A 56255-nucleotide genomic window follows, 5' to 3' on the forward strand; every position below is an offset into this window, starting at 1 on the left:
CTCGTCGCGGGCGATCGCCTGCGGCGGGCAGAAGACGGAGCGTCCGTCGCGGATCTGCGGCACGCCGATCAGGTCCTCCGGGGCCAGCTGCGTGCCCAGCAGACTCACACACTCCAGCCCGAGCGATTCGGCGAACTCCCGTACCAGGGAAGACTTTCCGATGCCGGGGGCGCCCCAGAGGAAGACCGGCCGCACGGTGGCGAGTCCGAGCAGCAGCTCCGGGATACGGGCGGGAGTGACGGTGACGGCTGCCTGCACAGGCGAGCTCCTTGGGGGCGTTCGAGAGAGGCGCGCAGAGGCGCGGCGTCGATGCGCACAGTGTGGGCGCGGAGGTCCGCTCACCGCCTCCCATTTTCGAGGCGCGCGATCCCGTCACCGGCCACCCGGACCCGGGTCGCCCTTTCGACGCGCGCGACCTCGCCAACGGCCACCCGGAGCCCGGCCGCCCGATCAGTCCGCCGCCCGATCACTCCGCCACCCACCCGCTTGGTCACCGGGCCACCGGGCCACCGGGCCACCGGGCCACCGGGCCACCGGGCCACCGGGGAGTGTCCCGCTCAGGCGGCCTGCTCGTCCGGGCGGGCCGGCAGCGGTACTTGGGGGCCGTCGCACTCGCGCAGCCAGCGCCGCAGCACGTCGTGCACCCGCTCGGCGCCGACGAGTTCGGTGTCCGCGCCGACGAAGTCGGTGTCCGCGCCCGCGAGTTCGGCGTCCGGGCCGACCGGCGTGGACAGGGCGACCGGGGAGAGCAGGAAGGGTCTCCCCTGGGCACCACCGAGTCCGCCGTGCGAGCCGATCTGCTCCTCGAAGGCGAGGACTTCGCCCTCGGCGGGGTCGTACGAGGAGTTGACCATGATGTCCGCGGCGTGCGGGAACGCGTGGGTGCGCCGCACGGCGTCGGCGGCGCCGGGGCCGAAGTCGGCCAGCGGGCCCGGGTGTTCGTCGTCGAGGTGGTCCACCGGCACCTCGACGCCGTGCGCGCCGAGCACGAGACCGCCGTACTTCTCGCTGCGGACCAGGAGGAAGCCGACGCCGGGATGGTTGGCGAGCGTGGCGAGCAGCGCGGGGTGGCGGCGGTCGATCTCCTCCCGGCTCATCCGGTGCGGAACGTCGGGGAAGGAGACGAGACCGAGGTTGCCGGAGGCCAGGACGAGGGGCTCGGGGCGGCGCCCCGCCGGTTCGCGGCGCTCCTCGCGCTCCTCGACCGGCCTGCGCAGCGCGGCGCGCACGGTGGTCCGCGCCTCGGCACCGCTGTGCGTCCGCCGGGCCCTGCGGGGCACGGGCAGGCCGCAGCCGGCCCGGACCAGATGGCCGAGGCTGAGGCCGTAGCGGGTCTGGAAGGTCTCGCCCGGGCTCTGGCCGTGGTCGGAGAGCACGACGATCCGGTACGGCCGCGGGGCGTGCTCGGCGACCTTCTCGATGAGCGCGAGCGACCGGTCGAGCCGCTCCAGGATCTTCTCGGCGTCCCGGCTCCGCGGCCCGGAGTGGTGCGCCACCTCGTCGTACGCCACCAGGTCCGCGTAGACCGCGTTGCGCCCGGCGAGCATGTCGCCGATCACCGCGGCGACCACGACGTCCCGCTCGACGACGGTGGCGAAGGCGCGGATGAACGGGTACAGGCCGCCGCGGTTGACCCGGGGCCGTCGACGCTCGACGCGGGCCCGGGTGGACTGGCCCGTCTCCCTGAAGACTTCGGCGACGAACGACATCGCCGTACGGACGGCGTTGGCCGGGTCGGAGAAGTACGCGAAGTAGCCCGCCCGCGATCGGTTGTCCCGTCCCCTGCGCGCGGCCACGGACAGCACGAGGGCGAGCTCGTCGGCGCCGCCGCTGAAGAGGTTGCCGCGGCTCGCACCGTCGACGGTGAGCAGCCCGCCGTCACCGGTACGCGCGACGGCCCGCCGCTGCAGCTCCGCGGCGCTGTTCGGCCGGTTGCAGACCATGACCTCCTGGGTGTCCTTCTCGTACCACCGGAAGGCCGGGACGTCGTGGTTGGTGCCGTGCAGGATGCCGAGCTGGCTGGCGCCGGTCTGGCTGGACCAGTCGGTGCGCCACGGGGTGAGCCGGTGGGTGGGGCGGGGCCCGCTCAGCCATCGGTCGGCGGTCGGCATCAGCCCTTTGCCGATCGCCTCGCGCAGCACGTCGTGCCCCACCCCGTCGAGCTGGAGGAAGACGGCACCGTGCGTCGAGGGACCGGGCCGCCCGGTCAGGCGTCGACGGCGGCGGTCGGCGAGCCGGTAGAGCCGGCGGCGGTACGCGTCGTCGTCCCGTACGGCGAGGGCGCCGCCGGTGGCCGAGGCGACGGCGGACATCACGGCGGCCACGACCACGGCGGTCTCGGGGGCCGCCTCACCGTGTCCGGAGGGGCTGAGCCGCAGGGCGATCAGCAGCAGCGAGCCGTTCAGGAAGAAGACGAGCAGACCGAGCACCAGGGCGGGGACGAGCAGCAGGGCCCGCACGAGCAGCGGCCACACCAGCGCCGACAGGAGGCCGAAGACGCCCGCGCCGACCGCCGCGGTGACGGCGATCCGGGTCGCGCTGTCCCCGCCGGCCGACTGCAGCCGGAAATCGGGCAGCACACCGGCGAGGACGAGCATCGTGACCGTGGACACGGCCCACACCGTGATACTCCGCCCCGCCGCGCCGGCGACGCGCCGCCACCGTCCTCCGTCCACGCCCAGACCACCTCACGTCCCGGCCCGCCCGGTCCCCGCGGCCCGCTCCCACCCTGTCACAACGGCCGGAGATCCCCAGAAGTCCCCAAAAGCCGCAAGGAGTCCCCCAGGGTTTCCCTCACAGCTCCCCGCGGAACGTTCTCAGGGCTCTGTCTCCGGGGAGAGCTCAGCGGCCGTCGTATCCGGCCGTCGGCATCGACAGGCGGCGGTGGACCCGGGCCTTCATCTGCGCGTCGTACGACGGTTCGGCGGTGCCCACGGTCTCGACGCGCACGCCGCGGCGCACGCACTCCGCGGTGAACTCCTCGACCGAGGCCAGCGCGCGCTCCAGCACCCGGCGGCTGGGCGCGACGAACAGATCCACGAGACCGGCCTCGACGTCCGCCCACAGGCTGCGGTGGTCGGGGCGCAGACCGCGTACGAGGAGTTCCCGGGTGACGACGTAGCCCTGTTCGGCGGCCCAGCGGGCGCACATCGCGTGCTGGCTGCGGGAGTCGACGAGGAAGGGGTCCGCGTCGAGTTCCTCCAGCGGCGTCAGGCTCGCGATGGCCGTGACGCGAAGCGACGGGGGGCGCGACGCGGGGCCGATCCACTCGTGCGAGCGGTCGAGGGCGTGCGTGCCGGAGGCAGCGCGAGCGTCTCTCATGGCGTCCCCCTCACCTCCGGGTTTCGCCGCAGACCCTACTCCTGCCCGTAGGCTCGGGGGGAGTCGTGCGAAGGAGGCAAAGAGGTGCCGGTGGAGATCACCTGGTGGGGGCACGCCACCTGCACGCTGGAGGACTCCGGTACACGCGTGCTCACCGATCCCCTCTTCGCGCGCCGGCTCGCGCACCTGCGGCGCAGGCGCGGGGCGGCGCCCCCTCCCCCGGCGGCGGTCGCCGACGTGGCACTCGTCTCCCATCTGCACGCCGACCATCTGCATCTGCCGTCACTGGCGCGACTGGCCCCGGGCACCCGGCTGCTCGTGCCGCGCGGCGCCCCGCGCTCGGTGCCAGGACTGCGCAGGCTGGACCATCTGCGGCTCACCGAGGTCGCGCCCGGTGATCGCACCCGGGTCGGTGACCTGGTCGTCCGCACGGTCACGGCGCGGCACGACGGACGGCGGCTGCCGATCGGACCGCACCGCTCCCCCGCCGTGGGGTACGTGGTCGAGGGCGAGGCGCGGACGTACTTCGCCGGGGACACGGGGCTGTTCGCGTCGATGGCCGAAGAGGTCGGTGCGGTCGACGTGGCGCTGCTGCCGGTGGGCGGCTGGGGTCCGTATCTCGGGGAGGGACATCTCGACGCGGGGCGTGCCGCCGAGGCGCTCGCCGCGTTGCGACCGCGCAGCGCTGTGCCGGTGCACTACGGCACGTTCTGGCCCATCGGGATGGATGCCGTGCGCCCCCATGAATTCCATGCGCCGGGTGAGGAGTTCGTGCGCCTGGCCGCCCAACGTGCGCCCCACGTGGCCGTACACCTGCTGGGGCACGGCGAGAGCGTGCGTCCGGAGGCCGCTCGGTGATCCCCTGGCCCGCCGTGGGGGCGGTGGTCCCCGATCTCCTCCGGTCGGCCAAGGGCACGGCGCCGGTGATGTTCCTGTCCGCCGCGGCCCCGACCGTGCCGCCGGATTCCACTCAGCAGGCGATCGGATATCCGTCCCTGTTCCTGCTGGTGCTGATCGGGGCGCTGGTACCGGTGGTGCCGACGGGTGCGCTGGTCAGTTCGGCGGCGGTGGTGGCCTTCCATCGGACGTCGACGTCGCCCTTCGCGCTGTTGGCGGTTTTCCTGGTGTCCTCGGTCGCCGCGTTCCTCGGCGACATATCGCTCTACTGGCTCGGCCGGCGCGGCATGGGCTCGAAGAACGGATCGCGCTGGCTGGAGGCGATCCGGGAGCGCGCCCCCGAGGACCGGCTCGCCCGGGCGCAGCGGAAGCTCGCCGAGCACGGCATCGCGGTCCTCGTCCTGTCCCGCCTCGTTCCGGCGGGCCGCATTCCGGTGATGCTGGCCTGTCTGATGGCGAGGATGCCGATGCGCGTCTTCGCCCGTGGAGACATCCCGGCCTGTCTCGCGTGGGCGGCCACCTACCAGATCATCGGCATCCTCGGCGGCTCGCTCTTCCCCGAGCCGTGGGAGGGCGTGGTGGCGGCGGTGGCCCTGACCCTGGCGATCAGCGCGGCGCCGAGTGTGTGGCGCAGGTTCCGGGGGACACCGCCCTCGTAGGACGCGGTCGCTCCTCCACGAGGGGGACGCGGTCGCTTCCCGTCCGGGCGCCGCGGACGCGCCTCCCTCGGCGGTGGCGCGGTCGCTCCGGTACCCGGGAGCCTCGGACCGCCGGATCCCAGAGGTCCTCCCGGGCCAGGCCCGCCCGTTCCCAGGCGGCCCGCACGCGCCGCGGGGGCTCCAGTACCGGTTCCGCCGAGAGCCCGAACGTGCCCCAGTGGCCGCGTCATCGAGGGGACTCCCGTCGCTGAGCGTCGTCGTGGAGATCGCCGAAGGCCGACCCCAACCGGGTCAACGCACCGTGCACATGCGGCAGTTCCAGGGGCGACGGGGAGGCGAGGGATTCCTCCCGCTCCTCGTCGGTGGAGCCGAGCAGCGCCCCGGTGCCCAGGCGCACCCGCAGCGCGGCGAGGTCGTCGCCGAAGCGGTGTCCGCCCGGCGCGGGCATGCCGAGCCGGGCGGAGAGGTAGTCCTCCAGATCCTGCGCGTCGCCGACGCCGTGCGCGCCGAGGGCGGAGCGGAGCGGGCCGAGGTCGACGTACAGGTGCCGGCCGGCCTGCGGGGGGCGCACGACGGCACCCGCGGCGCCCACCGCGCGCTGCGCGGCGTCGGCCACCCGCGCGTGCAGGCGTACGGCGGCGGTGAGCCGTTCGGTGACCGCGGTGGGCTCGCCGAGCGCGTACGCGGCCGCCGCGGCGACCGGTTCGGCGACGCGCGCGCCGAGCACGGTGAGCACGTCGAGGACGCGGGAACGCAGCAGAGCGCCCGCGTCGTTGTCGGGAAAGCGGGCGACGGCGGCGGGCCAGCCCTGCGGCAGGAAGGCGCCCGCGAGGTCGGTGAGCACGGTGACGTCGTCGGGGAGCATCTCGGCGGGGCTGAGCAGCACGGTGTCGTGCGGCCGGTGCAGGGTGTCGCGCCAGGTCTCGTCGCTGACGATGTGCAGCCCCTCGCCCGCCGCGACCTCCACGATCTCGTGCACCACCTCGGGCGGGGCGACGGTGGCGGTCGGGTCGTCGGCCACGGACAGCAGGAGCAGGCGTGGGTCGCCGCCCTCCGCTCGCACTCTGCGGACGGTCTCCAGGAGGGCGTACGGGTCGGGGACTCCGCCGCACTCCGCGGGCGTCGCGACATGGAACACGGTTCTGCCGAGCAGGCGTGCCTGCGGCGCCCACCAAGCGGCGCACGGGCGGGGCGCGAGGACGTCGCCGCCGAGCGCTCCGGTCAGGGCCAGCAGCAGCGCGGGGGCTCCGGGGGCGGCCACCACGCGGTCCGGTGCGGCGGGCAGTCCGCGCCGGGTCCAGTAGCCGCGGGCGGCGTCGAGGAGCGCGGGGCCGCCGCCGAAGAGGTCGGTGTCCGAACGGTCCGCGGCGGCGGCCAGCACCGAGCGGAGTTCCGGCAGCACGGGCAGGCCCTGGTCGGGCAGCGGCGGCCCGTACCGGACCGGTCCATGGCCTTCCGGGGCCGTCCGCCGCATACCTGCCTCCGCACCGTGGGTGCCGCCGTTCGCTGTTCCGGAGCCTGCCCGTCCGTACGGTTCCGGGTGCCTTCGTCCCCTCGTACAGCTCACTTCGCGCGGATCGCCGGCCGGCGCCGTGGGCCGCTCAGCACGCAGAGGCATGCCGTCCCATGGATGCGCTCGTCCGTGCGCTCGTCCGTGCTCTCGTACGTGCTCCCGGGAACGCTCCTGCCGCTGCTCCTGTGAGTTGACCGGCGAGTGCGCCCGTCACATCGTCACCTGCCATGCCGTGGACCGTCACCGTGCCGCCCTCCCGGCTACGTCCGCCGGTGACGCAGCCGGTGCAGCCGGTACCCGGCCGCGCCCAAGGCCCCGGCGATCAGGACGCTGCCGACGATCAGAGCCGGCACGGAGTCGGTGAACACGCCGCCCTCACCGGCATGTACGCCCCCCTGGACGGTGGGCGGACGCTCACCGTCGCCGGTGCCCGTACCCACGCCGGAATCGGAGCCGGTCCCGTTGTCGGGACCGTGCGTCGCCGTGGCACCCCGGCTCACGGAGTACGCGGCTGTCCACTGTTTCCCGTGCCCGCCGGGCGGCGCGGGACAGACGCCGTCCACGTTCCACGGCCCGCCGGCGCCGCCGGCGTCCGGGCCGGCCTTGTCCGGGCCCACGATGCCGGGAGCCGCGGTGTCGGGAGCCACGGTGTCCGGGCCGACCGTGTCGGGGCCGACGGTGTCCGGGCCCACGTCATCCGGTCCCACGCTGTCCGGTCCCACGCTGTCCGGACCCACGGTGTCCGGACCGACCGTCTCCGGACCCACGGCGTCGGGGGTCGACGGGTCGGGGACCGCGGGGTCGCCGGCGACGGGAGCGGGTGCCGGCGCGTCGGGGGCGACGGTGTCCGAGCCCCCGACGGCCGGGCCCAGCACGTCCGCGCTTCCGGCGCCGGGATTCTTCGCGTCGGAGGCGCCCGACGCGCCGGGGCCCGACGCGCCGGGGCCCGACGCGCCGGGGCCCGACGCGCCGGGGCTCACCTCGTCGGAGCCGCGCCCCGCGCCGGACCCCGCCGTGGCGGAGTCCGCGGCCGGGTCGGGCGCCGCGTCCGACCCGCCGGACGAGACGTGGGCCGTACCGCTGTAGGAGGCGGCGCCGACGGCGCTCGGGTCGGTGCCCTCGACGCGGTGAAGCTGGACCTTGCCCTCCTGGAAGCCCTGGGAGCTGGCGTCGATGGCATCGGGCGGGGTCCCCCCGATCGCGTCGCAGGTGACCGTGATGGTGACGGTGCCGCCGGGTTCGACGGAGCCCGGGCTGACCTCCGCGGCCGGATCCGCGGACGCGCCCGACGCGGCGGCGCCCAGGGCGGCGCCGGCCAGGGCGGTGGCGTACAGGACACGGGCGGTACGGCGCATGAGCGGGGCTCCTTCGGCGGGGCTGCGGTCCGAGGGCCACGGCCGTCGTGTCCCTCGGGCCCATCAGAGCCCGCCGTCCCGCCGGGCGCGAACGGCCGGGCACCATTCGCGGGAAAACAGGGGCCCGAGCGGGTGACGCCGCGCGCCGCTGCGGCCGTCGCCCGGTGTACGGCGTCCGCCGACGCCGCCACGCGCAACCCGCCCCCACCAGCGGGCCGTACGACACCCGCCTCCGCGGCCCGTACGACAGCCGCCTCCGCAGGCCGTACGGCAGTCGCCCCCCCACGGCCCGTACGACAGCCGCCCATGCAGCCGTACGCCCCCGTGCCGCGGCCCGTACGACAGTCGCCGCCCGTCAGTCGTCAGCCGGCCTGGGACACCCGTTCCCTCTCCAGGCCCAGTCCGTGTCCCCGCTTGTCCACGACCGCCGCGGCGACCTCGGACAGCTTGCGGTTGGAGCCCTGGGAGATCCGGCGCAGGACGGCGAACGCCCGGTCCGCGTCGCAGCCCAGGACGTGCATGAGCATGCCGCATGCCTGGTCGACGACGGGCCGGGAGCGCAGCGCGGTCCCGAGCTGGTCGAGTTCGGTGAGCGCCGCGCGGTACGAGCGGTCGCGGACCAGGCAGGTCGCGGCGTGGTCGCCGAGGGCGCGGGCGGCTCCGTGCCCGGCGCCGTCGAGGGCGCCGGGCCGGAAGCTGTAGAGGCTGAGGGTGACGGTCAGCCCGGAACGGCGAAAGGGGATGGTCACGCTGGAGCGCACACCCGCGTCGAGGGCCATGGCCCGATAGGCGGGCCAGCGCTCCTCGGCCAGCAGGTCCGCCGCGTCGACGGGTTCGCCGCGTTCCAGAGCGGCCGGGATCGGCCCGTCGCCGGAGCGGAGCTGTACCGAGACGAGTCCGGCGAGGTCGGGGTGGGTCACCGCGGCGGGCCGTTCCGTGCCGCCCCCGGACACCATGCTGCTGGCACCGCAGCAGTCCGTGACGCAGCGCGTGGCCTGCTCGGCCAGTTCCGAGAGCCTTCTCCCGGGAAGGGCCGACTCGGGTGATTCCGGTCCCAGAACGCCCAGTTGATCGGTTTCCGGCATGGCTCACTCCTCCTCACTCCACGCCTTCCCGCTCAACTGCCGCGAAAACGAGCACTCTCGCCCAGGCCGGAACGGAGTGCCCCACCTGCGCGGACAAGTCCCGCGGGTTCCACCCCCGCCCCCCACGCCGTGGCCCGGTCGCGTTACGTTCATCGCATGGCGCAGACGGACGAATTCGGTGAAGAACTCGCGGATTTCGTGCGCCGCGTCTCGGAGTTGAAGGCGGCGCGGTCCGTGCCCGCCCAGGAGCTGCCGACGGTGCTCGACGCGGCGATCTTCGAACTCGACCATGTGGCCGAGCAGTTGTGGCCGGAGTTCCAGCGGCTGTCCGCGGCCGGTCCCTCCGGGATCGGCTCCGTGGACCGCCAGGAGCAGCAGCTCCTGAAGGCGTTGTTCCAGCGGGTGCCGGTGCCGGTCGTGCTGGTGGACCGCGAGAGCGTGGTGCGCCGGATGAATTTCGCGGCGAGCTCGTTCACCGGTGTCCGGGCCGGTTACGCCACCGGCCGGCCGCTGACCGGGTTCCTCGCGCACGCCGACCGGGCCGCGTTCCGGTCCCAGGCAGCGGCGGTGGCCCGCGGCGAGGGCGACCGCGGGCTCACCGTGCATCTCCAGCAGGAGCCCTCTGTGCCCGTGCGGGCGACGCTCGCCGCGTTGCGGCCCAGCGGGGAGCCGCGGACCGCCGTACTCGTGGCGCTCCAGCCGGTGGACGAGGGGAATCCGTCGGCTTCCCCGGGCGCACCGGGGCGAGGTGCGCCGGGGCGGACGGTGCCGAATCTGTCCGCGACCACACGGCACGCGGCGCTGATGGACCTGGTGGACGCCATGTCCACGGCGCTGCTCGGCCGTCCGGACGGCGACCGTTCGGCGGTGCTGGACCGCGCGGCCGGGGTGTTGCACGGGCGGTTCGCGGACTGGGTGGTGGCCGACGCCGGGGACGGACGGCTGTCCCGTACGACGGTCCTCGGCCCGTCCGGGTACGACGAGGAGGCGGCGGCCGTGGCCGCGCAGGATCCCGCCGCGTGCCCCCTTGTCGCGGAGGCGGTACGCGGCGGCTCCACGGCTCTGCAGGTGCGTCCCGAGGACCCGGACGCCTTCGGCCTCGACGCCTCGGGCGCCCCGGTCCTCGTCCGGGCCGACGTGACGTCCCTGCTGTGCGTGCCGTTGCCCGGCGCGTCCGGTCCCGTACGGGGAGTGCTGACGCTCTTCCGGACCGGCGGCCGGGTCCCCTTCTCGATGGCCGAGGCGCAGGCCATGGACCTGATGTCCCGTCACATCGCCCTGAGGCTGGGCTGGTCGGACTGAACCGACCCGCCTCTCGGCCTGGAGTCGGCTAGGCCGCGTCGCGCATGATCTGGTCGCGCAGCTGGGTACAGCAGCGGCTGATGAGGCGGGAGACGTGCATCTGGGAGATGCCCAGTTCGTCGGCGATCCGGCTCTGGGTCATGTCGCTGAAGAACCGCATGTACAGGATGGCGCGTTCCCGTTCGGGCAGGGCCTGAAGGCGGGGCTTGACGGCCTCGCGGTCGATGACGGTGTCGAGGGCCGGGTCGGGCGAACCGAGGGCGTCGCTGAGGGAGTAGCCGTCCTCGCTGCCCGGCAGTTCGGCGTCCAGGGAGAGCGCGGTGAAGCTCTCCAGGGCCTCGAGGCCCGCCAGGACGTCCTCCTCGCTCATGTGGGCGTGCTCGGCGATCTCGGCGACCGTGGGCCGACGGCCCGAGATGGTCTGCGACAGGTCCTGGCTGGCGAACCTGACCCGGTTGCGCAGGTCCTGGACCCGGCGCGGCACGTGCAGCGTCCACATGTGGTCCCGGAAGTGGCGTTTGATCTCGCCGGTGATGGTCGGCACGGCGTAGCTCTCGAAGGCGTTGCCGAGTTCGGGGTCGTAGCGGTCCACCGCCTTGACGAGGCCGAGCGCCGCGACCTGGCGCAGATCCTCGAAGCTCTCGCCGCGGCTGCGGAAGCGTCCCGCGAGCCGTTCGGCCATCGGCAGCCAGGACTCGACGATCTCGGCACGGAGAGTGTCGCGCCGCTGACCCGCGGGGAGCGTGGCGAGCCTGCGGAATGCCTCCGCGGTGTCGGGGGCGTCGTCGTGCGGATGGTGCGTCGCGCTCGCTTGAGTTCGCATGGTGCGTCGCAACTCCCTTGATGGTGCCGTGTGATGGACAGTCATCGTGGGAACGCACCCGTACGCCGGACGGATACACCCATGGCGCGGATTGCCGCTCCCACGGACGTGCCTCCTGTCCGAAGCACTGCAACAGCGTCTGCCCCGCGCCATGCGGGACAAACACCTTCCTATTCTCCCCCGAGCCGGACCGTCCGTCTCCTCGGGGCCCGGGGTGACCGCGACATCACAGCCCGGCGGTCACCGATCACGACCACGCGCTCACAGCGGGTGCGCCCGGGTGATCAGGGACGGCGGCCGACCAGGCAGAGCAGTTTCGTCTGGACGTCGGCGCCGGGCGGAGGCTCCTCCGGGGCCGCGAAGAGTCCACTGCTCTCCAGTTCCGCCGCGTGCGGGGCGACCTCCCCGACCGCGAAGGAGAGCAGTTCCTCGGGGAGTCGTTCGTCGGCGCCGATGGCGCGGGACAGGTCCCAGGTGTGGACCGTCAGGTCGGTGACCAGTTGCGCGCAGTAGTCGCCCGCCCGCATGTCCCCGAACGAGAGATGAACCGTGCGGTCGAGCGCGCCGGGCGCGGCGAACACGGCGCGTGAGACGTCGGCCACGGTGTCCCAGGCGGCGACCGGGTCGGGGCCGAGCAGGTCGCCCTCCAGGCTGTCGCCGACGGAGTCGACGGTGGCTCCGTCCCGGACGAGTGCGGGCACCCACGCCTGCTCGGAGACCAGGTGGCCGACGAGGTCGCGCACGCTCCAGTCGGTGCACGGTGTGCGGGCGTCCCACTGCTCTTCACGGATGGCGTGGACACGGCGGCCGAAGAGCTCCATGGCCTCCGCCTGCCGGGTCAGGATCGGGTCGGGGTCGGTCATGCCGGCGGCACCCCCGCGGGTCCGCGCTCCCGGGCGCCGTCACGGGTACGGCCCGCCGAGACGGGTCGGCGCGGGTGGCGGCGCAGATATTCGCCCTCGAGCTGGGCCATGCGCAGGTTGTGCGTGTGCAGCGCGTCGTTCGAACCGTGCAGCAGCGTGTCGTGGCGGGTGCGGTGGATGGCCTCCAGCTCTTTCATCAGCTGCTGGTCGTCCAGCCGGCCCGGGTCGACTCCGGTCATGGTGCTACCCCGCTCGTCGTGGCCGTCGGTGCGGTCCGGGCACCCGCGCCGGGCAGACACTGCCCCGAGCGGCGTCCGGGAGGGAGCCGTGGATCGAGACCCACTCCCCCCACTCTACGAACATCCGGGGTGCCGGGCCTCTCCGAAGCCTGGCCCGGCCTTCGACGCCCGACCGGGCCCGGGATCCGCGGGTCCCTGGGGCTACCGGGCGCGCTCCACCCGGCGCTCGTCCCACACCGGCTCCTGCGTCTCCCGTACCCGGCCGTCCGAGCCGAAGACCAGGTAGCGGTCGAAGGAACGGGCGAACCAGCGGTCGTGGGTGACCGACAGGACCGTCCCCTCGTACGCCTCCAAGCCCTCCTGGAGAGCCTCCGCGGACTCCAGGTCGAGGTTGTCGGTCGGCTCGTCGAGCAGCAGGGCCGTCGAGCCCTCCAGTTCCAGGAGCAGGATCTGGAAACGGGCCTGCTGGCCGCCCGACAGCTTCTCGAAGCGCTGCTCGGCCTGGGCGGTCAGCTCGTAGCGGCGCAGCCGGGACATCGCGGCTCCGCGGTCCTGGGAGTGCTCGGTCCACAGGATGTCGAGGAGCGTGCGGCCCTCCAGTTCCGGGTGGGCGTGCGTCTGCGCGAAGTGGCCGGCCACCACGCGGGCGCCGAGCTTCCACTCGCCGGTGTGCGCGACGTCGCCGCCCGCGAGCAGCCGCAGGAAGTGTGACTTTCCCGAGCCGTTGGAGCCGAGGACGGCGACGCGCTCGCCGTAGTAGATCTCCAGGTCGAAGGGTTTCATCAGGCCGGTGAGCTCAAGTCCCTTGCAGGTCACGGCCCGCACTCCGGTCCGCCCGCCGTGCAGCCGCATCCTGATGTCCTGCTCGCGCGGCGGCTCCGGAGGCGGTCCGGCCTCCTCGAACTTGCGCAGCCGGGTCTGCGCCGCCGCGTAGCGGGACGCCATCTCATGGCTGACGGCGGCCGCCTGACGGAGGTTCAGCACCAGCTTCTTGAGCTGCGCGTGCTTCTCGTCCCAGCGCCTGCGCAGTTCCTCGAAGCGCGCGAACCGCTCCTTCCTGGCCTCGTGGTACGTCGCGAAACCGGCGCCGTGCACCCAGGCGTCCGCGCCGGCCGGGCTGGGCTCGACGCTGATGATCTTCTGGGCGGCGCGGGAGAGGAGTTCACGGTCGTGGGAGACGAACAGCACGGTCTTGCGGGTCTCCTTGAGCCGCTCCTCCAGCCAGCGCTTGCCGGGCACGTCGAGGTAGTTGTCCGGCTCGTCGAGGAGCAGCACCTCGTCGGTGCCGCGCAGCAGCGCCTCCAGGACCAGGCGCTTCTGCTCGCCCCCGGACAGCGTGCGGACCAGCCGCCACTGCGCCTTCTCGTAGGGGACGCCGAGGGCGGCCGTCGTGCACATGTCCCAGAGGGTCTCGGACTCGTATCCGCGGACCTCGGCCCAGTCGGACAGCGCCTGCGCGTAGCGGAGCTGTGCCGCCTCGTCGTCGACGGTCATCATCGCGTGCTCGGCGGCGTCCACGGCCTTGGCCGCCTCGCGGATCCGGGGCGGGGCCACCGAGACGAGCAGTTCCCGCACGGTCGTCTCGTCGCGTACGGAGCCCACGAACTGGCGCATCACGCCGAGCCCGCCGCCCACGTTGACGGTCCCCCCGTGGGGTTTGAGCTCCCCGGAGATCAGCCGCAACAGTGTCGTCTTGCCGGCGCCGTTGGGCCCGACCAGGGCGACGACGGCCCCTTCCCCCACCCGAAACGACACATCGCCGAGCAGCGCCCTCCCGTCGGGAAGGTAGTACTCAAGGTGTGCGGCTTCGAGATGTCCCATGGGCAGGCATTCTCCGGGGAGCGGGGGTGCGGGGCAAACGCGTATGCGGTTCCCGCCCCGGCGCCGGGGCGGGAACCGCCCGATCCGGGGTAGACGGACCCGCATGACACCGACCCCAGATGTCGACCTGACCGCCCTGGTACCGGGCCGCCACGTCCTTCGGGACCGCCTGCTCGCCGTGGACTGCCGGCTCTTCGAGGCGGTCGCGGCGCGGCACTGGCCGGGCGGCGACCCCGTGCTGCCGCGGCTGAGCCGCGGGGCGAACCACGGTGTCCTGTGGTTCGCGACGGCCGCCGCCGTGGCGGCGAGCCGCACTCCGCGGGCCCGCCGGGCCGCCGCACGGGGTGTCGCCTCGCTCGCCCTCGCCTCCGCCACCATCAACACGATCGGCAAGCGCTCGGTGCGCCGCACCCGCCCCGCCCTGGACCCGGTCCCTGCCGTCCGGCAGCTCAAGCGGCAGCCGATCACCACCTCGTTCCCGTCGGGGCACGCGGCCTCCGCCGCCGCCTTCGCGACCGGGGTGGCGCTGGAGTCCCGCGGCTGGGGCGCGGTCGTCGCGCCCCTCGCCGCGGCGGTCGCGCTGTCCCGTGTCTACACCGGCGTCCACTTCCCGAGCGATGTCCTGGCCGGCGCGGCGCTGGGCGTGGGCGCCGCGTACGCCGTGCGCGGCCTGGTGCCCACCCGGGACCAGGTGACCCCGCCCGGCCGTCCGCGCACCGACGCGCCCGCACTGGCCGAGGGCGAGGGCCTGGTCATGGTGGCCAACACGGGCTCGCGCAGCTCGGAGCGGGTCGGCGCGCTGGCCGGAGCGCTGCCGCTCGCGGAGATCGTGGAGTGCGAACCCTCCGACATACAGGAGGAGTTGGAGAAGGCGGCGACCCGCGCCCGGGTGCTGGGCGTGTGCGGTGGCGACGGAACGGTGAACACCGCGGCCGAGGTCGCCCTGCGCCACGGCATCCCGCTCGCCGTGCTGCCGGGCGGCACGCTCAACCACTTCGCCCACGACCTCGGCGTGGAGGGCGAACGCGACCTGGTCCGCGCGCTCCAGGAGGGCGAGGCGGTCCAGGTGGACGTGGGCCGGTTCGCGTCCGGCGGCACGGAGGGCATCTTCCTCAACACCTGCAGCCTGGGCATCTATCCGGAGCTGGTGCGTGAGCGGGAGAACTGGTCCGGCGTGATCGGGAGCTGGCCCGCGGGCGTCCTGGGCGCCCTGCGCGTGCTGCGCGCCGACCATCACCCGCTGCGGGCCGAACTGGGCGGCCGTACCCACCCGTTGTGGCTGCTGTTCGCCGGCAACGGCACCTATCACCGGATGGGCCTGGCGCCCGCCCGGCGTTTCGACCTCGCGGACGGCCGCCTCGACGTGCGCATCGTGCACGGCGGCAGCCATCCCGCGGTGCGTCTGCTGGCCGCCGCCTTCGCCGGCCCGCTCACCCGCTCCCCCGCCCACGCGGCCGTACGGGTGGGCCGTCTGCGCATCGACGGCGTCGCGCCCGGCACGCTGCTCGCCTACGACGGTGAAGTCACCGAGGTGAGCGGCGAGGTGACCCTGCGCAAGAGCCCCGGGGCGCTGACCGTCTACCGCCCGCTTCCCGCGCACTGACGCCGCCCACCCGCGTACGCGCTCGCGCCGACCACGGCCCCCTCGGGCACCGGCGGCCCGACTCCCCCGACCCTCCGCTTCGTACAACACCCCACAGCTGACGTCCACATGGCGAGATACTGGTCTCATTATTCGACATGAGCGCGTACGGTGATGACATCGCCTCGGGGAGTGCGTACACGCCCCGACGAGGCCTCGTACGACGAGAAGGGGAACGGTCATGCCCAAGGCGCGGGAGACCGCCGTCTACACCCACGGCCACCACGAGTCGGTGATGCGCTCGCACACCTGGCGCACCGCCGAGAACTCGGCGGCCTACCTGCTCGACTCGCTGAAGCCGCACATGAAGATCCTCGACATCGGCTGCGGGCCGGGCACCATCACCGCCGACCTGGCCGAACGGGTGCCGGACGGCCAGGTCACCGGCGTCGACCAGGCGCCCGGCGTCCTGGACGAGGCACGCCGGGTGGCGGCCGGACGCGGCCTGCGCAACGTCGAGTTCACGGTCGCCGACATCCACGCGCTGGAGTACCCGGACGACACGTTCTGCGTGGTCCACGCCCACCAGGTGCTCCAGCACGTGGGCGATCCGGTGCAGGCGCTGCGGGAGATGTACCGGGTCACCAGACCGGGCGGGTTCATCGCCGTCCGCGATTCGGACTACTCGGCCATGACCTGGTACCCGGCGGTACCGGGCATGGACGACTGGCAGGACCTCTACCTGCGGGTCGCCCGCGCCAACGGGGGCGAGCCCGACGCGGGCCGGCGTCTCAAATCGTGGGCACTGGCCGCCGGGATCCGGGACATCACCGCCACGTCGAGCACATGGACCTTCGCCACTGAGGACGAGCGGGCATGGTGGAGCGGTCTGTGGGCGGACCGCACGCTGGCCTCGGCGTACGCGGAGCGCGCGACGGACGGGGGTCACGCGACCACGGAACAACTGCGGGCGGTGTCGGACGCCTGGCGGGAGTGGGGGCGTCAGGAGGACGGCTGGTTCTCCGTACTGCACGGAGAAATTCTCTGCCGAAAGGAAGTCTGATCCAGCGATATCGGGAAACACGGAACGCAGGAGGTCAACAACTATGGTTCCTATCCTGCTGGTCCTGTTGCTCGCACTGGTTCTCTTCGGTGCGGGATTCGCACTGAAGATTCTGTGGTGGATAGCGCTGGTGGTCATCGTCCTGTGGCTGCTCGGATTCCTGATGCGCGGCACGAGTGCCTCCGGAGGCAGGGGCCGCTGGTACAGGTGGTAGGCCCTCCCCTTCCGGAGGAGAGGCCATGGGCGGCCCGAGGTCCAGGACGGTTCTGGACCTCGGGCCGCCCTTCCTGCCGCTCACAGGGTGAGGGGTACGGTCACGTCCCGGGTGAGCGATACGTACGGTCACGTACCGGGTGGGCGGTACGGTCACGTCGTTTTCCTCGTACTCCTCGTACAGCCCGAAGAGCCGGTGAAGCCCGTAAAGCCCATGAAGCCGGTCAGTCCCGTGGAGCCCGTGAAGGAGTACGCCGCCCACGGCCCTGTCAGCTCCACCCGTACCCCCGGCTCCTCACGAGCACTTCCGTTCACCCGCTCCACGAATTCCTCCGACTCCGCGCGCGGCACAAGATAGGCGGCGTCGAGAACCTCCGCGTCCGCGCCTTCGGAAGGCGCCGGATCACGCGGGGTGCGCAGCCGCGTTTCCTCGGAACACCGGGAAAGAATTCCGTGCAATCGGTGCGTGAATTCATCCGCGCGTTCCAAGGTTTCCCCGGAACTCGCGGAGGTCCGGGGAACATGCACCTTCACATCCCATTCCACCCGCCCGTCGAGCCGGTCGAGGGTCCGCAGGAAATCCGCCTCGCGTTCCTCCATCATCACGCGGACGCCGCTGTCGTCCCGGAGCACGGTGGCGAGCCGGAGCGGCAGCGGGCTGGTCACGGCGGTGAGCGCGTCGATGACACCCTGATGGGCGCGAGCCGTCGCCTCCAGCCAGTGGACGTCCTCCAGGCGGCGTCGGAGCGGCTCCGCGGCGAATTCCCGCTCGGGAACCGGTCCGACCACCGCGATCAGGTCGCCGTGCCGCAGCAGCTTGGGCGGAACGCCCGCGACTCCGGTCAGCTCGGCCGACAGCGCCGCCTCGAAGGGGCGGCAGATCGCGTAGACATAGCGCAGAGCGCTCATGGGTCTCCTCCCGCGCTTCCACTCGCCCCGGCTCCGTGAGCGGGCCGCACCGAGCGCGAAGGCCGGGCTCGCCCGGGCTCGGCTTCCTGAGCGGGCCGGCCGAGCGCGAGGACCGGGCTCGGCCCGACCGCCGGGCGGAAGGTCCGGCCCGCGCCGACGGTGTACCGACCATGGTGCCCTCCGGTCTCCGGTCAGCGCACCACGGCCGTCTCCACCAGCAGCCGGGCCGCCGCCGCGATCGACTCGGCGTCGATGCCCGCGGCGTGCAGCTGCTCGGCCGGGCTCGCGGAGCCCGGCATCCCACGGACGGCGAGGCGCACCAGGCGCGGCACGGGACGGCCGTCGGTGAAGGCGTCGAGCACCGCGTCCCCGATACCGCCCTCCTCCCGGTGGTCCTCGACGGTGACCAGGCAGCCGGTCTCCTCGGCGGCCTCGCGCAGGGTCGCGCGGTCCACGGGCTTCACCGAATAGAGGTCGATCACGCGGACCTGGATGCCCGAGCGGTCGAGTGCCTCCGCGGCGACCAGGGCCTCGTGAACGGTGACGCCCGCGGCGACGAGCGTCAGCCGGTCCTGGGCCGAGGCCCGCAGCACCTTGCACCCGCCGACCGGGAACTCCTCGGTGGCGCTGTAGATGACGGGGCTGTCACCGCGTGAGGTGCGCAGATAGCGGATGCCCTCCAGGTCCGCCATCGTCGCGACGAGCTTCGCGGTCTGGTTGGCGTCGCACGGGTACAACACGGTCGAGCCGTACACGGCCCGGAACATCGCCAGGTCCTCCAGGCCCATCTGGGAGGGCCCGTCCCGGCCGATGGCGACGCCCGCGTGCGAGCCGACGAGGTTGACGCCGGAGCCGCTGACAGCGGCCATCCGGACGAAGTCGTGGGCGCGGGTGAGGAAGGCCGCGAAGGTCGACGCGTAGGGCACCCAGCCCCGCGCGGCCATACCGACGGCGGTCGCGACCAGCTGCTGTTCGGCGATGTAGCACTCGAAGAAGCGGTCGGGGTGTTCCTTGGCGAAGAACTCCGTGCGCGTCGAGTCGCCGACCTCGCCGTCCAGGGCGACGATGTCGCCGCGAGCGGTGCCGAGCGCGGCGAGCGCCTGCCCGAAGGCGTCCCGGGTGGCGATCTCGTCGCCGGTGTCGTAGCGCGGCAGGTCGAGATGTCCGGACCGTACCGCGTGCAGCGTCCTCGCGGCGGGGGGCTGCCGGACCTCCACGCGCCGGTCGTGCACACCGCCGAGCTCGCTGATCGCCTGATCGGCGTCCGGCAGCGGCTTGCCGTGCAGGCCCTCGCGGTCCTGGACCGACGCCACGCCCTTGCCCTTGAGGGTGCGGGCGAGGATCACCGTGGGCCGGCCGCCGGTGGACTCGGCCTCGGCGAAGGCGCGGTCGATGGCGTCCACGTCGTGGCCGTCGGTCTCGACGGCGTGCCAGTCGAACGCCCGGAAGCGGCGCGCGTAGGCGTCCAGGTCGTGCCCGTGCCGGGTCGGGCCGCGCTGGCCCAGGCGGTTGACGTCGACGATCACGGTGAGGTTGTCGAGGTGTTCGTACCCGGCGTGCTCGGCGGCCTCCCACACGGAGCCCTCGGCGAGTTCGCTGTCACCGCACAGCACCCAGGTCCGGTACCCGGTGTGGTCGAGCCGCTTGCCGGCGAGCGCGATGCCGACCCCTACGGGCAGTCCCTGGCCGAGCGATCCGGTGGCGGTCTCGACCCAGGGCAGCCGCCGGGGCGTCGGGTGCCCTTCGAGCCGGCTGCCCGCCCTGCGGAAGCTGAGCAGTTCGGTCTCGCTCACCGCGCCGGCCGCCTTGTACGCGGAGTACAGCAGAGGTGAGGCGTGGCCCTTGGAGAGGATGAACCGGTCGTTGCCGGGGTGCTGAGGGCGTTCGAAGTCGTAGCGCAGGTGGTTGGCCAGCAGCACCGCCATCAGATCGGCGGCGGACATCGACGACGTCGGATGCCCGGAGCCCGCGGCATCGGCCGCCCGCACACTGTCGACGCGCAATTGCTGGGCCAGATCGATGAGTTGACGGGTATTCATGATTCTCCTTCCGAGCGGCTCACGGCTTCTGATCGGCTCGGGCGCGACTCGTCCGCACCTGGCGCGTCCGCCGCGTCCGGTGCGTCCAGTGCGTTCGCCGCGTCCGGTACATCCGGTGCGTCCGGTGCGTCACGCGCCGCGGGCACCGTGGGCGCCGCAGCCGCTTCGGACGTCGCGGACACCTCCGGAGCTTCAACGGCCTCGGGGGCTTCGGGGGTTTCCGGGGCTTCGGGGGCTTCCCGCGCTTCGCCTGCCGCGGGTGCTCCCGCCACCCGCGCCAACTCGGGCGAGGCGGTGTCGAGGGGCACCGACCACGAGCGGACCAGGCCCAACTGGACGGCCTGGCGCGGCAGTACGGCGTCAAGGAGCCAGTCGGCCGCGACACGGACCCGGTTGGCGGGCATGGCGGCGAGGTGGTAGCCGCGGGTGACGGCCGCGGCCGGGAGTCCCGACAGGGGGATTCCCAGCGGATTGGCCGCGGCCTTGGCTCCCCCGAGGTCGACGGTGAAACCCAGGTCACGGTGGCGGTAGGCGCGGCGCTCGCCGATTCCGAGCGAGGCGGCGACGTTGCGGCCGGCGATCCTCCCCTGGCGCCAGGCGTGCTGGGCCGTCATCGGCGTGTATTGTCCGGGTCGCTCCAGGTCGGGCACCGCCGCCGCGTCTCCGCAGGCGAACACCTCGGAACGGCTGGGTACTTGGAGATGGGGATCGACGAGGAGCCGCCCCCTCTCCAGCGGCTGCCCGAGTCCCTCGACCAGCGGATCGGGCCGTACTCCGACACACCACACCAGCGTCCGGGTGTCGACGAACTCCCCGTCGCTGAGCCGGACTCCATCGGGGGTGGCCTCCTCGACCGACGTCCTGGTGCGCACGTCGACGCCGCGCTGCCGCAGCACACGACCGGCGGTTCGCGAGAGCCTCTCGTCCAGTTCGGGCAGGACGCGCGGGGCGACGTCGAGCAGCAGCCAGCGCGGTCGCGTCCCCTCGCGTGATGGCCGCCCGCGCACCAGCGCGTCGGTGAACAGCTTTCCCTGGGCGGCGACTTCGGCCCCGGTGTATCCGGCGCCGACGACCACGAAGGTACGGCGCGCGGCACGGCTCTTCGGGTCGTCCGACGCGGCGCCGAGCTCGATCTGCCGGGTCACGTGATCCCGTAGATACAGCGCTTCGGGCAGCCCTCGGAAGCCGTGCGCGTGCTCGGCGACACCGGGTACGGGAAGCAGCTTGTTCACACTGCCGACGGCGAGGACGAGACGGTCGTACGTCAGTGTGCCGCTGTCGCCCTCCGGGCCGCTGTAGCGCACGGTGCGCGCGTCGAGGTCGATCCCGTCAGGCTGTGCCTCTCCGAGCACGAGGCGTACGTGGGGCAGCGTGCCGGAGAGCGAGACGGTGACACGGCGTGGCTCCAGGACACCGGCGGCGACCTGGGGCAGCAGCGGCAGATACAGGAAGTAGTCGGTCGGGTTCAGCAGAGTGACGTCGGCCTCGTGCCGGACCAGCCGCGACAGGACGCGGGCCGTCCGGTACCCGGCGAAGCCGGCACCGACGATCAGAATGCGGGGTCGACTCACGGTGCTCCTCTGACGGAATCGCTCGTCGTACGGGGCTTTCCGCGTCCCCCTGAGCGAGGCGCCCAAACATGGGCACCTCAGACTTTTCGCGGGCCTTCGGCCAGAGGCTCAGGATGTTCCAGGCATGCCGGCACCAGCAGTAGGGGGGTCGGGGTTCGGGGTTCGGCCGAAAGGATCTCGCGGTGGGCCGCCCCCAACTAGGCTCGTCCTCATGGAGATTCTGGGAGCCGCGCTGCGCGTCTGCGTCGACGACCTGGAGACCGCGGTCCCGTTCTACGAACGGCTCGCGGGCGGCCGGGCGCTCCGCTTCGAGCGCGGCGGTGTGTCGGTCGCCGCGATCGGCTGCTTTCTGCTGATGAGCGGACCCGAGTCCGAACTCGACATCCTGCGCAAGGTCACGGCGACCATCGCCGTCAAGGACGTCGAGGAGACGGGCCGGGTCCTCACCGACCTCGGTGCCCGTGTGGTCGCGGGCCCGGTGGAGACACCCGGGGGCCGCAACCTCATCGCCGTGCATCCGGACGGGTCGGTGTACGAGTACGCGGACCGCCGGGGCTGAGCCACGGTCGCACCGGACCTGAGACGCACCGGACCGGGGACATGACGGGCCGGGGACCCACGGACCCGAGACGCGCCGCGCCTTGGGTGTCCCACACCACCGTGCGGGACACCCAAGGCCGTCAGCGGGGCAGGCTCAGGGCGTGGACGGCGGCCGCATGCGGAAGTCGTAGCGCGCCGGCAGCGGCTCGTCGCCGAGCCTGGACCACAGCCGGTCGATGGTCTCCGCTCCCTCCCGCAGATCCGCTACCTCGAAACCCGCGTCGAAGATCGCCCGCGCGTCCTCCCGGCGGCCCTCGGCGAGCAGCAGTTCGGCCTCGACGAGGCGGAACCGGCCACGGTCCCGGGTTCCGGGGTGCAGCCGTTCCCATACGGCCCGCGCGTCCGCCGGACGGCGGGCCGTCAGCAGCGCCTCGATGGCCTCGTGGCCGAGCGCGGCGGTCGCCGCGGTCCACCGCTCCCCGTCGTCGCGCCGCTCCCGGCACAGGTCGTCGAAGGCCTCGGAGTAACGGTCGGCGGCCCGCTCGTGGTTGCCGGACTCCTGGTCGGCGACGGCGAGACAGCGCAGCAACGGCCAGAGGGACGGGGCGAGTTCGAGCGCGCGCTCCCAGCTCCGCACGGCCTGGGCGACATCACCGGCATGCCACTGGGCGACGCCGAGGTGGTACTCGGCGATCGGTACGGCGGGCGCCGTCTCCAGCATGTCGCGCCAGTGCGACGCCACCAGTGTCTCGCCGGGCGGTCCGACCCGCCGGGGCTCCGGGAACGCGCCGGAGCGCAGCAGCTCCCGCCACGGCGCCTGGTCGGCGCCGAGCGTGCTCTCGTCGAAGGGCGTACCGGGCAACTTGTGTGCGGCGCGCAGTACTTCGAGCGCGCCCCAGCCGGATCCGACGGCGAGGACCTCGCCGGGCTCGGTGTCGGCGTGCGGCAGCCAGGCGGCGTACGCGGCGTCGACCGTGTCCCGGGAGAGGGCGCTCTCCAGCCGGTCCTCGACGTCCGCTCGCGCGGCCTCCCAGTCCGCCCCGAGTGCCGTCTCCGAGTCCACGGACAACGGCCCGTACGCCTCCAGCCAGGAGACATCGCTCTCGGCCTCCAGCCGTACGTGTTCGAGCTGGGTGCGGGCGAGTCCGGCCTGGATCTCGCAGTACCCGCCGGTCCCCGGCTCGGTGAGCCACTCCTGCCAGCGCCGCCCGCCGGGACCCGAACCCCAGACGAAGAGCTTGCGCCCGCGCAGGACGACGGTGGACGTCTGGACCAGCCCGGCGCCCGCGTCGTCGACCGCGGCGATCCAGCGGCGCCGCCCGTCGGGCACCTCGTAGAAGTAGTCGGCGGGGAAGGTGCTGTTGAGCGGGTACGTACGGTCGATCTCGTCGTACGTCGGCACGGGCACCCGGCGGAGACGGCGCTCGTAGCCGAAGTGATAGGCCTCCTCGGCCGGGGCGAGCACCCGGCGCTCCTCGGGGACCGCGATGTTGGACCACCAGTACAGCGGGGCGGGCTTCTCGTGCGGATTGCGGACGCGGACGCCGACGTACAGGAAGTCGGAGCCGTCCGGCAGCCACAGGTCGACCTGGAAGGGGAGGTCGCGCAGCCGTTCCCACTCCCACAGGCGCAGCATCTCGCCACCGTCCGGGGCGGGAACACGGGCGGCGTGGACGGGTGAGCAGGACAGGGTGGTGTGCCCGGTGGCCCCGATGTTCCACTCGATGCCGCCGGAGAACCAGGCGCCGTTGAGGGCGAAGCAGGCCGGCTGGAGCACCGGGTTGCTGTAGAGGAGTTCCGTCGCGGAGGGTTTGTGGAAGAGCGAGACGATACGGCCGCCGAAGCCGGGCAGCACGGTGGCGCGCAGCCGGTCGTTCTCGATCACGATCGTGTCGAGTTCGCGGAGCGGCCGTTCTCGCTCGTACCCGTCCCGTATGCGCTCCGGCAGCACGCTGCGCAGCGGCTCGTAGCCGATCTGCCGGGCCATGTCGCGCGGCAGGCCGACGCGGTCTCGGTCGTCGATGGTGTGCATCTCGTCGAGGGTCCGCAGGGGCGGCAGCGGGTTGCTCGGGCCCAACTCGGCCGCCGGGAGGGTCAGTACGTCACGTCGGATCGTCGTCACGATGACCATGGAACATGGTGATCGGCCTGCTGACCAGGGTATCCGCTCGTCAGAATCGGGTCAGGATTCCGCAAAGGCGCCGACGACCGGGTCCGCGAGGAGCGCTCCCGCCCCAGAGGCGCTCACCGGCACCCGTCCACGGGCGGCCGTCAGCGGGGTTCGACCATCTCCGATGTGATCGCCCACCGCTCGTGGTCCCGCCAGGCGCCGTCGATGTGGATGAAGGCCGGCGAGAAGCCTTCGAGCCGGAAGCCGCAGCTCCGGGCGAGGGCGATGGACGCCGCGTTGCCGGGCTGCACGTTGATCTCCAGCCGGTGCAGGCCCATCTCGCCGAAGGCGTGGCGCACGACGAGGCCGAGTCCCTCGGTCATCAGCCCGCGCCCCGCGGCGTGCGCGAAGGCGCCGTAGCCGAGGGCACCGCACAGGAAGCCGCCCTCGACGATGTTGTTGATGTTGATGAAACCGGCGATCCCCCCGCCGTCCCGCTCGCAGACGAGGAACCCGGCCTTGGTCGGGTCCTCGATGAGCCGCCCCGCGTAGACGGCGTAGGCGTCGACGCTGGTGGGCGGAAAGAGCCACGGCTGATGGAGGCTCTTGCTCTCCCTCGCGCGCGCGGTGAACTCCGCAGCGTCGTCGAGGGTGAAATGCCGTATGCCCACGCGGGGGCCCTCGGCTGGACGACCGACGTTCTCAGGCATCCCGTCACCTTACGCGAGCAGCTGTTTCAGCGTCTGCGTCTCGCGGCGTACGCACCGCACACCAGGCCGATCAGCCCGGTGGCGAGCAGCGCCACCCACAGCGGCATTATCACCTCGGGGATGATCAGCCGGATCCTGGTACTGCGGGTGTTCTCGAAGATGAAGATCAGGGCAAGGACGGCCAGTACGAGGACGGCGACCCTGGCCGGTGTCCACGGCCCTGTGCGGGTGCCCTTGCCGCCACTCGTACCGGCGTTCTTGGAGGTCTTCGGGCTCATGCCCCCAGCATGATCCAGAAGGCGCCGGTACGCGCGGCGGGAGCATCCTCCGGGTGACCCGCGACCCCGCGACCCGGCGACCTTGCGACCCGGCGACCGGCGTGACCGGGGCCGCTCGTCCCCGGCGTCCGAAAGCGCCGGGGTGCCGGTGTCCCCCGAGCCGCGCCCCGACTGCGCCCGCCGCGGACCATGAACGGAGCGGACCATGAACGGAGCGGACCTTGTCCGGGACGCGACCGCGAGCGAGGCACGACCGCGGAGGGACCGTGCCGCGGACGAGGCACGACCGCGGACGAGGCACGACCGCCAACGGGCCACGCCACTGAGCGGGGCGCGCCTGTTCCGTCAGAGCAGCGCCGGCTCGTCCAGGGTCAGCGTCCCCGCGTCGGCGTCGAGTTCGGCGCGGAGGCCGAACGGCATCGTCAGCGTCCCCTCGGCGTGACCGAACCCGAAGTGCTCGACGACCGGGACACCGAGCGCGCCCAGCCGGTCGGCGAACACCGCGCGCAGTCCGTCGTACGGTCCGCAGTCGACCCAGGAGCCGAGCGCGACCCCGGCCACCCCGTCGAGCCAGCCGGTGCGCAGCAGTTGTGTCAGGATCCGGTCCAGCCGGTACGCCTCTTCACCGATGTCCTCGATCAGGAGCAGGCCGCCCCGGGCGGAGACACGGGCGTGCGGTGTGCCGACCTCCGCGGCCAGCAGGCTGGCACAGCCGCCGAGCGTGACACCGCGGGCCTTCCCGGGCACGAGCGGGACGGCTTCGCCTGAGGCGATGGTCCGCACCGACTCGGGTTCGAAGAGGGTCGCCCGCAGATGCTCCTGCGACCGGGCGTTCTTCAGGAAGCCGACGGAGCTGACCATCGGCCCGTGCAGGGTGGCGAGCCCCACCCGCGTGGCGAACGCCTCGTGCAGCGCGGTGATGTCGCTGAAGCCGAGGAAGACCTTCGGGCCCGCCGCCCGGATGGCGTCCCAGTCGAGCAGGTCGATCATGCGCTGCGCGCCGTAACCACCGCGGGCGCACAGCACCGCGGCCACGTCCGGGTCGCACCAGGCCGCCTGGAAGTCGGCGGCCCGGTCCGCGTCCGTCCCCGCCAGGTAGCGGAACTCGGCGTGCCGGTCCAGGACATGGGGGGCCACGACCGGATCGAGGCCCCAGCCGCGCAGGATGTCGAGGCCGGCCTCCAGCCGCTCCTCGGGGACGGGTCCGCTGGGCGCGACGACCGCGACCCCAGCCCCGGCGGCGAGCCGCGCGGGTCGGGTCAGGGCGGCGATCGGTGCGGTCGTTCGGGTCACTCGTACTGCTCCAGTTCCTGATGGTTCATCCGGTCGCGGTCGTCTCGCGCCGGGGCTCGCGAAGGGCCGCGTGACAGGGCCCGGGCTGCCACGGCGGCCCGAACCGGCTCGGCCCGGAGCCGCTCGGCCCGGACCCACTCGGCCCGGACCGCTCCCCGGCGGCCGGAGGGCTCACTTGGACAGCTCCAGAATGGGAATGCCGGGCGGGTTCAGTGCGAAGACCTGGGCGTACAGGGAGAGTTCGGACTCCAGGGCGCACACCATCGTCTCGGCGCGCCGGAAGCCGTGGCCCTCCCCCTCGAAGGCGATGTAGGCGTGCGGGACACGGCGGCCCCGCTCCTCGATCCTGGCCAGGAAGCGCTCGCACTGCACGGGCGGGCAGACGGCGTCCTCGAGCCCCTGGAGCAGCAGGAAGGGCGCGGTGATCCGGTCGGCGTGCGTGGACGGCGACCGCTCGGCATAACGGCCCGGCACCTCGGCGATCGGACCGACCAGCGATTCCAGGTACTGCGACTCGAAGTCGTGGGTCTCGCCCGAGGCCCATTCGGTGAGGTCGATGACGGGATAGAGGATCGTGCCGCAGGCGTAGACGTCGGTGGTGGCCAGCGAGGCGGCGGTGGTCCAGCCGCCCGCGCTGCCGCCGCGGATCGCGAGCCGGCGCGGGTCGGCGGTGCCCTCTTCGGCGAGCGCGAGCGCGACCGCCGCGCAGTCCTCGACATCGACGACACCCCACTGTTCGCGCAGCAGGTTGCGGTACTCCCGTCCGTGGCCGGTCGATCCGCCGTAGTTGACCTCGGCCACGCCGATCCCGCGGGAGGTGAAGTAGGCGATCTCCAGGTCGAGTACGAGGGACGACCGGCTGGTGGGGCCGCCGTGGACCCAGACCACGTACGGAGGGAGTTCGTCGCCGAGGCCGGCATGGTGGGGGTGGTGCGGCGGATAGATGTGCGCGTGGACCTCGCGTCCGGCCGGGCCGGTGAAGGTGCGGATCCGGGGTTCCGGGTAGTACGCGGGGTCGACCGGGTCGTCGTGCGCCGCGCCGATCACCCGGGCCCGCCCGGTGGCGGCGTCCAGTTCGACGACCTCGTGGGCGCTGCGGGGGCTGGCTCCGACGCCCACGATCCGGCTGCCGTGCACGGCGAGCGTCGGCGCGAACTCGGTCCAGGGGCCGGCCGTGTCGACGAGCTCGCCGGTCTCCGGGTCCAGTACCCCGAGCACGGCGGCGCCCCGTCCGTGGACGACGGCGACGAGGCCGGTGTCCAGCGGCGCGAACCAGCGCTGTCCGACCTTCCAGAGGGGACCGCCGAACTCCTCCTCGCGCGGGCAGAGGGCGATCGACTCGCCGTCCGCGCCGAGCCGGTGGAGGTTCCACCAGCCGCTGCGGTCGCTGACGTGCAGCAGGGTGCCGTCGGCCGCCCAGTCGACCTGTGCGACGGACTCCTCCGGGCCTCCCGCGACGGACCGCGGGGCGGACAGCGCGCCGTCCTCGGTGACATCGGCGAGAATCACCTCGGTGCCGTCCCACGGCATCCGCGGGTGGTCCCAGGTGAGCCAGGCGGCCTGTCGGCCGTCGGGCGAGAGCCGGGGCCCGGTGACGAACCGGTGCCGCCCGTCGGACAGCTCCCGCACCGCGTCCCGGTCCTGCGCCGCCGAGCCGTCCAGCGGCACCGCGACGACGGCCCGGCGCAGGTCGGTGGGTCCGTCCCCGGTGAACTCCTCCATGACGCACCACACTTCGCCGCGCTCCACCCGCAGCTGCGGGTCCACCCAGCGAAGTCCGCCGCCCACCGGCGAGAGGGGGGTCAACGGGCGCGGCTCGGCGCCGGGTTCGCAGCGGTAGAGGCGCTGGTCGGCGAAGTTGACGAAGACGACCAGCGGGCCCTCGGGTCGCATGGCCCCCGCCCAGGGGTTGCCGCCGTACTCCATGACGCGACTGCGCACGTTCCAGGGGGCCGGGAGCACCGGTTCCTCGGTGCCGTCCACCGTCCGCCGGACGAGAGTGCGCCGCCCGCCCTCGGTCGGCCGGGGCTCGGTCCACCAGGCCTCGTCGCCGACGAAACCGACGAACTCGGGATGGCCGTCGTGCGCCGCCGCGAGCGTCGCGTCGATCGGCGAGGGCCATGAACCGTATGGCGTGGTCTGCATCTCGTCCCCCTAGGCCGTACGCAGAAAGCGGTCGAGAACGCGGACGCCGAAGTGGAGCGCCTCGACCGGGACGCGCTCGTCGACTCCGTGGAACAGTGCCTGGTAGTCGAAGCCCTCCGGGAGCTTCAGCGGCGCGAAGCCGTAGCCGGTGATGCCGAGGCGGGAGAACTGCTTGGCGTCCGTGCCGCCCGACATGCAGTAGGGCACGACATGGCCCTCGGGTGCGAACTCCTCGACGGCCGCGCGCATCCGCGCGAACGTCGGCGAGTCCAGCGGCGCCTGGAGGGCCACCTCGTGGTGGTGGAACTCCCACTCCACGTCGGGTCCGGTGAGCCGGTCCATCGTCGTGCGGAATTCGTCCTCGCCGCCGGGCAGGAATCTGCCATCCACGTAGGCGACGGCCTCTCCCGGAATCACATTGATCTTGTAGCCGGCGCTCAGCATGGTCGGGTTGGCGCTGTTGCGGACGGTCGGCTCGACGAGCGCCGCGGCCGGGCCGAGCTTGCGCAGCAGGGCGTCCACGTCGTCCAGGCCACCGTCCACGCCGTACAGGGCGGCGAGTTCGGTCAGGGCGGCCCGCACGGTCGGGGTGATCCGCAGCGGCCACTCGTGGGCGCCGATGCGGGTGATCGCGGCGGCGAGACGGGTCACCGCGTTGCTCCGGTTCACCTTGGAGCCGTGGCCCGCCCGTCCCCGCGCGGTGAGCTTGAGCCAGCCGGTGCCGCGCTCGCCCGCCGCGATGGGGTAGAGCTGCCGGCCGCTGCCGTCGTGGAAGGTGAACGCCCCCGACTCGCTGATCCCCTCGGTGCAGCCCTCGAAGAGTCCGGGGTGCTCGTCGGCGAGGAAGCCCGAGCCGTCCTCCGCGCTCGCCTCCTCGTCGGCGGTGAAGGCGATCACCAGGTCGCGCCGGGGCCGTACGCCCTCGCGCGCCCAGGCCCGGACGACCGCGAGGATCATCGCGTCCATGTTCTTCATGTCGACCGCGCCGCGTCCCCAGACGACCCCGTCACGGATCTCCCCGGAGAACGGGTGGACGCTCCAGTCCTCGGCCTGGGCGGGCACCACGTCCAGGTGACCGTGGACGAGCAGCGCGTCGGCGGACGGGTCGGTGCCCTCCAGCCGGGCGACGACGTTCGTGCGCCCCTTGGTGCGCTCCAGGAGTGCGGGTTCGAGGCCCGCTTCGGTCAGCCGCGCGGCGGCGTACTCCGCGGCCGGGCGCTCCTGGCAGTCGCCGCCGCCCCGGTTGGTCGTGTCGATCCGGATGAGGTCGGAGGTGAATTCGACGACCTCCTCGCGTGCGCGTGCGTCAGCCATACTGCTCCTCCACCGCGGCCGAGACGATCGTGGTGACCGCCTTGAAGGTGCGAATCCCCTCGTACATCGTGTCGCTGGTGTACGCGATCTTCCGCTCGCCGACACGGCCGACGCCCGGTACGACGGTGGCGGCCATCGCCAGGTGCTCGGCGTCGAACTCCAGGGCGATGGTGAACGGGCCGCCGACGACCGGATCGTGCCGCACCGCCAGCGCCGCCGCCTCCTTGGCCGCGGCCCGGATGTCCGCGGCGGTCCTGGCCGGTGTGCGGCACACGGCCGCGTACCGCGAGACATGATCCTTGACGGCGACCTTCAGCGCCTCGGGCGCGTACCCCAGGGCGTCCTCGCAGGCCACGTCGTCGCCGGTGACCAGCACGACCGGTACGCCGAACTCGGCGACGACATGGGCGTTGAGCAGCCCTTCGCTGGCCCTGGTGTCGTTGACCCACACGCCCGTGATGGAGTTCGCCAGATAGGTGTGCGCGAGGACGCCCTCCATGCCCGCCCCCGCGTGGTAGCCGACGAACGCGATGCCGTCAACGTCGTCGTGCTGCACGCCCTCGACCATGGACAGCGACTTGTGCCGCCCGGTGAGCATCTCCGCTCTCTCGTCGAGCCTCTCCAGCAGCAGGTTCCGCATGGTCCAGTGGGCTTCGTTGATCAGCACCTCGTCGGCGCCGCCGTCGAGGAAGCCGAGCACCGCGGCGTTCACGTCCGAGGTGAACAGCGCGCGGCACCGCTCCCACTGGGGAGTCCCCGGCAGCACGTCGGCCGGCCAGGTCACACCTGTGGCGCCTTCCATGTCGGCGCTGATGAGGATCTTCATGCCCGAAACCGTACGCGCTTCGGCCTGGGCCCGGCAGAGCCTGTGGACAACTCTCACCGGTCCAGACCACTGTTGTCAGCCGGAGCGTCCGGCCACCAGCCACCGCGACGGAAGTTCGATGGGGGTGCCCTCGGGCGTGCGCTCGGTCGTGGCGAGCGGGAGTTCGCCGCTCGCGAGGACCTGGAGCCCCGCCTGCCGCAGGTACTCGGGGACGGCCGCGTCCGCGACCTCGCCGGGGGCTATGCCGTGCCGGAACACCGGGGCCAGTTTCGCCGGAGGGCCGTCCGGGCTCTGGGCCAGCCCGCGCAGGAGCGGACCGGCGGCCTCGGCGAGCTCGACCACGAAGACCAGGCCCCGCTCCCCCACCAGCGTGGCCAGGCCGTCCGCCAGCGGCTGCCGATCGTCGGGCTCGGCCTGGTGGAGCACGCCGCGCATATAGACGTTGGCGTCGCCGAGCTCCGCGTGCAGCGCCTCGGCCTCGGTTTTGTCGGCCGCGTCGAGCAGCCGGTACCGGGCCCGGCCCGCCGGGTCCGCGGTACGGGCGTGGTCGAGCGCGGCGGGCGCGAGGTCGGTGCCGACGACCAGCGGGAACCGTTCCGCGAGGTATCGGGTCTGGGTGCCGTTGCCGCAGCCGAGGTCCACCAGGGGCAGGTCGGGTGCCGTCAAGTGCGGTTCGAAGAGGGCGAGGTGGACCGCGGCCGTGAGCGCGGGGTCGGCGTCCCAGAAGACCCCGCCCTGTTCGCCGGGGGCCTCGCGCCAGAAGCCCTCCCAGGCCCCTCTGTACCGACTGTTCACGCTCATGCCCGCTCCCGGGGTCGCGACTGCGCCCGCCGGGGCCCGGCGGGCCTGATCGGTCTATCGCGCCCAGCGTGCGGCGACAAGCGGGCGGCGCATTCCTTCACCGCTCATTCGAACCACGTACGCCTTCGCGCGCCGGGCCCGCCTCCTGGCACGCGGGCGCGCGGGCATGCCGGACGTGTGTCCGGGTCAGGGGCGCGTGTCCGCGTCACGGGAGCGAGCCGTCCGCGGGGAATTCACAGCGGCGGGAAGGGGGCGGTTCAGCTACGGGGGAGGGTCAGTTCGAACCACACGGTCTTGCCCGCGCCCGTACGGCTGGCCCCCCACTCACGGGACAGGGCGCTGACGAGCCGCAGGCCGCGCCCGAACTCGTCGCCGGGGCCCGCGCTGACCAGCATCGGGAGCGTGTGGTCGTCGTCGTCCACCTCGCACAGCAGGGTGTCGCCGCGGACGAGCCGCAGTTCGATCCGGCGGCTGTGCGCATGCCGTACGGCGTTGGTGACGAGCTCTCCGACCATCAGCTCGGCGTTGTCGGCGAGAGCCGACAGCCCCCACACGTGCAGCTGTTCGCGGACCACGGCGCGCGCCCGGCCGACCTCGACCGGGTCGAGCGTCAGGCGCCATGCGGCGACGTCCTCGGACTCGATTCCGTTGAGCCGGGCCATCAGCAGAGCGACATCGTCCTTGCGCCCGCCGCGGGTGTTGAGCGCGCGGATGATGGTGTCGCAGGCATGGACCATGGAAGCGGCCGGGTGGGCGGCGGACTCGCAGAGGGTGGCGAGGCCGACACCGATGTCCTCGCCGCGCACCTCGACCAGCCCGTCGGTGCACATCACGAGCCGGTCGCCGGGCTCCACGCGCACGCGGACCGCTTCGAAGGGCACTCCGCCGACCCCGATGGGCGCTCCGGTCGGCAGATCGAGCAGCTCGCTGCGGCCGTCCCCGGCGCGGACCAGGACCGGCGGGATGTGGCCCGCGTTGGCGAGGTGCAGCATTCCGGCGATCGGGTCGTAGACGGCGTACAGGCAGGTCGCGAGATAGTTGTCGCCGAGGCGCTGGGCGAGGTCGTCGAGGTTGCGCAGAAGCTGCGCGGGCGGCAGGTCGAGCGCGGCCATGGTCTGTACGGCGGTGCGCAACTGGCCCATCATCGCGGCGGAGTTGAGGCCATGGCCCATGACGTCTCCGACGACCAGGGCGGTGCGCGAACCGGGGAGCTTCACCGAATCGAACCAGTCGCCGCCGACCCGTCCGAGGAGCGTCCCGGGCAGATAGCGGGTGGCGATGTCGCAGCCGGCCATGCGGGGCGCGATGGTCGGCAGCATGCTGTCCTGGAGGGTCTCGGCGACGCTCTCCTGGTACGTGTACATACGCGCGTTGTCCAGCACCAGGCCGGCGCGGGCGGCCAGTTCGGCGCCCGTGACCCGGTCCATGTCGTTGAACTCGACGCGCTCCGGGTGACGCAGCAGGATCATGAACCCGAGCACCACGTTGCGGGCCTTGAGCGGCACGACCAGCATGGACCGGTTGGTGATGAGCGGCCTGATGTCGCGCTTCTCGAACTGCGCGGCGATCATGTGCCCCATCCGCTCGCTGATGCGCGGCACGAGAACGGGCTCACCGGTGGTCATGCACTGGAAGAACGGTGTGTGCGCAGGGAAGGGCATGGCCTCGCCGACGGGCACGACATCGTCCCAGCGACCCGGCTCGTCCGTGTGCTCCAGGGCGACCCGATGCCACAGGGTGGTCGTGTCGGGGGCGCCTTCGGGAAAGCCCTCACCGGCGACGACCTGCTCGCGCAGATAGGTGCCTGCCACATCCGTGAAGCGCGGCACGACGGCCCGGCTGACCTCCAGGATGGTCTGCGACAGGTCGAGGGAGGTTCCGATGCGACCGCTGACCTCGTTCAGGAACTCCAGGCGCTCGCGCACGGCGACGTACTCGAGGTCCTCGCCCTCGTCCTCGGGGAGGTCCTGCGGTACGGGCCCGCCGGGGGCCGCCACCCGTGCGGCCCGCTCGCGACGCGCCTTGCGTTCCGCTCGCCTCGGCACTCCCCAGTCGGGGGTGACCGGCACCCGGTCGTTCTGACTGAACTCCATGACGGGATAGCCCAGTTCAAGGACCTGCGAAACGATGCGGGCACTCTCGCCGACGCTCATGCTGGGCAGGATCTCGGGGAGCCGACGGGCCAGCTCCTCGGAGCCGGGGAAGTCGGTGTGCAGCGCGAAGCCGGGCGCGATCCGCTCGAAGGAGGCGTCGTCGTCCTCGTGCCGCATCGCGGCCGCGTCGGCGGCCAGCACGAGCAGCCGCTCCCGGCCGGGACCCACGAGAGGGTAGGCCCACCAGAGGACGTCGGTCCGGCCGGGACCCGTCGTGGTGAGCCGGGCGCGTCCGGCGGCCGGGTAGGAGAGCCGCCCGCCCAGGGAGGACTCCAGGCCGGGGCCGAGTCCGTCGTAGGTCGCGTAGGCGCCGAAGGGGGCCGCGTCCGCGTCGTCGGGGAGCGCCCCGGAGACGGGAAGCAGGTCGACGGCGTGACGGCCCAGCGCTTCTTCCTTGGGGGCGCCGAACAGGCGCCGCGCGCCGCTGCTCCAGTGGGAGACGAGTCCGTCGCGGTCCACGACCACCACGGCCAGCGGGACGCGACCGGCGGCGGCGTGCTCCACCGCGCCGTTCCCAGCTCCGTGGCTGGGAGCCGCGCCCACTTCGGTGCCACGGTCCATGGCCCAGGCCCTCTCTCCCCACGGCTCCGCAAGATCTGTGCCGCCTCCACTACCGTACGGCGGCGCTCCGTCGCGATGTGTGGCAATAGGGGAATTGACCTCCGCGGGGGCGGCTCCGGCGCGCGGCGCGCCCCTCGGGACGTCGGCCCGTCCGGTCCGCCGGGCCAGCGTGCCCGGATCGCGCGTGACCTTGCGTCAGTCCTCGTGCCCCAGTTGCAGGTCCCGTTCCGTCCGGCCGCCGCCGGCGACCTGCAGCACGGTGGCCACCGGCGGATAGCCCGCCGCGATGACGGTGTACTCGCCGGACGACAGATCGACGAACCGGAACGTTCCGTCGGGGCCCGTGGTGAGGGTGTCCACCACGTTGCCCGCGGCGTCGAGCAGCGTCACGCGCGCGTCCTCGACGGGCCGTCCGCCGCCCGCACGGACGGTGCCGCGCAGCACGGCGCCGCCGGCGAGTTCGACGTCCTGGCGGGTCTCCCGGGCCGCCTGGACGGTCACCGGGAGCGCGGCCGGACGGAACGCGGGGGCGCCGGCGGCGAGGGTGTACTCGCCGGCCACCAGTTCCGTGATGACGTAACCGCCCTCCCGTCCGCTGCGGGTGGTGGCCACCACCTCGCCGTGCACGTTGGTGAGGGTGACGGTGGCATCCCGCACCGGGGTGCCGTCCGCGGTCAGCACGCTGCCGGCGAGGCGCCCCGCGCCGCCCAGCACGACGTCGAGTTCCACGGGCCGTTCGCCGACAGTCACCGAGACGGCCTGCGGCTGGTGGCCACCGGCCGCGGCGATCAGCACGTACGAGCCGGCGCCGGGCGTGGACAGCGCGTACCGGCCGTCGTCTCCACTGGCGCCCCGTCCGATCTGCTGCCCCCCGATGTCGATGAGGGTGAGCGCGGCGCGCGCCACGGCGGTGCCGTCGGGGTGCTGCACCGTGCCGCAGACGGGAATCCCGGCGGCGTGGCCCGAACGGGCCCGCGGAATCCGTTCGTTCATCTGCCCGGTCTCCGGGCCGGCGGTGGACGCGTTGTGGGACACCAGCGGTTTCTCCTTGAGGAAGAAGGCGATGAACAGGCCGAGGACGAGTACCGGCACGAGGTAGAGGAAGATCCGCGGCATGGCGTCCGCGTAGGCGCCGATGTACTGGTCCCGCAGAGCGGCGGGCATCGCGTGGACGAGCTGTGGGGTGATGGACTCGGAGTCCGGGGTCGTCGCGCCCGCGCGCGTGGGGAGGCGGTCGGCGAGCGCGTCGGCCAGCCGGCCGGCGAAGAGCGTGCCGAAGACGGCGGCTCCGACGCTCCCGCCGATCTGCCGGAAGTAGGTGTTGGCGCTGGTCGCGGTGCCGAGGTCGGCCGGACGCACGGAGTTCTGCACCGCGACCACCAGGACCGGCATCACCATGCCGATGCCGACGCCCAGGACCGCCATCCAGAGGCTGTAGTGGAGCCGGGAAGTGCCGGCGTCGAGGCGGGACAGCAGCCACATGCCGACGGCCGAGAGGGCACAGCCGAGAACCGGGAAGACCTTGTAGCGGCCGGTGCGGCTGATGAGCTGCCCGGAGACGACGGAGGCGACGACGATGCCGCCCATCATGGGGAGCATCAGGAGCCCGGACTCGGTGGCCCCTGCCCCGTCGACCATCTGAAGGAAGGTGGGGAGGTATCCGGCGGCTCCGAAGAGCGCGGCTCCGACGACCAGGCCGACGAGCGCGGTGACGTTGAAGACGGGGTCCCTGAAGAGCCTCAGCGGGATGAGGGGTTCGACCGCGAAGCGCTCGACGACGAGGAAGAGCACTGCCGTGGCGACCGCGCCCGCCGTGAGTCCGAGGACCACGCTCGAGCCCCAGGCGTACTCGGTGCCGCCCCAACTGGTCAGCAGGACCAGGCAGGCCGACGCGGCGGCGAGAAGCAGCACTCCGAGGACGTCGACCCGTCCTCGGACGGCGGGCTTGGGCAGTTTCAGTACGACGGTGACGACGGCCAGCGTGACCAGTCCGAAGGGCACGTTGACGTAGAAGCACCACCGCCAGGACAGATGGTCGGTGAAGTAGCCGCCCAGCAGCGGGCCCGCGACCGAGGCGAGCCCGAACGCGGCGCCGATCAGCCCCATGAACCGGCCGCGTCGGCGTGGCGGCACGATGTCCGCGATGATCGCCTGCACGCCGATCATGAGACCGCCGGCGCCGATGCCCTGGACCGCGCGGAAGGCGATCAACTGGTCCATGGTCCGCGCCCGTCCGGCGAGCGCCGAGCCGATGACGAAGACGAGGATGGCGAACTGGAAGACGCCCTTGCGGCCGTAGAGGTCGCCGAGCTTTCCGTAGACCGGGAGTCCGACGGTGGAGGTGAGCAGATAGGCGGTGATCGCCCAGGACATCCGGTCGAGGCCGTGCAGCTCTCCGACGATCTTCGGGAGCGCGGTGGCCACGATCATCTGCTCGAGTGCGGCGAGGAGCAGGGCCGGGATCAGCCCGCAGAAGATCAGCCGTACCTGGCGCGGAGTCGGCCGGACGGGCTCGGCGGCCACCGGAGCGGGCTTCGGCGCGGGTGCGACGACCGGTTGGTCCTGCACCAGAGTGATCCCGCCCACGTACCGCTCCCCTCGTCGCGCACCGCGCAATTCCCGCTAATCGCGACAACTGCCAGCAAGCGTGACGAGTTACGGCGTACTGCCATACGAAGGGGAGATCCACCCTAAACGGTGAGGGCACAACACGCCCTCGGGCGCGGCCTTTTGGCGGACGCGCCCGCCAAGTCGTCGTCCGGGGGCCGCACCTGGGCCCCCGGGAGTCACCAGTCTCCGGATCTCCGGAGGTTACTTCTCCGTCTGCGTCGCGAGGTTGGCGAGCAGGGCGTCGTAGATGCGGCCGAGGCCCTTGGGCGCGAAGGTCCGCTCGAAGAAGCCGCCGATGCCGCCCGCGCCGTTCCAGACGCTGGTGACCACGACGCGCGACTTCCCCTCACCGGCCGGGGTGACACGCCAGGTGGTGACCATGGAGGAGTTGCGGTCCTTCTCGACGAGCTCGCCGTCGGTGGGCTCGCTCACCTCGAGCAGGCAGTCACGGACGCGCTTGCTGGTGGCCTGGAGCTTCCAGTGGACGAGGGTGCCCTCGCCGTCGCCGCCCTCGCGGACCTCGTACTCGCTGAAGTGCTCGGGCAGCAGCTTCGGGCGCGTGCCGCTGTAGTCGGCCAGGGCGTCGAACACCGCCTCCGCGTCCGCCGCGATGACCCGCTCCGTCGTCGCCTCGACCTGCGCCATGGCACTTCCTCCAGCACTTGGTTCCTCGGGGGTGTGCGGTCAGCCAACCACCCGGCGCCCCGACGGCCCAAATCGGGGTGCCCGTGGAGTGCGGGCGGCACCGGCGGGGTGTCGCGGGAAACAGTTCGCACGATCAAGGGAACATGTGTTCTATTCTCTGTCCAGTGCTATCGAGGAGGCGCCATGCGCTGGGAGAACCTGATCGCGGACCCCGCCGGGGGCCCCGCCCGGGACGCCGCCCTGTTCGGCGCGGACGCGGTGACGACGCGAACGTTCGACACTCCGGAATTCCGCGGGATCACGTTCCACGAGGTCCGGGCGCGGTCGATCGTGAACCGGGTGCCGGGGGCGTCCCGCATGCCCTTCGAGTGGACGGTCAACCCGTATCGGGGCTGCACGCACGCGTGCGTCTACTTCACTGCATGACCCTATTGAGCCCGGGAGGGCCGATGCTCAGCACTCCGAACGCGGACAAGGCCTGGAAAGGCATGACGAGGTCATTCCCGACCCCGGAGGCGCCAGACCAGTATCCAGCCCCGAGCAAGGCAGAGAGGACGGCTTACGCCGTGCTGCTGCATGGACCGGCTGCGCGCTCAGGCGGCGCCGACGCGAGTCAGTGGCTGCTGCTGCGCGACCGTACAGCGAAGCGCCTGTAACCGACGCACCAGCAGCAGCCACACTTCAGGAACGCGTCAGTCGCCCAGGACGCCGTCGAGGCAGTCCTGCAACGGGCCGTACAGGCCGCGCGGAACCAGCCTGCGGACAATCGCCCTGCGAGACCCAGACGACCCCTCGGGCTGCTCCGCCCGCGGGGTCAGCCCATCCCCTGGAGCGGCTCGATCCGTACCGATCGCGGATCGAACGGCGCCCTGCCCGGACGGCCGGGCAGGAGCGTTACCGTGGCCAGCGTCTCGACCACCGCGCGCTGCCGGTCCAGCGCCAGTTCCTTCCAGACATTGGCGGGATCTTCGGCGGTCACGATGTCCACCAGGATGCGCGTCCGCTGCGGGTGCGCCATCTGCGCCTCGACGTCAGCCAGCCGGGCCTTGATCCTGCGGGTAGCGGCCTTGAATTCGGCGGCGTCAGCATCGTCGTCATCCGCGAACGCGTCGGTCAGGGACCTGATTCGGGACCGCAAGGCAACGGCTTTCACCCACAGCTCCTCCGCCCTCGGTGCGGTCTCGTCGACGAGGAGATCGACGGCGTCGGGGCGCGACAGGCGCCGGATCACGTACTCCTCGACGGTGAGGTCGATCGGTTCCGTACCGCGCGCCAGGTGCTTCGTCTTCCGGCACCGGTACAGCGGCGCCGTGAGCCCCCGCGTGCCTTTCGGGCCGCTCCGCGACCCGGACGTCACGGTCGTCCCGTCGTCGCAGACACCGCACCGGGCGATCCCCGACAGCAGCCACCGCCGGCCCGGTCCCGGGCTCGTCGACCGGCTCTTGTCCTCAAGGAGGTGCTTCGCCTCCCGCCATGTGGCCTCTTCCACGACGACCGGCCACTTACCCAGGTGCAGCTCGCCGCGGTACTGACGCAGCCCTGCGTAGCGCTCGTTCAGGAGTACGCCGCGGATGGCGTTGTATGACCAGGGTTTGCCGTTGCGGTTGAGGATGCCCCGCTCGTTGAGGTCGGCGGCCATGCCGGAGAGGGTCGCTCCGGCCAGCAGCGCGTGAAAGCAGTCCTTGACCTCGGCGGCCTCGTCTGCGACGAGCTCCGCGCCGTCTGCGGTGTAACCGAAGCAGCGCGGCCCGGTCGGCGGCAGACCGCGCTCGACGCGCTGGCGCATCTCCCGCTGCTCCCGCTCCGACATCTGCTTGACCTCGAACGTGTCGACCTCGCCGAGGAGGCCGGCGAGGAGGCGGCCAGCGGCTGTCGTGAGGTCCAACTCGGGGCCCTTGAAGCACAGCACGGACACCTCGTGCTTGCGGAGGATCTCGATTCCCTCGGCCCGTTCGCGCCGGTTCCGCCAGAGCCGGCCGAGCATGTAGACGATGATGACGTCGACTTCGCCGCGCTGTACGGCAGCCATGAGGAGCTCGTACTGGGGGCGGTGCTTGCCTTTGGTGGCCGACTTGTCGTTGTCCCGGAAGCGGCGCCCCTCGAGGGGGATTCCGCGCCGTTCAGCCAACTCGGCAGTGTCCTCTCCCTGGCGGATGACACCGTCTTCGTCGCCCTCATCCGCCTTGCTGATGCGCTCGTATGACGCACCCCTACCAAAAGGTGCCATAAATTGAAGTATATGTACGGGACGGGGCATTCAGGGCGCGCCCGCCCCAGCCCCAGAACTCCGTGCCCGGCTCCACCTGGACGTCCAGGGCTTCCGCGGTGTGCGCGTGGTGGGCGCGCATGCTCCGTTCGGTGCGCGGGTCAGGGGGAGACGAGTACATGGGTGATCTCCCGCAACTGGGCGGCGGTCAGGGACGGTTGAGCGACGGCGCGGGCCGCCTCCTTCCAATGTGGCGCACCGGAGGCGGCGAGAAGGACGTTTGTCACTCCTGGGCATGACGCGACGGCGAGGATGCACGCCTGTGCGGGGGTGGGCACGACGGGGCCGGGCTGGCGGCTGCTATACGCGCTCGATGCCTACACTCTGGCATAAGCTTCACAGCACTCCATCGCGCCGTCGGAGCGACACCAGGCCCACTGACCGACGATCTCCTCGACGCCGCTGTTGCTGCTTGTACGACGGAGGCAAACGACCTGGATTGGAAGGGCAAGCTGCCTTCGGCGAAGGGCTGACGCAAACAGACTTCCCCAAGGACGTCGCAGCGATGGCGAACAGCGGCGGAGGCCTGATCGTCTACGGCGTGGAAGAGTCGCAGAAGGCAGCGACTGGGCGCGTCGACGCCGGCGGGTTCGATGAGACCTACGAACGAACGCTGCGCAGCGCCGCAATCACCGCCATCTCCCCGCCTGTGTTCGGCCTGAACGTGCACCGCCTCGAAGCTGACGGCAAGCGGGCCATCGCCGTGGAAGTCCCCGCAAGCATCGACGGACCGCACCTGATCTACAGGAACGACTACTTCGGCGCGCCCATCCGGAATGACTCCGACACCGCGTGGATGAAGGAACGGCAGATCGAAGCCATGTACCACACCCGGTTCGAGGAGCGCCGACACGCGAGTGAGGCACTGGACGCCCGGTTCAGTGAAGTGTCCGCTGGACGGGACTCCGACACGCGCGCCTGGCTGATAGCGGTCGCCCACCCCCGCATCCCGCGCTTCCGTGACCGGACGACACGCGACAGGGCACGCTATGTGCTGTCCAAAACGGTGCCCCTGGCTCTGACCTACGCCTCGCGGAATGGCGACATGCACCCCCTGGAGAACGTCGACCTGAGCAACCCCCGCCCAGGCTTGCGCCGCTGGGTTGCCGTCAGCATGGCCATAGGCGATCACTCGTCCTGGAAAGAAGCCTGGATGAGCATCTACCATGACGGCTCGGTCACCCTCGCCGCTGCGGTCGGTGGGCACCGCAAGAGCCGCGACACCTACTTCGAGGGCTGGGAAGTCGAGTCCTCCGCCATCGAGTGCACCATCGCGGATGTCATGGCACTCCTCCGCACCACTGCGGAAGCAACCGACACGGAGGTGCGGTGTACACCTGTCGTGCTCTAAATCCCTCTGCGATGATTCCGCGCATCTCCTGGTCTGGCTCCCGTGTCGCGGGCGTTGAACAGGCGCTGCGCGTACTCCGGGGGGAGGTGGACGGTGAGGTGGCGGAAGCGTCCGTCATCGGTGCTGCCTACGGCTGCGGTGTAGCCGAAGCGGGCGCGGGTCTCCACGGTGATCCCGCCCGTCGCCGCGGCATCGCGCTGCCGGCGCCTACGCACCAGCGGCTGCCAACGCTGCTTCACCACCTCGTCGATCCGCGCGGCAATGTCGGGGCGGGCGTGCTTGCGGGCACCGCGCCGGTAGCGGTTCACTGGCCGACCATGCTGGCCATCACCTGCCTCCGCAGGCCGACAGCGCGTGGACCGACACCGTGAAGATCCTTCACGACCGCTACGACACCCCATAGTGGAGATCATGTTGCGCAACGCGCTTGATGCCCGGCTCGTCGCCCGCCAGCAGCGCCGTGGCTGCACCACCGAATGGTACGACGACAGGCAGGTCCCCCTCAGCAGCAAAGCCCGAAGCGACACTACCCAGGCCCAAGAACGTGCTAGTCGGCGTAGCCCGACCACCCCGCCGCGCGGGAAGGTCATCGCGGAGCTGTCCTTCGGCTTCTGCGCTTTCTACTGGCCCGCCAGTACAAGACCAACCTGTGGCCTGATCTCGCAGGCGCCTTTCCCCACGCCCCGAACCGAGCCCTGCCCACGGTGGAAGACCCGGTCAAGCGGCTGCACAAGTTCCGCAACCGCATCGCCCACCACGAGGGTATCTGGCACCTGCCGCTCGAAGCACGCCGGGACGACATCCCGACCGTGCTCGGCTTCATAGCGCCGACCGCCGCAACCTGGGTCGCCGACGCCTCCTGCATCGACCACGTCCTCGCCCACAGACCCTGACCCTGACCCTGACCCGATTGTCCTTTGGCAGGTGGTCTTGATCGATTGCCGGGGCCCGGGACGCTCAGCGGGTGCGGGGCGGAGTCATGCGGGCGTGGAGCAGGGTGGCGCGGGTGAGTTCTGGCGCCATTCTTCTGCTCTTCGTTGAACAGGGCAGTCAGGCCTCTGGGGGCGTCTCAGTGCTTTGAAATTCGGGCTAATAATTCACGTACGTTTTGCCGCTTTTGGATACTTTGTAGTATTCGGGGGAGGTGAGGTCGAGTTTGAATACCATGCCGTACCGTTTTCGGATGGCGGCGACCGTCTCTGATGCCGGTGACCGCACGCACCGGGACACGGGGGGATCGTTGGCGGGACACGCGTCAGGCTCTTTGACCAGGTGGTTGGACTGGTGGCCGTGTACCGGGTCCCAGGAAAGCGTCTGCGTCGGAGTGGACATCTCCGTCTCTTCGAGACCGCTGGTGTGATGGCGGTAGCGGTCGACGAAACTTTCTTCGACCCTGTGGGTGAACGGGATGTCAGATCCGGGCCGGTCCCCGGCGTTGAGTATGCCGTCGAGGACGGAGACGATCCGTTTGGGGTCGGCGCCGTAGTACACGGTGACCCGCATCGAACAGGTCAGCTTGTAACTGTCATCACCGTTCGAGTCGAACCACTGCTTCACCTTTCCCCTGAAGCAGGTGTCGGTCAGGACGAGCATGCCGGGGGCGAGAGGGGTCTGTTCGGAGTACGCCCGCGCCACGTCCCGATGATGGCTCTCTGCGTTCTGCCGGGCCTGCACTCCCTCAGTGCTGCCGGCGAGCTTGCGGACCTCTTCCGGGTTTGTGGCGCGGTCCTGGGATGAGCAGGCGGAGACGGCTAACACGACGGCGGTGGCAACCGCGCCCCACGCCGTCTTACGAGATCCAGTCATGTTCTCCCCTTGTCCGCGTCCCTCCCGCAGGGGCGCTGTGTGCCACTGTCCAGCGGGGCGGGCAGATCGTGCATGAGTACTCGTACCTATGTTCCGGGGCAGCCCTGTTTTGCGGGCTGCCCCGGAACGAATGATTCAGCCGCTCACAGGCCCATGCCTGCCATGGTGCGTTCGAGGGAGTTGGCGTACAGGCGTGCTCCGCCGATCTTGGGGTGGAACGACTGGGCGGAGAGGCCGTATTTGTCGAGGAGTGTCCAGTCCTTCACTGGGTTGTCGGAGGTGGTGAGGGTCTTGACGATGCCGTGGACCTGTTCGGGATTCCCGCACACCGCCTTGCCGGCGAAGTCGTTCGCCGGGTTGGAGAACCAAGCGAGAACACCCTGCTTGTTGACGTCCTCGACGGCGCCCTGCATCGCCGCAGCCAGGGTGCTGGCGGTGTCATTGAGCCAGTTCGCGGAGTCCGCGGAGAGGCCGAGCTGGGCGGTTCCGACTCCGGCCCTCAAGCAGGATCCACCGTCGGAGAGCAAAGGCGGGTAACCCATGAGAACGATCTTCGCGTATGGCGCTTTGTCATGGATCGCCATCAGGGTCTTGACGATGTCGGGGCGGACGACCTCGTTGATGATGCCCGGGACGGCTGTTCGCAGCGGCTGCCCGATGAACTTCGCATCTCGCCCGCCGACCTTGTCGTCGGTGTCGCTGTTGCCGAACGTCTTCTCGTTGCAGTTGCCGACTCCGAAAAACAGCAGGCAATTTTGGATGATGCCCGAGAATCGGGCGTCGTTGCCGCCGATGGAGAGGGTGACCAGGGTCGTATTGTTGTCCAGGTAGCCTTGGTTGATCTGGGACGTTTCCCCTGCATTGTCCTGAGGTACGCCAAGGACGTTGTAGGTGCGGGCTGAGGAGCAGGCGATGAGGTGGTAGTCGATCCGCGCGCTCCATGAGTCGTCCAGTTGTGCGGTTGGCAGCGATTCTCCGGGGATCGTCGCCTGCCTCGACCACGCCCGATGGGAGCGGTGGCAGGCGTCACGGGTGTTCTTGTCCCGGTAGTTGGTCTCCGGGTAGTAGTCCGCGTTGCCGTCTGAGGCTCCCTCGCCGGACGAGTAGGAATCGCCCATGGCAACGACCGACTGGTTCGGTCTGCCGGGGAGAGGCTGGAAGGCGACGGCGTCCCAGGCGACGTCCTCGTCTGCTGTCCCGTCAGCGGTGGCGTTGGTGAGTGTGACGCTGGGGGTGCCAGTGAATTGGAAGGCACCGAGGCTGACCCACCGGTTCGCGTGTTGCTCCACGACCCGGTTTTTGGAGGTGCTGTCGATGCCGCCGACTGCGTAGGACGCCTGCCTCGTCTGCGCCCCGGTGTCGGGCAGATGGACCAGTACGCGCGCCCACGACACGCTTGTTTCCAGCATCCAAGTTCCGCTGATGGTCATCAGGCCGCTGTCGCCGCCGAGATGGGCGTTGTCACGGGTGCGCGTGTACTAGAAGTGACCGTCGTAGCCGCCCCCGATCTGATGCAGATCGGCTTTTGCGTCGTACTGGCCGAGACCGGGGCCGGTTGCATTCGGGTCGGGGTTGAAGGCGAACTGGAAGCTGCCCGCGTCTGTTCCGGTCGTGCCGCAGTCACTGTAGGTGTTGGTGTTGTCGGGTATGGAATGGACGATCAGTGCGTTCGAGGGCAGTCCGGTGGTGGAGCATACGGGGGTGCCGCTCTGAAGGCGGTAGCCGCGTCCCGGCTCGGTACGCAGCGTGGCGTATTTGATGCTTTCGTTCCCGCAAGGGTTCGTCTGGGCGGCGCAGTTCTTCCAGGTGGCGTTGGTCTCGTGCATTCGCATGACCAGAATCCGGCGACCCAAGCGGAACCCGCCCTCATGGACCTCTGCCTCTGCGTTTCCCAGGAATGCGGAACGTGCGGAACTTCCGGCGAGCGGGTCAGGAATGGCGAAAATCTGCATCTCGCGACCGACCCGCAGTCGGCAGCTCACTACAGAGAAGTGTCATCATCCGGGCAAGTTGATGAAAATCCTTGCCCGTCAGTAATAACGCCTCTAGCCTTCCGGCGTCATGCGCACACGAACCGCTGCCTCCGCTGCAGCCCTCCTCGCCACCCTCGCCGCCTGCACCAGCCACTCCCCCACTCCCACTCCTGCCAAGCCGGTCGAAGTAACCCAGTACGGAACCGAAATGAGCCACGGTCACCTCGTCTTCGCCGCCCAGTACACGATCCGCAACCTCGACCGTTCACCCGTCGAATACAAGATCGCGTTCAAATTCGACGGCGACGGTTCGGGCGCAGCGAACCCGAAATGGGTCACCCGGACCGTCGGCGCCCAAAGGACTTACGCCGGAACCGTGTCTGTCCCCTGGGAAAAGGACGCGGCGTCGATAGGAGTGGAAATTAGCCAAATACAACGGACTCCGCTCTGACGTCTTCCGCCTACGCCACTTGGCCGGTTCCGATCGAAACGAGGGCTGGCTCTCCCTGCCGATTGCGACGGTGCTGGCACAAGGGCCGGCCCGCGTCGTGGTTCTGCTCGTTGCCGTCCGGCAGCCGTGAGGCCATCGCCTGGATCGACTTGCGGCGGCCGTCCAGCATCAGCCCCCGCAGATAGCAGTCGCCCTTGGCCCGCTGGTCCTTGCGCGGCACCGAGGCGAACACATCAGCGACGAACAACGCCAACGTCGCCCGGACACGGTTCACTTCATGTGCGTCCACACATCCAACATGCTCTTGATCAGCACTAACAGGAAGACCTAACGGAGTCCTATTAGTACTGGATTCCTCTTTGACTGGGTATATGTCCTGGTGGCGGGGTAGTTGATGGTGCTCGGGGGCGGGTGCTGGGCGATGGTTTTATGGGCACGACCGGGGCGTGATGAGGACGAGCGGGCCGTCGTTCGCAGGTTGTCGCGGGCACGGAAGGCTCCTCGGGATGTGGTGATGCGGGCCCGGATGATCGAGCTGAGCTGGTCGGGGCTGCGGGTCCCTGCGATCGCTGTGGAGCTGGACTGCAGCCAGAAAACGGTCCGCTGCTGGCTGCACCGCTTCAACCGCCTGGGCCTGCAGGGACTGGATGATCTGGGTGGGCAGGGCCGCAAGCGACGGATCACCGAGCAGGAACGATCCCGGATCATCTCCCTGGTCAAGACCGTGCCGCCGGGGCGGCTGCGGTGGGAGCCCGTCGGGGAACTGTGGGCCTTCGATGAGTCCGGACCGCCCGAGTGGACGCTGGATTCCCTGGCCGCGGCAGCACGGGCCGAAGGCATCGAGGTGGGCCGCTCGCAGGTCCGCCGGATCCTGCTCGCCGAGGGTGTCCGCTGGCGCCGTACCCGGTCCTGGATGCGGTCGAAGGACCCGGACTTCGTCCCAAAAGGACAAGGATCATCGGCCTCTACACCCAGCCGCCCGACGGTGCGACGGTGATCTGCGCCGACGAGCTGGGGCCGGTGATCCCGCGGACCTTTCCGCCCGCACCCGCCTGGTCACCCGACGGGCACCGGATCAAAGCGGAACTCGACTACAGCCGCGGACCGGAGAAAACCTGGGTCTACGGCGGTCTACGGCCGGCCGACGGCCAGGCCCTGACCATGACCGCGTCCTCCCGCAACAGCGTCTTCTACCAGCAGTTCCTGCAACAGGTCGAGGACGCCAACCCGGGCAGGGAGATCTGGATCGTCACCGACAACCTGTCCAGCCACAACAGCCTGTCCACCCGGACCTGGCTCGAGGACCATCCCCGTATCCACCACGCCTTCATCCCCGTCGGCGCATGCTGGCTCAACCTCCAGGAAGCCTGGTGGCGCATCTTCCGCAAAGCCGCCCTCGCCGGCCGCTCCTTCGCCAACCCCGACGACATCGCCCAAGCCACAACCCTCGCAACCAACCAGCTCAACTCCCATGCCGGCCCATGGATCTGGGGCAGACCCGCACCGCCAACCCGCTCCCTACGACGCCGATACGTGTACCTCGTTTGAGGAATCCAGCATTAGGTCGGGCGTCTCGCCGGTGGCGAGGGTGGCAAGGGCCTGGGGGATGTTGATGCCGGTGGCCCGCTCGACGAGGAGTGGTACGAGGTCCCCCGCCGGCCGACCGTTGACCTCGATCACGCTGGGACCGCTCGCCGTCAGCCGCAGCTCGACGTGAAGCACCCCCAGCTCAGGCCCAGAGCCCGGACCGCGGCGGCCACGACCCCTTCAACAGGCCGCTCGACCTACTCGGCATCGCCTGACCTGCACGATCACCCGCAAACAGGACTTTAAAACGACCCTGCCTCATGCCTCCCGCCTCGGGCACGAGAAGATACTGGGGGAGAAGCAGTACCTGCGTCTACTGTTTCGCCCGCAAGACGCACAGCTACCTGGACCTCGACACCGGGCTCGACTTCGACTCGCAGATCGTGGTGAAGGTCAACGCGCCGGAGCTGCTGCGCCGCCAGCTCGCCTCGCGCCGCTGGCTCGGCGAGCACATCGCGATGGGCACCAACGTCGACTGCTACCAGCGCGCGGAGGGCCGGTACGCACTGATGCCGGGCATCATCGCGGCCCTGCGCGACCACGCGAACCCCTTCTCGATCCTGACGAAGGGCACGCTCATCCTGCGCGACCTCGACCTCCTGAGGCAGGCGTCCGAGGTCACCGACGTCGGGATCTCGGTCTCCGTCGGTTTCACCGACACCGAGCTGTGGCGCACCGTGGAGCCGGGCACACCGGCCCCGGAGCGCCGTCTGGACGTCGTCCGCACGCTGACGGACCACGGCATCGGCTGCGGCGTCCTGATGGCCCCCGTGATCCCGTTCCTGGGCGACCACCCCGCCCAGCTGCGCGCCACCGTACGGGCGGTCGCGGCCTCGGGAGCGACCTCGGTGACCCCGCTGGTGCTGCATCTGCGGCCCGGCGCCCGCGAGTGGTTCATGGCCTGGCTGGAACGCCACCACCCCCACCTCGTGGCGCGCTACGAGCGGCTGTACGCGGAGGGCGCCTACGCCCCGAAGTGGTACCAGCGCCGGATCACCCGTCAGGTCCACGAGCTGGCCCAGGAGTACGGCATCGGCCCCGCGCGCGCGGGAGTGCCTCGCCGGATCACCGCCCCCGAACCCGGGTCCACCACCGTGCCGTCGGCACCCGCGGCACCCGAACCGACGCAGCTGACGCTGCTCTGACGATCCACCACGGAGGGCTGTCCCACGCCTCCCCGAAGCCGTCGTGTCCCTGACGGCTCGTCGGGGTGCTCCTGACGGCATCCGAGCGCATCACGCGATCCAATCGGGTCGAGTCTTGCCGGAACGCGTTCTTACGGGACCCCCGTCCGGGACGATACGGCGAAGGCCGTGGCGTGCACGGCTCAGAATCCTCCGTCCTGGGAGGCCTTGTGAAGAAACGCGCAGCTGCTCTGTGCGGGGCGGCCGCCGTGCTGGCCGGGATGATCACCTCGATCCCCGCCGACGCGAGCGCCGGCTCCGCTGCCGCACCGCGCACCACCTCCACCCCGACCGCGAAGCCCCTCTGGAAGAAGTGCGGTACCAGCGATTACCCGACGCTCCAATGCGCGTCCTTGAAGGTGCCGCTGGACCACACGAACCCCTACAGCGAGCGGATCACCCTCGCCCTGTCCCGCGTCCCGCACACCGCGAAGACGTACCAGGGGCCGCTGCTGGTGAACCCGGGCGGTCCCGGTGGCAGCGGGCTCACGCTGGCCGGATTCGTCGCCTCCGCGCTGCCCAAGGCCGTGGCGGCGCAGTACGACGTCATCGGTTTCGACCCGCGCGGCGTCGGCGCGAGCAAGCCCGCGCTGGACTGCAAACCGGGGCACTTCAAGCCCGTCCGACCCGACACCGTCCCGAGCACCCGGGCCATCGAGGAGGCGAACCTCAGCCGCGCCAAGGCGTTCGCCGAGGCGTGCGGCACGAAATACGCGAAGCTGCTGCCGTACATGGACACGGTGAGCGCGGTCCGCGACATGGACGCGATCCGCGGCGCGCTCGGCGCCAGGAAGATCAACTACTTCGGCTACTCGTACGGCACCTACCTGGGGGCCGTGTACGCCAAGCTCTACCCGCAGCGGGTCCGCCGGCTGGTCCTGGACTCCATCGTCGACCCCACCGGCGTCTGGTACGACGACAACCTCAGCCAGGACTACGCCTTCAACGACCGCCACCTGGCGTTCCTGGCGTGGGTCGCCAAGAACAACGCGGTCTACAAGCTCGGCACCGACCCGGCCAAGGTCGAGGCCAAGTGGTACGCGATGCGCGCGGCGCTCGCCAAGAACCCCGCGCAGAAGAAGGTGGGCGCCTCCGAGCTGGAGGACACCTTCATCCCGGGCGGCTACTACAACGGCTACTGGCCCTACCTCGCCGAGGCGTTCGCGTCGTATGTGAACAGCAAGAACTCCGACGCGCTCGTCGAGGCGTACGACAACTTCGGCGCCGTCGACGCCTCGGGCGACAACGGCTACAGCATCTATACGTCGGTGCAGTGCCGTGACGCGTCCTGGCCGCGCGACTGGCGCCAGTGGCGCGAGGACAACTGGGCGGTGTACGACAAGGCGCCGTTCATGGCCTGGAACAACGCCTGGTACAACGCGCCGTGCGCGTTCTGGCCCACGGGCTCGCTCCGGCCGGTGGACATCTCCAACCGCCACCTGCCGCCGACCCTGCTGTTCCAGGCGACGAACGACGCGGCCACTCCCTACGAGGGGGGCGTCACCGTCCATCACCAGCTGCGCGGCTCCAGCCTGGTGGTGGAGCAGGGCGGCGGGAACCACGGCATCACGCTGAGCGGCAACGCCTGCCTGGACAAGTACCTGGCGACGTATCTGACCAACGGCAAGGTGCCGCACGGCGGCGGCGAGGCCGACGCCGTGTGCAAGACGCTGCCCGACCCGAAACCGCTGACCGCGAAGGCGGCGTCCACCTCCTCGCGGGGTTCGGCGCTGCACGGCCTGCTCGGCTACCGGGGCTGAACCTCCCCCGCTGTGACGCCCGTCGGGGGCGTTGTCGGACCCATGGTCCACCATGGACCCATGAGCAGGCCGACGCGTATCCCCGCCCCCGACGGGCTAGCCCCCGCCGCCGCGTACTCCCATGTCGTGACGGGCACGGGCCGCTTCGTCGCGGTGTCGGGCCAGCTCCCCCTGGACGAGGACGGCAAGCTCGTCGGCGAGGGTGACGCCGAGGCACAGGCCCGCCAGGTGTTCGAGAATCTGCGCCGGTGCCTGGCGGCGGCGGACGCCACCTTCGACGACGTCGTCAAACTCACCTTCTTCGTCACGGACATGGCCCACATGCCGGCGATCCGGGCCGCCCGCGCCGCCCACATACCCGCGGACCGGCTTCCTGCCGCCTCGGCGGTCCAGGTCGCCGCGCTGATCCGTCCCGAGTTCCTGATGGAGATCGAGGCGTACGCGGTGGTCGGCGGGTGAGCGGGCTGTGGGTGCGTGAGATGACACTCGGCGACTGTCCGCGGGTGGCCGAGATCCGGGTGCGTGGCTGGCAGAGCGCGTACAAGGCCCTGATACCGCAGGCGTATCTGGACGGACTCAGCGTGGCCGAGGACGCGGCGCGGCGCCGCCGCAACCTCGAACAGGGTGACGGCAGTGTCGTGAACCTGGTCGCGGAGCGGGACGGCGAAGTGCTCGGCTGGGCCTGCCACGGGCCGCACCGGGACAGCGAAGTCCGCGCCGGGGACGTCGAGTTGTACGCCATCTACGTGCATCCCGACCTGTTGGGCCAGGGGGCCGGGCGCGCCCTGCTGCGGGAGTCGGCCGACCGCTGCGTGGCGGCCGGGCACGAGCGCATGCTGCTGTGGGTCCTCAAGGAGAACACCTCGGCCCGCCGTTTCTACGAACGGGCCGGCTTCCTCCCCGACGGCGCCGAGGAGCCCTTCGAGGCAGCCGGGGTCGAGGTGCCCGAGGTGCGCTACGCGCGCGTACTGACCGGCACCGGGCCCGACCGACGGACGCCCGGTTCGCGCTGACGCCGGACTCGGCCGACGGACGCCGGGCCGCGTATGCCGGCACCGGCACATGCCCGCCGGTCGAGGTGAGCGGACGGACCTACAGGCACGTACGCCTGGAGCTCCAGGACGCCTGGACCCGCCTAGACCTGTTCCTCGGGCAGCCGGGCCAGGGCGCGCACGGCCGTCTCAGCGAGCGCCGGGTGGGCCAGCGCTTCGTTCAGGACCGGTCGCGCGCGGGCGTCGCCCAGGACGCCCAGGCCTTCCGCGCAGGCGAGGGCGACCTTGCGGTACGGGTCGTGCGGGCGCAGCCGGCGTTCCAGGGTGGTGATCAGCGCGGGTACGGATTCCGGCGCCCGGAGTTCGACCAGCAGCCGTACCGGCTGGAGCGCGTACGCGACCCGCAGTTCGTTCGTGGCGAGCGCCGCGGCGGCGCGGGCCGTACGCGGGTCGCCGAGCCGGGCCAGGGCCTGCGCGGCCGACGCGCAGCGCTGGGGATCACGGTGGTTGAGCAGCAGGACGAGTGCCTCGAAGGCCCGCCGGTCCCCGGCCGTGCCGAGCCGGAAGGCGACCAACTCTCGCGCCCAGAGCGGCTGTCCGGGCTCGGTCAGCGCGGCGGCCAGCGCGTCGGGATCCTCCGTCGCCGCGAGGCGTTCGTACGCCGCCGAGTCCCCGGCCCCGGCCTCGCTCCGCAAACGCTCCGTGAGTGATCGCAACGCTTCGTCCATGGGGCCGAGCTTAGGCAAGCCCGTAAGGTGCGGGGACGTACATCACAAAGTCGGGGACTGGCGCGCTCGTTACTGGCGGGTTAAGCTCAGACGAGCGAGTTACCCACTCGCGTCGAACCTCAGGGTGGCCTGGTGACGCAGCCACCGTGAGAGCAGTCGGTTCGGTACCTCAGGTACCTCAGTACGACATGGCTCCGGGACAGGGCCGGTCGGCTTTCACCGCCCAAGGGCGCCCGTTCGTCGGCGCCTCGGGACGGCACCGGGCGTGTGCGCTCGTCAGCCCGGAAACACCCGCAACCTCCGCACGGTGTGCGCCTGTCGGCGTACCCGCGTGCGCTCCTCAGTCGTCACCTCTTCCAGGAGTCCCGCGATGGCCACTCCCCTGTCCGACACCCCTCTGTCCCCGCTGAAGACCGTCGCCGTCATCGGCCTCGGCACCATGGGCACCGGCATCGCCGAAGTCCTGGCCCGCGCCGGCCGTGACGTCATCGGCATCGACATCAGCGAAGCCGCGGCCGCCCAGGCCGTGGCCACCCTCGAAGCCTCCACCGCCCGCGCCGTGCGCCGCGAGCACATGAGCGACGCGGAGCGCACCGACGCCCTCGCCCGCTTCCGCACCTTCACCGACCTCGCGGCCGCCGCCGACGCCGACCTCGTCATCGAGGTGACCCCGGAGTCGTACGACATCAAGCAGCAGGTCTTCCGGGCCCTCGACACCATCGTGCGCCCCGAGACGATCCTCGCGACGGGCACCAACGCGCTGTCCGTGACGCGTCTCGCCGCGGACTCGGCCCGCCCCGAGCGCGTGCTCGGCCTGCACTTCTTCAACCCGGCACCCGCGATGAAGCTCGTCGAGGTCGTCTCCTCGGTGCTGACCGCGCCGACGGCCGTCGCCGCGGTCACCGACCTGGCGATCGAACTCGGCAAGGAGCCCGTGGCGGTCGGTGACCGCCCCGGATTCGTCGCCGACGGGCTGCTGTTCGGCTACCTCAACCAGGCGGCCGCGATGTACGAGGCGAAGTACGCCTCCCGCGAGGACATCGACGCGGCGATGAAGCTCGGCTGCGGGCTGCCCATGGGCCCGCTCGCGCTGCTCGACCTGATCGGCGTGGACACCGCGCGGACCGTCCTGGAGGCGATGTACTCCGAGTCGCGCGACCGGCTGCACGCCCCCGCGCCCATCCTCAAGCAGCTCAGCGAGGCGGGCCTGACCGGGCGCAAGTCCGGCCGCGGCTTCTACTCGTACGAGGCCGCGGGCAGCGACGCCGTCGTGCGGGACGCGCTGACGCCTCTGGAGGGGGCCGTCGTGGCACCGGGCCGCACGATCCGCTCGGTCGGCGTCGCAGGCTCCGGCACGATGGCCTCCGGTATCGCGGAGGTCTTCGCGAAGGCCGGGTACGAGGTCGTCCTCGCGGGCCGTACGGAGGAGAAGGCGCAGACCGCGAAGGCCCGTATCGGCAAGTCGCTCTCCCGTTCCGTCGACAAGGGCCGCATGACGGCCGAGGCGGCGGCGCGGACCCTGGAGCTGATCACGCCGACCGGCAGCTACGACGACTTCGCCGAGGTCGACCTGGCGCTGGAGGCGGTCGCCGAGGACCTGGAGATCAAGCAGCAGTTGTTCGGCACCTTCGACAAGGTCTGCAAGCCCGGCGCGATCCTCGCCACCACCACCTCCTCGCTGCCCGTCGTCGCCTGTGCCCGCGCCACCTCGCGCCCGCAGGACGTGATCGGCATGCACTTCTTCAACCCGGCCCCGGCGATGAAGCTCGTCGAGGTCGTGCGGACCGTGCTGACCGCGGACGACGTGCACGCCACCGTGCGCGAGGTCTGCGCGAAGATCCGCAAGCACCCGGTGGACTGCGGTGACCGGGCCGGCTTCATCGTGAACGCGCTGCTCTTCCCGTACCTGAACAACGCGATCAAGATGGTGCAGGAGCACTACGCCTCGCTCGACGACATCGACGCGGCGATGAAGCTGGGCGGCGGCTATCCGATGGGGCCCTTCGAGCTGCTCGACGTGGTCGGGCTCGATGTCTCGCTGGCCATCGAGAAGGTCCTGCACCGCGAGTTCCGCGACCCGGGACTCGCCCCCGCTCCGCTCCTGGAGCACCTGGTGGCCGCGGGCTGCCTCGGCCGCAAGACGGGCCGCGGCTTCCGCGAATATGCCCGCCGCTGAGCGTCCGGGCGACCGGCTCACGGACGACACCGACTGGGGCGGGCTGCTCGGCCCCGCCGGACACCCCCCGCCCCTGCTGGGCGGGGGGATCCCCGGACATGCGCGCTCTCCTGCGCACATGCAGTACGTTCGGGGCATGTCCCAGCCCGCCAAGTCCTCACGTACACCAGCCACGCCCGACGCGCCGGAGAGCGCCGCGGGCAGCCGGGCGGCAGCCCAACGCCTCAAGATGCGCCGGGAGCTGGCGGCCGCGGCCATGGAGCTGTTCGCGGCCAAGGGGTACGAGGCGACCACCGTAGACGAGATCGCGGCCCGGGCCGGGGTGGCCCGCCGCACCTTCTTCCGCCACTTCCGCTCCAAGGAAGAGGCGATCTTCCCCGATCACGACGACACCCTGATCCGGGCCGAGGCGGTGCTCAACGCGGCGCCCGCGCACGAGCATCCGCTCGACACCGTGTGCCGCGGCATCAAGGAAGTCATGAGGATGTACGCGGCACAGCCCGAGATCTCCGTCTCGCGCTACAAGCTGACGCGCGAGGTGCCGACGCTGCGCGAGGCCGAGATCGCCTCGGTGGCCCGCTACGAGCGGCTCTTCACCCGCTACCTGCTGGGCCACTTCGACGAGCACGCGCACGACGACGACGCCAACGACGATCCGCTGCTCGCCGAGGTCGCCGCGTCGGCCGTGGTCACGGCCCACAACCACGTCCTGCGGCGCTGGCTGCGGGCCGGCGGCCAGGGCGATGTGGAGACCCAGCTCGACCACGCGTTCGCCATCGTCCGCAAGACCTTCGGCACCGGGATCGGCGCGGGACGGGAGACCGCGCCGCGACCTGCACCGGCCTCGTCCTTCACGGAGGGGGAGGTGCTGGTGACCGTGGCCCGTGTCGACGCTCCGCTGGACCAGGTGATGCGCACGATCGAGCAGGCACTCAAGGAACGGTCGTAGCGACCCGCCGTCCATGGACGGCCCACTGCTCCGACCACGCGCCGGACACGCTCACTTCGAGCGCGTCCGGCGTTTTTTGTGCCCTGGTTTGAGTGCTTTGCGGCCCACTCTGATCGATCATCGCTCACGTGTTACGTAAAGATTTCATCTGAGCGCAACTTATGGCACTGCGTGCCTTGCCAGGTGACACGGCGTGCCATACGTTGAAGGAGTCCGGGCGGCCGGCGTGCAGAGACCATTCGTACGTCGGCTGTCCCCGCAAGCACCATGGCCTGCGCGCCCGGACGCCTGCGTCACAGGCAACCTCCTGCGCCAACCACAGCGCCGCCACAGCACCACCTCCGCCGAACCGACGGCACACCCCTCAGCAGCAGTACCGACGTAACCCTCAGCGTTCTTCCCTCGGAACGCGCATCGCCGGAGGCAACACCGTGAAGGAAATCCTGGACGCGATTCAGTCGCGGACGGCCACGTCCGCCGACTTCGCCGCACTTCCGCTCCCCGAGTCCTACCGCGCGATCACCGTGCACAAGGACGAGACGGAGATGTTCGACGGGCTCAGCAGCCGCGACAAGGACCCCCGCAAGTCGATCCACCTGGACGACGTGCCGGTGCCGGAGCTCGGACCGGGCGAGGCCCTGGTCGCCGTGATGGCGTCCTCCGTGAACTACAACTCGGTCTGGACGTCGATCTTCGAGCCGGTGTCGACCTTCGGCTTCCTGGAGCGCTACGGGCGCCTCAGCGAGCTCAGCAAGCGCCACGACCTGCCGTACCACATCATCGGCTCGGACCTCGCGGGCGTCGTCCTGCGCACCGGCCCGGGAGTGAACTCCTGGAAGCCCGGCGACGAGGTCGTCGCGCACTGCCTGTCCGTCGAGCTGGAGTCCTCCGACGGCCACAACGACACGATGCTCGACCCCGAGCAGCGCATCTGGGGCTTCGAGACCAACTTCGGCGGCCTCGCCGAGATCGCGCTCGTCAAGTCCAACCAGCTCATGCCGAAGCCGGACCACCTGAGCTGGGAGGAGGCCGCGGCTCCCGGACTGGTGAACTCCACCGCCTACCGGCAGTTGGTCTCCCGCAACGGCGCCGGCATGAAGCAGGGCGACAACGTGCTCATCTGGGGCGCGAGCGGCGGACTCGGCTCGTACGCCACGCAGTTCGCGCTCGCCGGCGGCGCCAACCCCATCTGTGTCGTCTCCAGCGAGCAGAAGGCGGAGATCTGCCGGAAGATGGGCGCCGAGGCGATCATCGACCGCAACGCCGAGGACTACAAGTTCTGGAAGGACGAGCACAACCAGGACCCCAAGGAGTGGAAGCGCTTCGGCAAGCGCATCCGCGAGCTCACCGGCGGCGAGGACGTGGACATCGTCTTCGAGCACCCGGGCCGCGAGACCTTCGGTGCCTCGGTGTACGTCACCCGCAAGGGCGGCACCATCGTCACCTGCGCCTCGACCTCGGGCTACAACCACGAGTACGACAACCGCTACCTGTGGATGTCGCTGAAGCGGATCATCGGCTCGCACTTCGCGAACTACCGCGAGGCCTGGGAGGCCAACCGCCTCGTCGCCAAGGGAAAGATCCACCCGACGCTCTCCAAGGTCTACTCCCTGGAGGAGACCGGGCAGGCCGCCTACGACGTGCACCGCAACCTCCACCAGGGCAAGGTCGGCGTGCTCGCGCTGGCACCCCAGGAGGGCCTGGGAGTGCGCGACGAGGAGAAGCGCGCCCAGCACATCGATGCCATCAACCGCTTCCGGAACGTCTGAGGTCCACCCATGACAGAGCGTC

Annotated in this window: 49 protein-coding genes and 4 pseudogenes (2 of these 53 cut by a window edge); 21 read left to right on the plus strand and 32 right to left on the minus strand. The window is 71.3% G+C overall.

Annotated elements, in window-relative coordinates:
• The 3 genes from ACIQRL_RS13175 to ACIQRL_RS13185 all read right to left on the minus strand — a co-directional run.
• Nucleotides 1–258, minus strand: the 5' portion of a protein-coding gene (locus tag ACIQRL_RS13175; protein ID WP_401330951.1) for an ATP-binding protein. Its footprint begins 804 nt before the window's first position; only the first 258 of its 1062 coding nucleotides appear in the window; its start codon is at nt 256–258; its stop codon lies beyond the left edge, outside the window.
• Between the two features lie 299 nt (nt 259–557).
• The gene (locus tag ACIQRL_RS13180) at nt 558–2597 is read right to left on the minus strand and encodes an alkaline phosphatase family protein (RefSeq protein WP_401331731.1); all 2040 of its coding nucleotides are present in this window, start codon (nt 2595–2597) and stop codon (nt 558–560) included.
• A 244-nt stretch (nt 2598–2841) separates the two neighbouring features.
• Nucleotides 2842–3321: a hypothetical protein gene (locus ACIQRL_RS13185; protein ID WP_401330953.1), complete on the minus strand. Its 480-nt coding sequence runs from the start codon at nt 3319–3321 to the stop codon at nt 2842–2844.
• A gap of 84 nt (nt 3322–3405) precedes the next feature.
• Here ACIQRL_RS13185 and ACIQRL_RS13190 point away from each other — a divergent pair, with 84 nt between their 5' ends.
• Nucleotides 3406–4179, plus strand: a complete 774-nt coding sequence (locus ACIQRL_RS13190) for an MBL fold metallo-hydrolase (RefSeq protein WP_401330955.1) — start codon at nt 3406–3408, stop codon at nt 4177–4179.
• A gap of 68 nt (nt 4180–4247) precedes the next feature.
• Complete coding sequence (locus ACIQRL_RS13195; RefSeq protein ID WP_401331732.1) at nt 4248–4877, plus strand: DedA family protein; 630 nt, start codon at nt 4248–4250, stop codon at nt 4875–4877.
• Between the two features lie 226 nt (nt 4878–5103).
• Here the strand turns inward: ACIQRL_RS13195 and ACIQRL_RS13200 are convergent, their stop codons facing one another.
• The 3 genes from ACIQRL_RS13200 to ACIQRL_RS13210 all read right to left on the minus strand — a co-directional run bounded on the left by ACIQRL_RS13200 (nt 5104) and on the right by ACIQRL_RS13210 (nt 8830).
• A complete protein-coding gene (locus ACIQRL_RS13200) occupies nt 5104–6351 on the minus strand; it encodes an aminotransferase class I/II-fold pyridoxal phosphate-dependent enzyme (protein ID WP_401330957.1) in 1248 nt (415 codons plus the stop codon).
• A gap of 299 nt (nt 6352–6650) precedes the next feature.
• Complete coding sequence (locus ACIQRL_RS13205; RefSeq protein ID WP_401330959.1) at nt 6651–7745, minus strand: hypothetical protein; 1095 nt, start codon at nt 7743–7745, stop codon at nt 6651–6653.
• Nucleotides 7746–8107: 362 nt separating this feature from the next.
• Nucleotides 8108–8830: an ANTAR domain-containing response regulator gene (locus tag ACIQRL_RS13210; protein ID WP_401330961.1), complete on the minus strand. Its 723-nt coding sequence runs from the start codon at nt 8828–8830 to the stop codon at nt 8108–8110.
• 156 nt (nt 8831–8986) lie between these two features.
• Here ACIQRL_RS13210 and ACIQRL_RS13215 point away from each other — a divergent pair, with 156 nt between their 5' ends.
• Nucleotides 8987–10132 carry a PAS domain-containing protein gene (locus ACIQRL_RS13215; protein WP_401330963.1) on the plus strand — a complete coding sequence of 382 codons (1146 nt, stop codon included), beginning with the start codon at nt 8987–8989 and terminating at the stop codon, nt 10130–10132.
• Between the two features lie 28 nt (nt 10133–10160).
• Here the strand turns inward: ACIQRL_RS13215 and ACIQRL_RS13220 are convergent, their stop codons facing one another.
• From ACIQRL_RS13220 to ACIQRL_RS13235, 4 genes are all read right to left on the minus strand, one after another.
• The gene (locus tag ACIQRL_RS13220; RefSeq protein WP_401330964.1) at nt 10161–10955 is read right to left on the minus strand and encodes an RNA polymerase sigma factor SigF; all 795 of its coding nucleotides are present in this window, start codon (nt 10953–10955) and stop codon (nt 10161–10163) included.
• A 284-nt stretch (nt 10956–11239) separates the two neighbouring features.
• Nucleotides 11240–11818, minus strand: a complete 579-nt coding sequence (locus ACIQRL_RS13225) for a TIGR03086 family metal-binding protein (RefSeq protein WP_401330965.1) — start codon at nt 11816–11818, stop codon at nt 11240–11242.
• The gene (locus ACIQRL_RS13230) at nt 11815–12057 is read right to left on the minus strand and encodes a DUF6158 family protein (RefSeq protein WP_401330966.1); all 243 of its coding nucleotides are present in this window, start codon (nt 12055–12057) and stop codon (nt 11815–11817) included. The genes ACIQRL_RS13225 and ACIQRL_RS13230 overlap by 4 nt, the downstream gene beginning before the upstream one ends.
• Before the next feature lie 201 nt (nt 12058–12258).
• A complete protein-coding gene (locus tag ACIQRL_RS13235) occupies nt 12259–13878 on the minus strand; it encodes an ABC-F family ATP-binding cassette domain-containing protein (protein WP_401330968.1) in 1620 nt (539 codons plus the stop codon).
• Nucleotides 13879–13981: 103 nt separating this feature from the next.
• On the opposite strand from ACIQRL_RS13235, the gene ACIQRL_RS13240 reads away from it, so the two are divergent.
• The 3 genes from ACIQRL_RS13240 (at nt 13982) to ACIQRL_RS13250 (ending at nt 16737) form a co-directional block, all read left to right on the plus strand.
• A complete protein-coding gene (locus tag ACIQRL_RS13240; RefSeq protein WP_401330970.1) occupies nt 13982–15481 on the plus strand; it encodes a bifunctional phosphatase PAP2/diacylglycerol kinase family protein in 1500 nt (499 codons plus the stop codon).
• A gap of 220 nt (nt 15482–15701) precedes the next feature.
• Nucleotides 15702–16523, plus strand: coding sequence for a class I SAM-dependent methyltransferase (locus ACIQRL_RS13245; RefSeq protein ID WP_401330971.1), 822 nt, complete (start codon nt 15702–15704; stop codon nt 16521–16523).
• A 43-nt stretch (nt 16524–16566) separates the two neighbouring features.
• Nucleotides 16567–16737 (plus strand): hydrophobic protein, encoded by a 171-nt coding sequence (locus ACIQRL_RS13250; RefSeq protein ID WP_401330973.1) that lies wholly within the window; start codon nt 16567–16569, stop codon nt 16735–16737.
• A gap of 152 nt (nt 16738–16889) precedes the next feature.
• Here ACIQRL_RS13250 and ACIQRL_RS13255 read toward each other — a convergent pair whose 3' ends face one another.
• From ACIQRL_RS13255 to ACIQRL_RS13265, 3 genes are all read right to left on the minus strand, one after another.
• Entirely contained in the window at nt 16890–17645 is a 756-nt protein-coding gene (locus ACIQRL_RS13255) for a GvpL/GvpF family gas vesicle protein (RefSeq protein WP_401330975.1), read from the minus strand.
• Nucleotides 17646–17836: 191 nt separating this feature from the next.
• The gene (locus tag ACIQRL_RS13260; RefSeq protein WP_401330977.1) at nt 17837–19684 is read right to left on the minus strand and encodes a transketolase; all 1848 of its coding nucleotides are present in this window, start codon (nt 19682–19684) and stop codon (nt 17837–17839) included.
• Complete coding sequence (locus ACIQRL_RS13265) at nt 19681–21255, minus strand: FAD-dependent oxidoreductase (protein ID WP_401330979.1); 1575 nt, start codon at nt 21253–21255, stop codon at nt 19681–19683. Before ACIQRL_RS13265 ends, ACIQRL_RS13260 begins: the two co-directional genes overlap by 4 nt.
• A gap of 211 nt (nt 21256–21466) precedes the next feature.
• Here ACIQRL_RS13265 and ACIQRL_RS13270 point away from each other — a divergent pair, with 211 nt between their 5' ends.
• A complete protein-coding gene (locus ACIQRL_RS13270) occupies nt 21467–21814 on the plus strand; it encodes a VOC family protein (protein WP_401330981.1) in 348 nt (115 codons plus the stop codon).
• Between the two features lie 135 nt (nt 21815–21949).
• On the opposite strand, the gene ACIQRL_RS13275 is transcribed toward ACIQRL_RS13270, so the two are convergent.
• From ACIQRL_RS13275 to ACIQRL_RS13325, 11 genes are all read right to left on the minus strand, one after another.
• Entirely contained in the window at nt 21950–23926 is a 1977-nt protein-coding gene (locus ACIQRL_RS13275) for a DUF5107 domain-containing protein (protein ID WP_401330983.1), read from the minus strand.
• A 140-nt stretch (nt 23927–24066) separates the two neighbouring features.
• Nucleotides 24067–24615: a GNAT family N-acetyltransferase gene (locus ACIQRL_RS13280; protein WP_401330985.1), complete on the minus strand. Its 549-nt coding sequence runs from the start codon at nt 24613–24615 to the stop codon at nt 24067–24069.
• A 26-nt stretch (nt 24616–24641) separates the two neighbouring features.
• Entirely contained in the window at nt 24642–24893 is a 252-nt protein-coding gene (locus ACIQRL_RS13285) for a DUF1049 domain-containing protein (RefSeq protein ID WP_401330987.1), read from the minus strand.
• Nucleotides 24894–25238: 345 nt separating this feature from the next.
• A complete protein-coding gene (locus ACIQRL_RS13290; RefSeq protein WP_401331733.1) occupies nt 25239–26165 on the minus strand; it encodes an LD-carboxypeptidase in 927 nt (308 codons plus the stop codon).
• A 192-nt stretch (nt 26166–26357) separates the two neighbouring features.
• A complete protein-coding gene (locus tag ACIQRL_RS13295) occupies nt 26358–28331 on the minus strand; it encodes an LpqB family beta-propeller domain-containing protein (RefSeq protein ID WP_401330989.1) in 1974 nt (657 codons plus the stop codon).
• Between the two features lie 9 nt (nt 28332–28340).
• Nucleotides 28341–29645, minus strand: a complete 1305-nt coding sequence (locus ACIQRL_RS13300) for a M20/M25/M40 family metallo-hydrolase (protein WP_401330991.1) — start codon at nt 29643–29645, stop codon at nt 28341–28343.
• On the minus strand, nt 29638–30471 hold the full coding sequence (locus ACIQRL_RS13305) for a M55 family metallopeptidase (RefSeq protein WP_401330993.1): 834 nt from the start codon (nt 30469–30471) through the stop codon (nt 29638–29640). Before ACIQRL_RS13305 ends, ACIQRL_RS13300 begins: the two co-directional genes overlap by 8 nt.
• A 75-nt stretch (nt 30472–30546) precedes the next feature.
• Complete coding sequence (locus ACIQRL_RS13310; RefSeq protein ID WP_401330995.1) at nt 30547–31272, minus strand: class I SAM-dependent methyltransferase; 726 nt, start codon at nt 31270–31272, stop codon at nt 30547–30549.
• A 257-nt stretch (nt 31273–31529) separates the two neighbouring features.
• Nucleotides 31530–33986 (minus strand): SpoIIE family protein phosphatase, encoded by a 2457-nt coding sequence (locus ACIQRL_RS13315; RefSeq protein ID WP_401330997.1) that lies wholly within the window; start codon nt 33984–33986, stop codon nt 31530–31532.
• Nucleotides 33987–34181: 195 nt separating this feature from the next.
• Nucleotides 34182–36572 carry an MFS transporter gene (locus tag ACIQRL_RS13320; RefSeq protein ID WP_401330999.1) on the minus strand — a complete coding sequence of 797 codons (2391 nt, stop codon included), beginning with the start codon at nt 36570–36572 and terminating at the stop codon, nt 34182–34184.
• A gap of 225 nt (nt 36573–36797) precedes the next feature.
• Nucleotides 36798–37241, minus strand: a complete 444-nt coding sequence (locus tag ACIQRL_RS13325) for an SRPBCC family protein (RefSeq protein WP_401331001.1) — start codon at nt 37239–37241, stop codon at nt 36798–36800.
• A gap of 183 nt (nt 37242–37424) precedes the next feature.
• On the opposite strand from ACIQRL_RS13325, the pseudogene ACIQRL_RS13330 reads away from it, so the two are divergent.
• Nucleotides 37425–37655: pseudogene (locus ACIQRL_RS13330) on the plus strand (radical SAM protein); the annotation flags it as partial.
• A gap of 400 nt (nt 37656–38055) precedes the next feature.
• On the opposite strand, the gene ACIQRL_RS13335 reads toward ACIQRL_RS13330, so the two are convergent.
• Together ACIQRL_RS13335 and ACIQRL_RS13340 are read right to left on the minus strand one after the other, a co-directional pair.
• Nucleotides 38056–39498 (minus strand): recombinase family protein, encoded by a 1443-nt coding sequence (locus ACIQRL_RS13335; protein WP_401331003.1) that lies wholly within the window; start codon nt 39496–39498, stop codon nt 38056–38058.
• 110 nt (nt 39499–39608) lie between these two features.
• Nucleotides 39609–39734, minus strand: coding sequence for a hypothetical protein (locus tag ACIQRL_RS13340; RefSeq protein WP_401331005.1), 126 nt, complete (start codon nt 39732–39734; stop codon nt 39609–39611).
• A 278-nt stretch (nt 39735–40012) separates the two neighbouring features.
• Between ACIQRL_RS13340 and ACIQRL_RS13345 the strand changes: the two genes are divergently transcribed.
• Nucleotides 40013–40858: a helix-turn-helix domain-containing protein gene (locus tag ACIQRL_RS13345; protein WP_401331007.1), complete on the plus strand. Its 846-nt coding sequence runs from the start codon at nt 40013–40015 to the stop codon at nt 40856–40858.
• Here the strand turns inward: ACIQRL_RS13345 and tpg are convergent.
• A pseudogene (gene tpg / locus ACIQRL_RS13350) lies at nt 40854–41166 on the minus strand (telomere-protecting terminal protein Tpg); the annotation flags it as partial. The gene ACIQRL_RS13345 and the pseudogene tpg sit on opposite strands and share 5 nt — an antisense overlap.
• Before the next feature lie 396 nt (nt 41167–41562).
• Here tpg and ACIQRL_RS13355 point away from each other — a divergent pair.
• Entirely contained in the window at nt 41563–41751 is a 189-nt protein-coding gene (locus tag ACIQRL_RS13355) for a hypothetical protein (RefSeq protein ID WP_401331009.1), read from the plus strand.
• A 196-nt stretch (nt 41752–41947) separates the two neighbouring features.
• Here the strand turns inward: ACIQRL_RS13355 and ACIQRL_RS13360 are convergent, their stop codons facing one another.
• The 3 genes from ACIQRL_RS13360 to ACIQRL_RS13370 form a co-directional block, all read right to left on the minus strand.
• Nucleotides 41948–42664 carry a hypothetical protein gene (locus ACIQRL_RS13360; protein WP_401331011.1) on the minus strand — a complete coding sequence of 239 codons (717 nt, stop codon included), beginning with the start codon at nt 42662–42664 and terminating at the stop codon, nt 41948–41950.
• Between the two features lie 143 nt (nt 42665–42807).
• Nucleotides 42808–44094, minus strand: coding sequence for an SGNH/GDSL hydrolase family protein (locus ACIQRL_RS13365; protein WP_401331013.1), 1287 nt, complete (start codon nt 44092–44094; stop codon nt 42808–42810).
• A gap of 48 nt (nt 44095–44142) precedes the next feature.
• A complete protein-coding gene (locus ACIQRL_RS13370; RefSeq protein WP_401331015.1) occupies nt 44143–44490 on the minus strand; it encodes a hypothetical protein in 348 nt (115 codons plus the stop codon).
• Between the two features lie 235 nt (nt 44491–44725).
• Here ACIQRL_RS13370 and ACIQRL_RS13375 point away from each other — a divergent pair, with 235 nt between their 5' ends.
• Nucleotides 44726–45088 carry a hypothetical protein gene (locus ACIQRL_RS13375; RefSeq protein ID WP_401331017.1) on the plus strand — a complete coding sequence of 121 codons (363 nt, stop codon included), beginning with the start codon at nt 44726–44728 and terminating at the stop codon, nt 45086–45088.
• Nucleotides 45089–45188: 100 nt separating this feature from the next.
• Here ACIQRL_RS13375 and ACIQRL_RS13380 read toward each other — a convergent pair.
• Nucleotides 45189–45377, minus strand: a pseudogene (locus ACIQRL_RS13380) (transposase); the annotation flags it as partial.
• Nucleotides 45378–45602: 225 nt separating this feature from the next.
• Between ACIQRL_RS13380 and ACIQRL_RS13385 the strand changes: the two are divergent.
• The 6 genes and pseudogenes from ACIQRL_RS13385 to ACIQRL_RS13410 all read left to right on the plus strand — a co-directional run bounded on the left by ACIQRL_RS13385 (nt 45603) and on the right by ACIQRL_RS13410 (nt 50632).
• The gene (locus ACIQRL_RS13385; RefSeq protein ID WP_401331019.1) at nt 45603–46085 is read left to right on the plus strand and encodes a helix-turn-helix domain-containing protein; all 483 of its coding nucleotides are present in this window, start codon (nt 45603–45605) and stop codon (nt 46083–46085) included.
• Nucleotides 46082–46636, plus strand: a complete 555-nt coding sequence (locus ACIQRL_RS13390; protein ID WP_401331021.1) for a transposase — start codon at nt 46082–46084, stop codon at nt 46634–46636. Before ACIQRL_RS13385 ends, ACIQRL_RS13390 begins: the two co-directional genes overlap by 4 nt.
• Nucleotides 46637–46893: 257 nt before the next feature.
• A pseudogene (locus ACIQRL_RS13395) lies at nt 46894–47820 on the plus strand (radical SAM protein); the annotation flags it as partial.
• Nucleotides 47821–48029: 209 nt separating this feature from the next.
• Nucleotides 48030–49619, plus strand: a complete 1590-nt coding sequence (locus tag ACIQRL_RS13400) for an alpha/beta hydrolase (protein WP_401331023.1) — start codon at nt 48030–48032, stop codon at nt 49617–49619.
• A 60-nt stretch (nt 49620–49679) separates the two neighbouring features.
• Nucleotides 49680–50078: a RidA family protein gene (locus ACIQRL_RS13405; protein ID WP_261705045.1), complete on the plus strand. Its 399-nt coding sequence runs from the start codon at nt 49680–49682 to the stop codon at nt 50076–50078.
• A gap of 20 nt (nt 50079–50098) precedes the next feature.
• Nucleotides 50099–50632, plus strand: coding sequence for a GNAT family N-acetyltransferase (locus tag ACIQRL_RS13410; protein ID WP_401331026.1), 534 nt, complete (start codon nt 50099–50101; stop codon nt 50630–50632).
• A 122-nt stretch (nt 50633–50754) separates the two neighbouring features.
• Here ACIQRL_RS13410 and ACIQRL_RS13415 read toward each other — a convergent pair whose 3' ends face one another.
• Nucleotides 50755–51339: an adenylosuccinate lyase gene (locus ACIQRL_RS13415; RefSeq protein WP_401331028.1), complete on the minus strand. Its 585-nt coding sequence runs from the start codon at nt 51337–51339 to the stop codon at nt 50755–50757.
• Between the two features lie 370 nt (nt 51340–51709).
• Here ACIQRL_RS13415 and ACIQRL_RS13420 point away from each other — a divergent pair, with 370 nt between their 5' ends.
• From ACIQRL_RS13420 to ACIQRL_RS13435, 4 genes are all read left to right on the plus strand, one after another.
• Entirely contained in the window at nt 51710–53515 is a 1806-nt protein-coding gene (locus tag ACIQRL_RS13420) for a 3-hydroxyacyl-CoA dehydrogenase family protein (protein WP_401331029.1), read from the plus strand.
• Nucleotides 53516–53651: 136 nt separating this feature from the next.
• Nucleotides 53652–54464, plus strand: a complete 813-nt coding sequence (locus ACIQRL_RS13425) for a TetR family transcriptional regulator (protein WP_401331031.1) — start codon at nt 53652–53654, stop codon at nt 54462–54464.
• 431 nt (nt 54465–54895) lie between these two features.
• Nucleotides 54896–56233, plus strand: a complete 1338-nt coding sequence (gene ccrA / locus ACIQRL_RS13430) for a crotonyl-CoA carboxylase/reductase (protein WP_401331033.1) — start codon at nt 54896–54898, stop codon at nt 56231–56233.
• Nucleotides 56234–56242: 9 nt separating this feature from the next.
• Nucleotides 56243–56255: the 5' portion of a protein meaA gene (locus ACIQRL_RS13435; protein WP_401331035.1), read on the plus strand. 2036 nt of this gene lie beyond the right edge of the window; 13 of the gene's 2049 nt are visible here — the first part of the coding sequence; its start codon is at nt 56243–56245; its stop codon lies off the right edge, out of view.

Source organism: Streptomyces sp. NPDC091209 (genome assembly GCF_044757755.1).
Lineage (GTDB): Bacteria > Actinomycetota > Actinomycetes > Streptomycetales > Streptomycetaceae > Streptomyces.

Bases quoted from the DNA above. Each gene is read 5' to 3' on its own strand.
- ACIQRL_RS13180 (WP_401331731.1), bottom strand. From the start codon at position 2,597: ATGCTCGTCCTCGCCGGTGTGCTGCCCGATTTCCGGCTGCAGTCGGCC.
- ACIQRL_RS13185 (WP_401330953.1), bottom strand. From the start codon at position 3,321: ATGAGAGACGCTCGCGCTGCCTCCGGCACGCACGCCCTCGACCGCTCG.
- ACIQRL_RS13195 (WP_401331732.1), top strand. From the start codon at position 4,248: ATGTTCCTGTCCGCCGCGGCCCCGACCGTGCCGCCGGATTCCACTCAG.
- ACIQRL_RS13200 (WP_401330957.1), bottom strand. From the start codon at position 6,351: ATGCGGCGGACGGCCCCGGAAGGCCATGGACCGGTCCGGTACGGGCCG.
- ACIQRL_RS13205 (WP_401330959.1), bottom strand. From the start codon at position 7,745: ATGCGCCGTACCGCCCGTGTCCTGTACGCCACCGCCCTGGCCGGCGCC.
- ACIQRL_RS13210 (WP_401330961.1), bottom strand. From the start codon at position 8,830: ATGCCGGAAACCGATCAACTGGGCGTTCTGGGACCGGAATCACCCGAG.
- ACIQRL_RS13215 (WP_401330963.1), top strand. From the start codon at position 8,987: ATGGCGCAGACGGACGAATTCGGTGAAGAACTCGCGGATTTCGTGCGC.
- ACIQRL_RS13220 (WP_401330964.1), bottom strand. From the start codon at position 10,955: ATGCGAACTCAAGCGAGCGCGACGCACCATCCGCACGACGACGCCCCC.
- ACIQRL_RS13225 (WP_401330965.1), bottom strand. From the start codon at position 11,818: ATGACCGACCCCGACCCGATCCTGACCCGGCAGGCGGAGGCCATGGAG.
- ACIQRL_RS13230 (WP_401330966.1), bottom strand. From the start codon at position 12,057: ATGACCGGAGTCGACCCGGGCCGGCTGGACGACCAGCAGCTGATGAAA.
- ACIQRL_RS13235 (WP_401330968.1), bottom strand. From the start codon at position 13,878: ATGGGACATCTCGAAGCCGCACACCTTGAGTACTACCTTCCCGACGGG.
- ACIQRL_RS13240 (WP_401330970.1), top strand. From the start codon at position 13,982: ATGACACCGACCCCAGATGTCGACCTGACCGCCCTGGTACCGGGCCGC.
- ACIQRL_RS13245 (WP_401330971.1), top strand. From the start codon at position 15,702: ATGCCCAAGGCGCGGGAGACCGCCGTCTACACCCACGGCCACCACGAG.
- ACIQRL_RS13250 (WP_401330973.1), top strand. From the start codon at position 16,567: ATGGTTCCTATCCTGCTGGTCCTGTTGCTCGCACTGGTTCTCTTCGGT.
- ACIQRL_RS13255 (WP_401330975.1), bottom strand. From the start codon at position 17,645: ATGAGCGCTCTGCGCTATGTCTACGCGATCTGCCGCCCCTTCGAGGCG.
- ACIQRL_RS13260 (WP_401330977.1), bottom strand. From the start codon at position 19,684: ATGAATACCCGTCAACTCATCGATCTGGCCCAGCAATTGCGCGTCGAC.
- ACIQRL_RS13270 (WP_401330981.1), top strand. From the start codon at position 21,467: ATGGAGATTCTGGGAGCCGCGCTGCGCGTCTGCGTCGACGACCTGGAG.
- ACIQRL_RS13275 (WP_401330983.1), bottom strand. From the start codon at position 23,926: ATGGTCATCGTGACGACGATCCGACGTGACGTACTGACCCTCCCGGCG.
- ACIQRL_RS13280 (WP_401330985.1), bottom strand. From the start codon at position 24,615: ATGCCTGAGAACGTCGGTCGTCCAGCCGAGGGCCCCCGCGTGGGCATA.
- ACIQRL_RS13285 (WP_401330987.1), bottom strand. From the start codon at position 24,893: ATGAGCCCGAAGACCTCCAAGAACGCCGGTACGAGTGGCGGCAAGGGC.
- ACIQRL_RS13295 (WP_401330989.1), bottom strand. From the start codon at position 28,331: ATGCAGACCACGCCATACGGTTCATGGCCCTCGCCGATCGACGCGACG.
- ACIQRL_RS13300 (WP_401330991.1), bottom strand. From the start codon at position 29,645: ATGGCTGACGCACGCGCACGCGAGGAGGTCGTCGAATTCACCTCCGAC.
- ACIQRL_RS13305 (WP_401330993.1), bottom strand. From the start codon at position 30,471: ATGAAGATCCTCATCAGCGCCGACATGGAAGGCGCCACAGGTGTGACC.
- ACIQRL_RS13310 (WP_401330995.1), bottom strand. From the start codon at position 31,272: ATGAGCGTGAACAGTCGGTACAGAGGGGCCTGGGAGGGCTTCTGGCGC.
- ACIQRL_RS13315 (WP_401330997.1), bottom strand. From the start codon at position 33,986: ATGGACCGTGGCACCGAAGTGGGCGCGGCTCCCAGCCACGGAGCTGGG.
- ACIQRL_RS13325 (WP_401331001.1), bottom strand. From the start codon at position 37,241: ATGGCGCAGGTCGAGGCGACGACGGAGCGGGTCATCGCGGCGGACGCG.
- ACIQRL_RS13335 (WP_401331003.1), bottom strand. From the start codon at position 39,498: ATGCCCCGTCCCGTACATATACTTCAATTTATGGCACCTTTTGGTAGG.
- ACIQRL_RS13345 (WP_401331007.1), top strand. From the start codon at position 40,013: ATGGCGAACAGCGGCGGAGGCCTGATCGTCTACGGCGTGGAAGAGTCG.
- ACIQRL_RS13360 (WP_401331011.1), bottom strand. From the start codon at position 42,664: ATGACTGGATCTCGTAAGACGGCGTGGGGCGCGGTTGCCACCGCCGTC.
- ACIQRL_RS13365 (WP_401331013.1), bottom strand. From the start codon at position 44,094: ATGACCATCAGCGGAACTTGGATGCTGGAAACAAGCGTGTCGTGGGCG.
- ACIQRL_RS13370 (WP_401331015.1), bottom strand. From the start codon at position 44,490: ATGCACGAGACCAACGCCACCTGGAAGAACTGCGCCGCCCAGACGAAC.
- ACIQRL_RS13375 (WP_401331017.1), top strand. From the start codon at position 44,726: ATGCGCACACGAACCGCTGCCTCCGCTGCAGCCCTCCTCGCCACCCTC.
- ACIQRL_RS13385 (WP_401331019.1), top strand. From the start codon at position 45,603: ATGCGGGCCCGGATGATCGAGCTGAGCTGGTCGGGGCTGCGGGTCCCT.
- ACIQRL_RS13405 (WP_261705045.1), top strand. From the start codon at position 49,680: ATGAGCAGGCCGACGCGTATCCCCGCCCCCGACGGGCTAGCCCCCGCC.
- ACIQRL_RS13410 (WP_401331026.1), top strand. From the start codon at position 50,099: ATGACACTCGGCGACTGTCCGCGGGTGGCCGAGATCCGGGTGCGTGGC.
- ACIQRL_RS13415 (WP_401331028.1), bottom strand. From the start codon at position 51,339: ATGGACGAAGCGTTGCGATCACTCACGGAGCGTTTGCGGAGCGAGGCC.
- ACIQRL_RS13420 (WP_401331029.1), top strand. From the start codon at position 51,710: ATGGCCACTCCCCTGTCCGACACCCCTCTGTCCCCGCTGAAGACCGTC.
- ACIQRL_RS13425 (WP_401331031.1), top strand. From the start codon at position 53,652: ATGTCCCAGCCCGCCAAGTCCTCACGTACACCAGCCACGCCCGACGCG.